The sequence below is a fragment of the Nocardia vermiculata NBRC 100427 genome (assembly GCF_001613265.1).
Taxonomy (GTDB): Bacteria; Actinomycetota; Actinomycetes; order Mycobacteriales; family Mycobacteriaceae; genus Nocardia; species Nocardia vermiculata.
The window spans coordinates 1-53,988 of the sequence record NZ_BDCA01000041.1; the positions used below are offsets into that span (position 1 = coordinate 1).

At 67.7% G+C, this 53,988-nt stretch carries 47 protein-coding genes and 1 pseudogene; 24 read left to right on the forward strand and 24 right to left on the reverse strand.

Going from position 1 to position 53,988, the window contains the following annotated elements; genetic code table 11:
• Nucleotides 1-712, reverse strand: a pseudogene (locus NV2_RS28165) (hypothetical protein); the annotation flags it as partial.
• Nucleotides 709-1,197, reverse strand: a complete 489-nt coding sequence (dut, locus tag NV2_RS28170) for a dUTP diphosphatase (RefSeq protein WP_174550643.1) — start codon at nt 1,195-1,197, stop codon at nt 709-711. The pseudogene NV2_RS28165 and the gene dut, both read right to left, overlap by 4 nt.
• Nucleotides 1,198-1,415: 218 nt before the next feature.
• On the opposite strand from dut, the gene NV2_RS28175 reads away from it, so the two are divergent.
• The gene (locus NV2_RS28175; RefSeq protein ID WP_067881235.1) at nt 1,416-1,859 is read left to right on the forward strand and encodes a DUF3093 domain-containing protein; all 444 of its coding nucleotides are present in this window, start codon (nt 1,416-1,418) and stop codon (nt 1,857-1,859) included.
• A gap of 46 nt (nt 1,860-1,905) precedes the next feature.
• On the opposite strand, the gene NV2_RS28180 is transcribed toward NV2_RS28175, so the two are convergent.
• A complete protein-coding gene (locus NV2_RS28180) occupies nt 1,906-2,208 on the reverse strand; it encodes a DUF4193 domain-containing protein (protein ID WP_067881130.1) in 303 nt (100 codons plus the stop codon).
• 519 nt (nt 2,209-2,727) lie between these two features.
• Here NV2_RS28180 and cei point away from each other — a divergent pair.
• Nucleotides 2,728-3,408, forward strand: a complete 681-nt coding sequence (cei, locus tag NV2_RS28185; protein ID WP_157103131.1) for an envelope integrity protein Cei — start codon at nt 2,728-2,730, stop codon at nt 3,406-3,408.
• A 1-nt stretch (nt 3,409) separates the two neighbouring features.
• Here the strand turns inward: cei and NV2_RS28190 are convergent, their stop codons facing one another.
• Entirely contained in the window at nt 3,410-4,309 is a 900-nt protein-coding gene (locus NV2_RS28190; protein WP_245662813.1) for an inositol monophosphatase family protein, read from the reverse strand.
• 126 nt (nt 4,310-4,435) lie between these two features.
• On the opposite strand from NV2_RS28190, the gene ppgK reads away from it, so the two are divergent.
• The 4 genes from ppgK to NV2_RS28210 all read left to right on the forward strand — a co-directional run bounded on the left by ppgK (nt 4,436) and on the right by NV2_RS28210 (nt 9,520).
• Nucleotides 4,436-5,194: a polyphosphate--glucose phosphotransferase gene (gene ppgK / locus NV2_RS28195; protein WP_067881135.1), complete on the forward strand. Its 759-nt coding sequence runs from the start codon at nt 4,436-4,438 to the stop codon at nt 5,192-5,194.
• A gap of 152 nt (nt 5,195-5,346) precedes the next feature.
• Nucleotides 5,347-6,717 (forward strand): RNA polymerase sigma factor, encoded by a 1,371-nt coding sequence (locus NV2_RS28200; RefSeq protein ID WP_067881137.1) that lies wholly within the window; start codon nt 5,347-5,349, stop codon nt 6,715-6,717.
• A 102-nt stretch (nt 6,718-6,819) separates the two neighbouring features.
• The gene (locus tag NV2_RS28205; protein WP_067881140.1) at nt 6,820-8,409 is read left to right on the forward strand and encodes a Na+/H+ antiporter; all 1,590 of its coding nucleotides are present in this window, start codon (nt 6,820-6,822) and stop codon (nt 8,407-8,409) included.
• Nucleotides 8,410-8,662: 253 nt separating this feature from the next.
• Nucleotides 8,663-9,520, forward strand: a complete 858-nt coding sequence (locus tag NV2_RS28210) for an MHYT domain-containing protein (protein ID WP_084475633.1) — start codon at nt 8,663-8,665, stop codon at nt 9,518-9,520.
• A 26-nt stretch (nt 9,521-9,546) separates the two neighbouring features.
• Here NV2_RS28210 and NV2_RS28215 read toward each other — a convergent pair whose 3' ends face one another.
• The 3 genes from NV2_RS28215 to NV2_RS28225 are packed head-to-tail and all read right to left on the reverse strand — an operon-like array spanning nt 9,547 to nt 11,599.
• Nucleotides 9,547-10,722, reverse strand: a complete 1,176-nt coding sequence (locus tag NV2_RS28215) for a cation:proton antiporter (RefSeq protein ID WP_067881143.1) — start codon at nt 10,720-10,722, stop codon at nt 9,547-9,549.
• Nucleotides 10,723-10,726: 4 nt separating this feature from the next.
• On the reverse strand, nt 10,727-11,209 hold the full coding sequence (locus NV2_RS28220; RefSeq protein ID WP_067881145.1) for a cation:proton antiporter regulatory subunit: 483 nt from the start codon (nt 11,207-11,209) through the stop codon (nt 10,727-10,729).
• 15 nt (nt 11,210-11,224) lie between these two features.
• Complete coding sequence (locus tag NV2_RS28225; protein WP_067881148.1) at nt 11,225-11,599, reverse strand: DUF952 domain-containing protein; 375 nt, start codon at nt 11,597-11,599, stop codon at nt 11,225-11,227.
• 398 nt (nt 11,600-11,997) lie between these two features.
• On the opposite strand from NV2_RS28225, the gene NV2_RS32505 reads away from it, so the two are divergent.
• Complete coding sequence (locus NV2_RS32505) at nt 11,998-12,192, forward strand: DUF7455 domain-containing protein (RefSeq protein WP_030517230.1); 195 nt, start codon at nt 11,998-12,000, stop codon at nt 12,190-12,192.
• 88 nt (nt 12,193-12,280) lie between these two features.
• Here NV2_RS32505 and NV2_RS28230 read toward each other — a convergent pair whose 3' ends face one another.
• Nucleotides 12,281-13,033 carry a TetR/AcrR family transcriptional regulator gene (locus tag NV2_RS28230; RefSeq protein WP_067881241.1) on the reverse strand — a complete coding sequence of 251 codons (753 nt, stop codon included), beginning with the start codon at nt 13,031-13,033 and terminating at the stop codon, nt 12,281-12,283.
• Nucleotides 13,034-13,099: 66 nt separating this feature from the next.
• Here NV2_RS28230 and NV2_RS28235 point away from each other — a divergent pair, with 66 nt between their 5' ends.
• Nucleotides 13,100-14,986 carry a DEAD/DEAH box helicase gene (locus NV2_RS28235; protein ID WP_373863618.1) on the forward strand — a complete coding sequence of 629 codons (1,887 nt, stop codon included), beginning with the start codon at nt 13,100-13,102 and terminating at the stop codon, nt 14,984-14,986.
• A gap of 1 nt (nt 14,987) precedes the next feature.
• A complete protein-coding gene (locus NV2_RS28240) occupies nt 14,988-15,542 on the forward strand; it encodes a hypothetical protein (protein ID WP_067881150.1) in 555 nt (184 codons plus the stop codon).
• Nucleotide 15,543: 1 nt separating this feature from the next.
• Here the strand turns inward: NV2_RS28240 and NV2_RS28245 are convergent, their stop codons facing one another.
• A complete protein-coding gene (locus NV2_RS28245) occupies nt 15,544-16,284 on the reverse strand; it encodes an SDR family NAD(P)-dependent oxidoreductase (RefSeq protein WP_067881247.1) in 741 nt (246 codons plus the stop codon).
• Nucleotides 16,285-16,386: 102 nt separating this feature from the next.
• Here NV2_RS28245 and NV2_RS28250 point away from each other — a divergent pair, with 102 nt between their 5' ends.
• Nucleotides 16,387-16,983 (forward strand): TetR/AcrR family transcriptional regulator, encoded by a 597-nt coding sequence (locus NV2_RS28250; RefSeq protein ID WP_067881153.1) that lies wholly within the window; start codon nt 16,387-16,389, stop codon nt 16,981-16,983.
• A gap of 14 nt (nt 16,984-16,997) precedes the next feature.
• Here the strand turns inward: NV2_RS28250 and NV2_RS28255 are convergent, their stop codons facing one another.
• A complete protein-coding gene (locus NV2_RS28255; protein WP_245662814.1) occupies nt 16,998-18,713 on the reverse strand; it encodes a DEAD/DEAH box helicase in 1,716 nt (571 codons plus the stop codon).
• A 183-nt stretch (nt 18,714-18,896) separates the two neighbouring features.
• Here NV2_RS28255 and NV2_RS28260 point away from each other — a divergent pair, with 183 nt between their 5' ends.
• Entirely contained in the window at nt 18,897-20,045 is a 1,149-nt protein-coding gene (locus tag NV2_RS28260) for a YihY/virulence factor BrkB family protein (protein WP_084475637.1), read from the forward strand.
• 29 nt (nt 20,046-20,074) lie between these two features.
• On the opposite strand, the gene NV2_RS28265 is transcribed toward NV2_RS28260, so the two are convergent.
• Complete coding sequence (locus NV2_RS28265; RefSeq protein ID WP_067881156.1) at nt 20,075-20,308, reverse strand: DUF3039 domain-containing protein; 234 nt, start codon at nt 20,306-20,308, stop codon at nt 20,075-20,077.
• A 308-nt stretch (nt 20,309-20,616) separates the two neighbouring features.
• Between NV2_RS28265 and NV2_RS28270 the strand changes: the two genes are divergently transcribed.
• The 3 genes from NV2_RS28270 to NV2_RS28280 all read left to right on the forward strand — a co-directional run bounded on the left by NV2_RS28270 (nt 20,617) and on the right by NV2_RS28280 (nt 23,660).
• Nucleotides 20,617-20,967 carry a DUF3099 domain-containing protein gene (locus NV2_RS28270; RefSeq protein WP_084475639.1) on the forward strand — a complete coding sequence of 117 codons (351 nt, stop codon included), beginning with the start codon at nt 20,617-20,619 and terminating at the stop codon, nt 20,965-20,967.
• 53 nt (nt 20,968-21,020) lie between these two features.
• Entirely contained in the window at nt 21,021-22,568 is a 1,548-nt protein-coding gene (locus NV2_RS28275) for a DUF7782 domain-containing protein (protein ID WP_067881162.1), read from the forward strand.
• A gap of 123 nt (nt 22,569-22,691) precedes the next feature.
• Nucleotides 22,692-23,660 (forward strand): sigma-70 family RNA polymerase sigma factor, encoded by a 969-nt coding sequence (locus NV2_RS28280; protein WP_067881165.1) that lies wholly within the window; start codon nt 22,692-22,694, stop codon nt 23,658-23,660.
• Nucleotides 23,661-23,798: 138 nt separating this feature from the next.
• On the opposite strand, the gene ppc is transcribed toward NV2_RS28280, so the two are convergent.
• From ppc to NV2_RS28295, 3 genes are read right to left on the reverse strand one after another with little or no spacing between them, the layout of a single operon-like run.
• The gene (gene ppc, locus NV2_RS28285) at nt 23,799-26,585 is read right to left on the reverse strand and encodes a phosphoenolpyruvate carboxylase (RefSeq protein ID WP_067881168.1); all 2,787 of its coding nucleotides are present in this window, start codon (nt 26,583-26,585) and stop codon (nt 23,799-23,801) included.
• A 30-nt stretch (nt 26,586-26,615) separates the two neighbouring features.
• Nucleotides 26,616-29,312 (reverse strand): bifunctional acetate--CoA ligase family protein/GNAT family N-acetyltransferase, encoded by a 2,697-nt coding sequence (locus NV2_RS28290; protein ID WP_067881171.1) that lies wholly within the window; start codon nt 29,310-29,312, stop codon nt 26,616-26,618.
• Entirely contained in the window at nt 29,305-30,537 is a 1,233-nt protein-coding gene (locus NV2_RS28295) for an acetoin utilization protein AcuC (RefSeq protein ID WP_067881174.1), read from the reverse strand. Before NV2_RS28295 ends, NV2_RS28290 begins: the two co-directional genes overlap by 8 nt.
• A gap of 264 nt (nt 30,538-30,801) precedes the next feature.
• Between NV2_RS28295 and NV2_RS28300 the strand changes: the two genes are divergently transcribed.
• Together NV2_RS28300 and galE are read left to right on the forward strand one after the other, a co-directional pair.
• Entirely contained in the window at nt 30,802-31,488 is a 687-nt protein-coding gene (locus tag NV2_RS28300; protein WP_067881177.1) for an iron-dependent transcriptional repressor DtxR, read from the forward strand.
• 3 nt (nt 31,489-31,491) lie between these two features.
• Nucleotides 31,492-32,472, forward strand: a complete 981-nt coding sequence (gene galE, locus NV2_RS28305) for a UDP-glucose 4-epimerase GalE (protein ID WP_067881180.1) — start codon at nt 31,492-31,494, stop codon at nt 32,470-32,472.
• 23 nt (nt 32,473-32,495) lie between these two features.
• Here galE and NV2_RS28310 read toward each other — a convergent pair whose 3' ends face one another.
• The gene (locus NV2_RS28310) at nt 32,496-33,713 is read right to left on the reverse strand and encodes a DUF4192 domain-containing protein (protein ID WP_168436175.1); all 1,218 of its coding nucleotides are present in this window, start codon (nt 33,711-33,713) and stop codon (nt 32,496-32,498) included.
• A gap of 653 nt (nt 33,714-34,366) precedes the next feature.
• Nucleotides 34,367-35,080 carry a DUF5642 family protein gene (locus NV2_RS28320; protein WP_157103132.1) on the reverse strand — a complete coding sequence of 238 codons (714 nt, stop codon included), beginning with the start codon at nt 35,078-35,080 and terminating at the stop codon, nt 34,367-34,369.
• A gap of 324 nt (nt 35,081-35,404) precedes the next feature.
• Here NV2_RS28320 and NV2_RS28325 point away from each other — a divergent pair, with 324 nt between their 5' ends.
• The 4 genes from NV2_RS28325 to speD all read left to right on the forward strand — a co-directional run bounded on the left by NV2_RS28325 (nt 35,405) and on the right by speD (nt 41,449).
• Nucleotides 35,405-36,355: a PAC2 family protein gene (locus NV2_RS28325; RefSeq protein ID WP_067881200.1), complete on the forward strand. Its 951-nt coding sequence runs from the start codon at nt 35,405-35,407 to the stop codon at nt 36,353-36,355.
• A gap of 97 nt (nt 36,356-36,452) precedes the next feature.
• Nucleotides 36,453-38,960 carry a DEAD/DEAH box helicase gene (locus NV2_RS28330; protein ID WP_067881203.1) on the forward strand — a complete coding sequence of 836 codons (2,508 nt, stop codon included), beginning with the start codon at nt 36,453-36,455 and terminating at the stop codon, nt 38,958-38,960.
• A 183-nt stretch (nt 38,961-39,143) separates the two neighbouring features.
• On the forward strand, nt 39,144-40,223 hold the full coding sequence (locus NV2_RS28335; RefSeq protein WP_245662815.1) for a type III PLP-dependent enzyme: 1,080 nt from the start codon (nt 39,144-39,146) through the stop codon (nt 40,221-40,223).
• A gap of 8 nt (nt 40,224-40,231) precedes the next feature.
• Entirely contained in the window at nt 40,232-41,449 is a 1,218-nt protein-coding gene (gene speD, locus NV2_RS28340; RefSeq protein WP_067881205.1) for an adenosylmethionine decarboxylase, read from the forward strand.
• A 156-nt stretch (nt 41,450-41,605) separates the two neighbouring features.
• On the opposite strand, the gene NV2_RS28345 is transcribed toward speD, so the two are convergent.
• From NV2_RS28345 to NV2_RS28355, 3 genes are all read right to left on the reverse strand, one after another.
• Nucleotides 41,606-42,058 (reverse strand): gamma-glutamylcyclotransferase family protein, encoded by a 453-nt coding sequence (locus tag NV2_RS28345; protein WP_067881207.1) that lies wholly within the window; start codon nt 42,056-42,058, stop codon nt 41,606-41,608.
• Between the two features lie 222 nt (nt 42,059-42,280).
• The gene (locus NV2_RS28350; protein WP_067881210.1) at nt 42,281-43,090 is read right to left on the reverse strand and encodes an MBL fold metallo-hydrolase; all 810 of its coding nucleotides are present in this window, start codon (nt 43,088-43,090) and stop codon (nt 42,281-42,283) included.
• Between the two features lie 60 nt (nt 43,091-43,150).
• Nucleotides 43,151-44,059 carry a hydrogen peroxide-inducible genes activator gene (locus tag NV2_RS28355; RefSeq protein ID WP_067881213.1) on the reverse strand — a complete coding sequence of 303 codons (909 nt, stop codon included), beginning with the start codon at nt 44,057-44,059 and terminating at the stop codon, nt 43,151-43,153.
• Nucleotides 44,060-44,194: 135 nt separating this feature from the next.
• Between NV2_RS28355 and NV2_RS28360 the strand changes: the two genes are divergently transcribed.
• The 3 genes from NV2_RS28360 (at nt 44,195) to NV2_RS28370 (ending at nt 46,196) form a co-directional block, all read left to right on the forward strand.
• Entirely contained in the window at nt 44,195-44,782 is a 588-nt protein-coding gene (locus tag NV2_RS28360; protein WP_067881264.1) for a peroxiredoxin, read from the forward strand.
• Nucleotides 44,783-44,805: 23 nt separating this feature from the next.
• The gene (ahpD, locus tag NV2_RS28365; protein WP_067881216.1) at nt 44,806-45,345 is read left to right on the forward strand and encodes an alkylhydroperoxidase, AhpD family; all 540 of its coding nucleotides are present in this window, start codon (nt 44,806-44,808) and stop codon (nt 45,343-45,345) included.
• Between the two features lie 155 nt (nt 45,346-45,500).
• Nucleotides 45,501-46,196, forward strand: coding sequence for a PhzF family phenazine biosynthesis protein (locus tag NV2_RS28370; RefSeq protein WP_067881219.1), 696 nt, complete (start codon nt 45,501-45,503; stop codon nt 46,194-46,196).
• A 33-nt stretch (nt 46,197-46,229) separates the two neighbouring features.
• Here NV2_RS28370 and NV2_RS28375 read toward each other — a convergent pair whose 3' ends face one another.
• Both NV2_RS28375 and NV2_RS28380 read right to left on the reverse strand, forming a co-directional pair.
• Nucleotides 46,230-46,880, reverse strand: a complete 651-nt coding sequence (locus tag NV2_RS28375; RefSeq protein ID WP_067881222.1) for a DUF5134 domain-containing protein — start codon at nt 46,878-46,880, stop codon at nt 46,230-46,232.
• 13 nt (nt 46,881-46,893) lie between these two features.
• Nucleotides 46,894-47,526 carry a Pr6Pr family membrane protein gene (locus NV2_RS28380; protein ID WP_067881225.1) on the reverse strand — a complete coding sequence of 211 codons (633 nt, stop codon included), beginning with the start codon at nt 47,524-47,526 and terminating at the stop codon, nt 46,894-46,896.
• 93 nt (nt 47,527-47,619) lie between these two features.
• Here NV2_RS28380 and hrpA point away from each other — a divergent pair, with 93 nt between their 5' ends.
• A complete protein-coding gene (gene hrpA, locus NV2_RS28385) occupies nt 47,620-51,768 on the forward strand; it encodes an ATP-dependent RNA helicase HrpA (protein ID WP_067881227.1) in 4,149 nt (1,382 codons plus the stop codon).
• 19 nt (nt 51,769-51,787) lie between these two features.
• On the opposite strand, the gene nrdR is transcribed toward hrpA, so the two are convergent.
• The 3 genes from nrdR to NV2_RS31825 all read right to left on the reverse strand — a co-directional run.
• Nucleotides 51,788-52,264, reverse strand: a complete 477-nt coding sequence (gene nrdR / locus NV2_RS28390; RefSeq protein WP_067881230.1) for a transcriptional regulator NrdR — start codon at nt 52,262-52,264, stop codon at nt 51,788-51,790.
• A 122-nt stretch (nt 52,265-52,386) separates the two neighbouring features.
• The gene (locus tag NV2_RS28395) at nt 52,387-53,643 is read right to left on the reverse strand and encodes a hypothetical protein (RefSeq protein ID WP_245662816.1); all 1,257 of its coding nucleotides are present in this window, start codon (nt 53,641-53,643) and stop codon (nt 52,387-52,389) included.
• A 65-nt stretch (nt 53,644-53,708) separates the two neighbouring features.
• Nucleotides 53,709-53,988 (reverse strand): LysM peptidoglycan-binding domain-containing protein (locus NV2_RS31825; protein ID WP_169811556.1); only part of this gene is annotated, 280 nt, incomplete at its 5' end.

Here is a 53,988-nt window from a genome sequence, read left to right on the forward strand (position 1 = left end):
CACCCGTTCCAGGGCCGTCCGGGCCGGGCGGAGGCATGCGCCGCACCGCGCCGGCACCGGGACCGTCCGGGCCGGGGGCAGGCATGGGTCTACGGGGCACAGCCCCGGTGCCGCCCGGCGGTGGACCGGCGGGCATGCGCGGCACGGCCCCGGTCCCCGCTGGGCCGGGCACCCGCGGGGCAGCTCCGGGGGCACCGGGGCCCTGTGGCGGCCTGGGGCCCGGAACTCGTCGGATCGGTCCGGTGTCGACGCCGTCGCGCGGCACGGGAGCCGGACGCGGGCCGGACGGGGCACTGCGCGGTGGGCCGGCCGGCACCTCACCACGCGGCGGGCCCGGGTGCGCAGGAAGGCGCGCATAGGTTCCGGTATCGGGATGTTGTCCGGGTGGCGGCCCGGGCTGCCGGGGGTGGCCGGCAGGCGGGTAGCCGGGGGCGCTGCGCTCGGGGCGGGCCTCGTTCACCGCGAGATCCGGTTCCGCGCGACCATGGCGTCCGGTCCGTGCTTCCGGCGGTGCGGGCGGCTCGGAGTACTCGGGGACGGGCTCGTCGAAGGCGGCGAAGGTGCCGGTGTTGTGGGCGGGCATCGGGTGCGATCCGGTCTGGGCGTAGCCGCCCTGCGCGTAATACGACCGATCACTCGCGTACTCGGTGCCCGCTTCGTAGCCGGCACCGTCGTCCTCGGCGCGGTGCTCTCCGCCCTCGAACATGTTCATGCCTCCCCTCCGGCCTCGCCGGCCTCCCGGGTCAGGCTCCGATGGCCGCCGCTGGACCCGTGTCCCCCCGCACCCCGCGAGGTCTCGTCGAGCGTGTCGACCTCCACGAAATCCGCGAGTTCGATCCGCTGCACCACCAGTTGCGCGATCCGATCACCACGGCGCAACTGAATCGGGGTGCGCGGATCGTGGTTGATCAGGCAGACCTTGATCTCGCCTCGGTATCCGGCATCGATGGTGCCGGGCGTGTTGACGATCGACAGACCTGTCTTGGCGGCCAGACCGGAGCGCGGATGGATGAGGCCGACGGTCCCGATCGGAAGGGCGACGGCGATTCCCGTGCCGACGAGTACCCGCTCGCCCGGCTCCAGGATGACGTCTTCGGTGGTGCACAAATCCACACCGGCGTCACCCGGATGCGCCCGCGTGGGCACCGGGACGCCGGGATCTAGCCGCAGCAGAGGTATGGGTGCAATTCCGGTCACGTCCAGCGAGCCTACGCGTCTGTGCGCCGGTGCCGGAGCGCGACGCGGCGCGTGCGGGGTGACGTGCTCGTGACACCGGCATACCCGCTCCCGCCGACAGCCGATATGTCTGCCTGACCTAGCATGATGTGGTGTCCGACCAGTCCCCTGCCGCACCCGAGAACGAGGCCGCCGCGTCCGCGCGCGCAGAGACCGCCGCAGCGGTCTACTCCGAGCGACTGTGGGTGCCGCTGTGGTGGTGGCCGGTGGCATTGGCGATCACCGGGCTGCTGGCGGCCGAGATCCATATGGGTGCGCCGGGAATTCGGGCCTGGCTGCCCTACGTCCTGCTGTTCCCGGTGCCGGTCTGGGTCCTGCTGTGGGTCAGCCGCCATCGCGTGGAAGTAGCGCGCGATGGTGACGGTGTTCTCGAATTACGCGCGGACCGTGCCCACCTACCGGTAACGTATGTATCCCGGGCGGCAGCCGTTCCGGGCAGCGCGAAGAGCGCGGCCCTGGGTCGCCAGCTCGACCCCGCCGCATTCGTCCAGCATCGTCCGTGGATCGGGCCCATGATCGTGCTCGTCCTCGACGATCCCGATGATCCCGCTCCGTACTGGCTGGTCAGCACACGCAAACCTGAGCAGGTACTGGCCGCGCTCGGCGTGCCGAGCGCGGGCTGACAAAACCTGCTGGTCCCTGCCTAACTCAGGCTGCGCAATGCCTAACTCAGGCTGCGCAATCCATGCAGATCGGTTGTCCGCCGGCTTCGCTGGCGAGTCTGCTGCGGTGATGAACCAGGAAGCAGCTCGAACAGGTGAACTCGTCGGCCTGCTTCGGGATCACCCGAACCGAGAGCACCTCCTCGGACAGGTCCGCGCCGGGAAGCTCGAACGACTCCGCGGTATCGGATTCGTCGATATCCACGACGGCGGACGCGGCCTCGTTGCGGCGGGCCTTCAACTCCTCGAGCGAGTCCTCCGAAACCTCGTCGGATTCACTGCGCCTCGGTGCGTCATAGTCGGTTGCCATGTCGTCTTCCCCTCGTCCTTACTCCGTATATCCCGGACCGGTCCACCGACGTCGATCCCTGGAGGAATCGGCCCGGCGAATACCGCCCCGCCGTGGTGCACGTCACGTGTACACCGCTCACCGCCCGGACGGATCGGTCTGATCCGCACCCGGATCGCGCTCGGTCAACGCAGAGCATGCCCTGGTTGTTCCCGAAATCGCCGACCTGATTCACATCATCCGATTCGAGTCGGGCCGCCAGACAATAGCGGACACCGGGGCAAAAGTCGCAATCAAAACCCGAACGAGGCAAATCCGCCGGGTAATCGTCACTGGCGAGCCGGTTGGTGAAGCGGAACGCCATCGTCCCGTATTCCCGCGTTCCCCCGGCTGTGACACGAACGAAATCCGACACCGCCGGCGGATCGTGACAATTCCGTTACCTTTCCCGTACTTTTCCTCGAACCGGCGCTGTCGATCTCTCGGCGCGCGGACCTGGCGCATGCACGCACCGGGCCGGTGAACTCGTAAGGTGTGCGTGTGGTTTCACTGATCACCGAAGGTCGCACGGTCGACAAACAGGGCCGCCCGTTCCTACGGCGCCGCTACCAGCCATGGGTCGCGCTCATCGCGATCCTCGCCCTCATCTGCGCAATCGTGTGGATCAAGGCGCTGACCACAGCGGACGCCGACCATACGGCCATGGCCTGCAACGCGCCCACTCCCGCCGCCGGTCCGAATGCCGTCGCGCCGGCCGCGCTGGGACAGGTGGTGTCGCCGGCGCGGCTGCACGACGTGGAACCCGCCCCGCTGGCTCGGGCCCGGGTCCGGGTGCTCAACGCGTCCGGGCAGCGCGGTCTGGCCCAGCACATCGCCTCGAAACTGGGGGATTACGGCTTCGCGAGCCCACCGGCACCGGTTTTCGCCAACGACGCGGTCTATGTCAACGGCGATCTCGAGTGCACCGGACAGATTCGGTACGGCGTGCAGGGGCGCCCGGCCGCCGCAGCCGTGCAGCTGGTGGCGCCGTGCGCCGAGCTGATCGAGGACGAGCGCACCGACGACACCGTCGACCTCGCACTGGGGTCGCTGTTCGGCAACGACCTGCAACCGGGCACCGACGCCGAAGAGGTACTGCGCGCGTTGAAGAACCCGGCGCCGGGCAGCAATCCCGACGTCGACTCGGCACTACTGGAGGCAGCGCGCACCGCCCGCTGCTGAGCTACTCGGGGATCGGCACCGCGATGCCGAGCTCGTCGAACAGCCCGGCGAGTTCGGCGGCGATGCCGGGTGCGGCCGCCACGGTGAGCTCTCCCCCGGCACCGGTCGAATCCACTCCGGGCAACCGCAGCACCGCTCCGGCCTCGGCCGCGACCAGGGCGCCCGCTGCCCAGTCCCACGGGTTCAGCCCGTGTTCGTAGTGGGCGTCGACGCGACCGGCGGCGACCATGCACAGGTCCAGCGCCGCCGAACCGATACGCCGGATATCGCGCACCCGGGGAAGCAGCCGCGCCACGAGCTCCCCTTGTCGCTCACGACGCGACGCGCTGTAGCCGAAGCCCGTCGCCACCAGCGCCAGCCGGGCGGCGTCGAGTTCGTTGCACCGTAGTTCGACCGGCTCGCTGCCCGATTCGACACGGGTGGCGCCCGCGCCCAGTCCGGCGCTGTAGGTCACCGATGCCGCCACATCGACCACGGCGCCCGCGAGTGAGCGGCCGCCGCGCACCGCGGCCACCGACACCGAGTAGGCCGGGATGCCGTAGACGAAGTTCACTGTCCCGTCGATCGGATCGACCACCCAGACGATCTCGCCGGCCGAGCCGGTGCTCCCGCCGCCCTCCTCGCCGAGGATGCCGTCGCCCGGCCTCGTCTCGGCAAGCAGTGCGCGGATCAGCTGCTCGGTCTCGGTATCGACGACGGTCACGGGATCGGTCGGCGTGGATTTCGTGCGGACCGATCCGCCTTCGGCCTGCCCGGGGCCGAAAACCTCGGGGCGTCGCGCGCGTACGTGCGCTGCCGCGGTTTCGGCCACATATACTGCGACGCGGCGTAATTCGGCGACTTCGGCGGGATCGGGAACCGTTCGGCCCACGATTTCGGCGGATGAATTCGTCTCGGTCACGGTTCCATCCGACCACAGATTCGCCCGAACTCGCATCCGTCGGCCAGCGCGGCGGGTGCGTTTCGCGGTGTAACCTGCCGCAGACACCGCCACCGGCCCAGACCACAGGGAACAAGGGAGTTCACGATGTCCGCTCGCGGGCAAGCATTCGGAATCGATATCGGCGGGAGTGGAGTCAAGGGGGCGCTGGTCGATCTTGCCACCGGCGACCTCGTCCACGAGCGGATCAAGAAGGCCACCCCGCACCCCGCCACTCCGAGTGCCGTCGCCGAAACAGTTGCCGAACTCGTCGCCGAGTCGGCATGGGACGGCCCGGTCGGGCTCACGCTGCCGAGCGTGGTGGTGAACGGCGTCGCACGCACCGCCGCCAATATCGACCCGAGCTGGATCGACAACGACGCCCGGCAGCTGTTCTCGCAGGCGCTCGGCGGACGCGAGGTGGTAGTCCTCAACGATGCCGACGCCGCCGGACTCGCCGAGGACCGCTACGGCGCGGCGCGCGACACCGAGGGCCTGGTGATACTGCTGACCTTCGGCACCGGTATCGGTTCGGCGCTGCTGCACCGCGGCGAGCTGGTTCCCAACAGCGAACTGGGTCATATCGAAGTGCACGGAAAGGAGGCCGAGCACCGGGCCGCGTCGTCGGTGAAGGAACGCAAGGGCTGGTCCTACCGAAAGTGGTCGAGCCAGGTGTCGAAAGTGCTGATCACCTTGGAGAACCTGTTCCAGCCGGCCGTCTTCGTCGTCGGCGGCGGGATCAGCCGGGATGCCGATCATTGGATACCGTTGTTGGCCAATCGGACTCCGGTGGTGGCCGCCCATCTGAGGAACACGGCGGGCATCGTCGGCGCCGCGATGGCAGTCGATAGCGGGATCGCACCGTGAGCACTCGGCGTCGATAGTTACAATGGAACGTGACCGGCGGTGAGCCGGAAAACGACCCCGGCCCAAGACGCCGGGTTTAACCCCGACAGAACCGCTCCGCCGGATGATTACTCTGGCGTGACGCCGCACGAGACCGTCACGAAAGGGCGTACGTGGTAGCCACGAATACCCGACAGACCGCCGAATCGGCCGACGCTGCCGACTCCGCAGAAAGCACCGCAGCGCGGCCGGTCCGCAAGGCTGCCGCCAAAAAAGCCCCGGCCAAGAAAGCCGCTGCGAAAAAGGCGCCTGCCAAGAAGGCCGGTGCCAAGGCTGCGAAGAAAACCACCGCCAAGAAGGGCGCCAAGAAAGCGACCTCGGGCCAGTCCGACGAACATCTCGACGACGATTCGGTCGAGATGGACGACCTCGGAGATCTGGAGGTCTCCGAGGACGATCTGAGCGAGGACGGCGAGGAGCTGGTCGAGGAGTCCACCGACGAGGAGGAATCCGAAGCCGAGGCCGACGAGCCGTCCGAGAAGGACAAGGCCTCCGGCGACTTCGTCTGGGACGAAGAGGAGTCCGAGGCGCTGCGCCAGGCTCGTAAGGACGCCGAGCTCACCGCATCCGCCGACTCGGTGCGCGCCTACCTCAAGCAGATCGGCAAGGTCGCGCTGCTCAACGCGGAGGAGGAGGTCGAACTCGCCAAGCGGATCGAGGCCGGTCTCTACGCCACCGACAAGCTGCGCGAGTTCGCCGACAAGGGTGAGAAACTGCCCGTGGCCACCCGTCGTGATCTGCAATGGATCATGCGGGACGGTAATCGGGCGAAGAACCACCTGCTCGAGGCCAACCTGCGTCTGGTCGTCTCGCTGGCCAAGCGCTACACCGGCCGCGGGATGGCGTTCCTGGATCTGATCCAGGAGGGCAACCTGGGTCTGATCCGCGCGGTGGAGAAGTTCGACTACACCAAGGGCTACAAGTTCTCCACGTACGCTACCTGGTGGATCCGTCAGGCGATCACCCGCGCGATGGCCGACCAGGCTCGCACCATCCGTATTCCGGTGCACATGGTCGAGGTCATCAACAAGCTGGGCCGTATCCAGCGCGAGCTGCTGCAGGACCTGGGCCGCGAGCCCACGCCCGAGGAACTCGCCAAGGAAATGGATATCACCCCGGAGAAGGTCCTCGAGATCCAGCAGTACGCTCGCGAGCCCATCTCGCTGGATCAGACGATCGGTGACGAGGGCGATTCGCAGCTCGGCGATTTCATCGAGGATTCCGAGGCGGTCGTCGCGGTCGACGCGGTGAGCTTCACGCTGTTGCAGGATCAGCTGCAGTCGGTGCTGGAGACGCTGTCCGAGCGCGAGGCGGGTGTGGTCCGGCTGCGCTTCGGTCTCACCGACGGTCAGCCTCGCACGCTCGACGAGATCGGCCAGGTGTACGGGGTCACCCGTGAACGCATCCGCCAGATCGAGTCGAAGACCATGAGCAAGCTGCGTCATCCCAGCCGCTCCCAGGTCCTGCGCGACTACCTGGACTAGCGACAACACGCTCCGAAAAGCGATGCCGCCGAGGTACCCACCTCGGCGGCATCGCCGGTTTGTGCACGCCACCGACCACACCGCCCCATAGGGTGGACAGTCGTGGATCAGTTGGTGTTGGTGTTCGTGCTGGGCTTCGCGACCATCGTGGCGCAGCCGCTGGCGAGGCGGATCGGGCTGCCGGCGGCAGTACTGATGACGATCTTCGGACTGATCATGGCGGTACTGCCGTTCGTGCCGAATATCGCGCTGCCACCGGAGCTGATCCTGCCGATGGTGCTCCCCCCACTGCTGTACGCCTCGGCGCGACGCACGTCGTGGCAGCAGTTCGCCTCGGATTCGTCGGCGATCCTGTTGCGGGCGGTCGGACTGGTGGTCGCCACGGCCGCGGCGGTCGCGGCGATCTTCCACCTGTGGTACCCGGCGTTACCGCTGGGAGCCGCGTTCGCCCTCGGCGCGGTGGTGGCGCCGCCCGATCCGGTGGCTGTGGGTGCCATGGCCGACCGGCTGGGCCTACCGCGCCGATTGGTGTCGGTCCTCGAGGGTGAGGGCCTGTTCAACGACGTCACCGCCGTCGTGCTCTACGACGTCGCGGTGGAGGCGGTGGTGACCGGACAGTTCTCCACGCTCGGCACCCTGGTGGATTTCGTGGTGTCGGCGGTGGTGGCAGTAGCGGTCGGGCTGGCCCTGGGCTGGGCGGGCAGCGCCATGATGCGCAGGCTGACCGAAGCACCGTGGCAGGTGGCGCTGGGACTGCTGCTGCCGTTCGCCGCCTACGGCATCGCCGAGGCCGCACACGGTTCCGCGGTACTCGCGGTCCTGGTGTGTGCGCTGTATCTGACCGATGCCGCCACCGATTTCAGCAATGCGGGCTATCGGCTGGTGAGTGATTCGTTCTGGGATGTGATCGAGCTGCTGGTGACCGGGTTCGCTTTCGGGCTGGTCGGACTCGAGCTGAGCACCGTGCTCGCCACCACCGGACCGAACTGGACCAAATTGCTGGGTGTGGCTGCGGCCGTGGTCGGTGTCGTGGTCGGACTGCGGCTGCTGTGGCTGATGGTGGCCACCGGCGTGTTCCGCAAGTGGTGGCACCGAAAACGGGTGGACGAGCCGTATACCTACAACGAGGCGGTGGTCACCTGGTGGGCCGGTATGCGCGGCGTGGTGACCGTGGCGCTCGCGCTGGCGCTACCGCTGACCACCGAAGCGGGCGAGGACTTCCCGGGCCGGACCGAGGTGCTGTTCGTTGCCTTCGTGGTCGTGCTGTTCACCCTGCTGCTGCAGGGGCCGACGCTACCGCTGGTGGCACGCTGGACCGGTGTGCGTGCCGACACCGAGGTCGAGCGGATGCTGGAGAAGCGGCTGTGGACGCGGATCCTGCGCGCGGAGGTGGAGCGCCTGGAGGACATCGCCGACAACGAGGATCTGCCCGACGAGGTTTATCAGCGATTGCGCGACACCGTCGAGCGCCGGCTGTCCCGTGCCGATCCGGAGGCCGCCGAATCCGGCGACAACGCCAAGTCCGTCGAGCATGCGATGCGTATGACCGGGCAGCTGCGGCGAATCAGTAACGAGGTACTCGAGGCCGGACGCAGTGAGGCGATGACTGCGCGGCGGGAATCCGATATGCCACCGGATCTGGTGGACCGGGTGATGCGACGGCTCGATCTGCGTCCGCCACCGTTGTTGTAGGCGCCGGTCTCCGGCATCTGCCCGTCAACTCCCCTTGAACCGTCCCGGGACATCGGTGCGATGCCGTGGGCACCCGCGCTCAGCTGCGCGCACCGTGCCACGGCCTGTTCCGGTGAATCCGGTGAATCCCAGCTAACGCCAGCAATTTTCCCTGGAATCCTTGCGGGAAAATTTCTACCTGCTACTGTCCCGCTACTGTGTGGGCGTTCGAGCGCTCGAGGAACACAGTGGCAACTAGTGGGTGGAGTGTGCTTTGCTCGAGATCGACCAGTTCAGCTACGGGTGGCTGACGCCAGTGCTCGCCTACCTGATGTCGGTCATCGGGTCGCTGCTCGCCTTGCGCTGCATGGTGCGATCGCGGGCGAATCACGACCACCGCGGCTGGTTGTTCACCGCGGCCGTGGCCCTGGGCGGCACCGGCGTGTGGGTCATGCATTTCATTGCCATGCTGGGCTTTTCCGTACCGGGCGGAACCATTCGCTACGACGTTCCGGTCACACTGCTCAGCGCGGCGATCGCCATCGCGGTGGTGTGGCTCGGCCTGTCGCTGGCGGTCCGCCGGCCCGGCGAGGTCTCGGCACTGCTCACCGGCGGCACGGTGACCGGGCTGGGTGTGGCCGCCATGCACTACGCCGGAATGTGGGCGATGAAAACCGATTTCACGATGAGCTACAACCCGTGGATGGTGCTGCTGTCGATCGTGATCGCGGTGGTCGCCGCGACCGCGGCACTGTGGTTCGCACTGAACGTGCGGGGTGTGCCCGCGGCGATCGGCTCGGCGGCGATCATGGGCGTCGCGGTCAGCGGGATGCACTACACCGGAATGTTCGGTATGCGGGCGCATCTCGCCGGACATATGCACGCACCGTCCGGCGCACATGCCACCCAATTGCTCACCCCGCTGATCGTCGGGGTGAGCATGGTGACCCTGGTGCTGTTCGTCCAGGTCGTCATCACCGAGATCAGCGAACCGGATCTGTCGCGACTGCGCGGCCAGCAGGCCAGCCGGTACTGGCCGAGCCAGGCAGACGCCGAGACCGAGCAACCGGCCCGTGCCCGGCGCGGGCGCACCCCCGTCGCCGATCCGAACATTCGACGGCGCACCCGCTGATCTCCCGACGGCGCCGCGGGCCCGGCTCAGCTCGCCGGGCTGAACCGGCGCTGCGCGGACCGCACGACCGGCTCGACCACGCGCGCCGCGACCGGTCCGATGATCGCCATCAGCAGAACGTACGCCGAGGCGAGCGCGGCGAGCTTGCCTTCGACGGCCCCCATCGAGACCGCAAGTCCCGCAATGACGATCGAGAACTCACCGCGGGCCACCAGCGCGGCGCCGGTCCTGGCCCGGCCCAGCCGGCCGATCCCCTGCCGCTTGGCCGCATACCATCCGGTGCCGATCTTGGTCAGTGTCGTCACGACCGCCAGCAGGATCGCCCAGCCGAGCACCGCGGGGATGGCCTGCGGGTCGGTGTTGAGACCGAATGCGACGAAGAAGATCGCGGCGAACAGGTCCCGGAGTGGTTCCAGCAGTTTGGTCGCACTTTGCGCGGTCGACCCGGAGATGGCGATGCCGAGCAGGAAGGCGCCTACGGCCGCAGACACGTTCAGCGCGGAGGCGATTCCCGCGACCAGCAGCGCCGCGCCCAGCAACTGGAGCAGGAAGACCTCGCGGTCTTTACTGTCCACGATCGCGGAGACGTAGCGACCGTATCGCAGGGCGATCACCAGAACCACCGTGATCACCAGCATGGCGATCGCCAGCGAACGCAGGCCCGCAAACCAGCCGACGCCCGCGAGAAGTGTGGTCAGAATGGGCAGGTAGACCGCCATCGCCAGATCCTCGAACACCAGGATCGAGAGGATGACGGGGGTTTCCCGGTTACCGAGGCGGCCCAGGTCGTTGAGCACCTTCGCCGCGATGCCGGACGACGAGATGTAGGTGACGCCGCCCAGGGTGATGGCACCGGTGAGGCCCCATCCCAGGAACAACGCGACGAGTACACCGGGGGTCGCGTTGAGCACGATGTCGAGCAGGCCGGCGAGCCAGCCTTTTCGCATTCCGGACATCAGTTCGGGTGCCGTGTACTCCAGGCCCAGCAGCAACAGCAGGAGTACGACGCCGATCTCGCCCGCGAGATGCCCGAATTCGGATGCCGCTTTGACGTTGACGATGCCTCCGTCGCCGAAGGCCACACCCCCCAGCAGGTACAGCGGAATCGGTGACATTCCGAAACGCCCTGCAACGCGCCCCAGGACTCCTAGGGCGAACAGGACCGCTCCGAGCTCGAAAAGGGCTACTGCGGTCGACTCCACCGGCTCACCCGGCAGTCAGAATCTCGAGGGCCTGATCCAGGCCCTGCGGAGTTCCGACCACAACAAGCAAATCTCCCGCGACGAGGAGGAAGTCCGGACCGGGTGAGGAAACGATCTGACCGGCGCGCATCACCGCGACGATCGATGTCTTGGTGCGGGTGCGCATACGGGTCTCCCCCAGCGGACGACCCGAATATGGCGAGTCGTCACCGATCGGGAGCTGGCGGGTGGTGATCCCGGGCAGATCGCGGTGATCTTCACGTAGCTTCTCGACCAGCTGTGGCGCGCCGAGTAGATTCGCCAGCACCGAGGCCTCGTCGACGGTCAGTGGGATCTGTGCGACACAGTCGTCCGGGTCGTCGCGCTTGGACACGATGACGTCGATTCCCCCGTCGCGGTGGCTGACGACTCCGATCCGGCGTCCGGACCGAGCCTCGAAATCCTTGCGCACGCCGATTCCAGGCAACTGTGTAACGTCGATGTTCACGAAATCCAGCCTAGATCAAGCACTTCTCGACGCCGGCCACTGATCCGGATCAGCGGTGAGCGCCGGAAATGTCCCCTTCTCATCACAAGGATAGTAACTGGTGCGGGTTACCGCCGTCACAGGCAGGGGTCCGTAGAGATGGGGGAATCGCATCGACCCCGGGTCGCCGGGGACGCCCGGCTCCCAGCGCAGCGGCGCATTCAACCGGGACGGATCGAGCCACAACAGCACCAGATCGTCGTGGCCGGCGAACAGCCGGTTCGCCGGCAGATGCACCTGGTGCGGCGCGGACAGATGGATGAACCCCGCACTGTCCAACGAGGGCGCCACACGTTCGCCGGCCGCCTGCGCCTGTTCCCACTCCGAATGGGTGCACAGGTGAACCAGCATGGGGCCGTTGGGGTTTTCGGCAATCACGCCAGCACCCTACCCAGCGTTGCACGCACCCTGCCGAATGGAACGAAATACCGCCGAGCAACGGTTGATTGTCGGACTGCACGGGTAATCTGCTTGTAGACAACTGGATAGGCCTGTTACCGAGATGTTCGACCACAGGTGGTGAACCGCGATTCCCAACCCTGGCCATGATGTTCGCCGACAGCGAAAGTCCTGGTCATGTTAGGGAAAACACAATGGAACATCCTCGGGAACAAAGCCCCCGTCCCGAACGTCTGACAGAGTAGTCATCAGCCACTGCTGGGAAGTAGCGGCAGCGAGCCCGCGGAAGGGACCGCGGGCCCCACACCAGGCGAACGGCTTTCTGCGCCGGGAGCCAGGACGGAGGAGTCATGCCAGGAACACTGACAAGCACCCCACTGACCGCGGTCGATCGTTGCGACCGTTGCGGGGCGGCAGCGCGCGTACGCGCGACACTTCCCGCCGGTGGCGAGTTGCTCTTCTGCCAGCATCACGCAAACGAGCACATGGAGCGCCTGCGCGAGCTCGAGGCAGTCATCGATACGGAGTCCGCACCGGCGCTGTAAACGGCTCCTCACGTCCCCTGTCAGCCAACGGGCGGCCTTCCGGCCGCCCGTTTTCGTATCCGTAACCGTCCCCGCCGGGGCCGTCGGTTCAGCCTTCCCACGAGCCCACCAGGCCCTGCACCAGGCGGGCGAGGCCGTACTCGAAGGCGCCACCGGGGTCACCCGGCGCCTGATATTGCTCCCCCACCACGGTGCCGACCCGTTCGGCCAGCGGGAAATGCTGCCCCGCCATCGCCTCGGTCAGCAGCGGACCGTTCACCGCCCACCACTGCGCGTCACTGATCTCGGTCGCGCTGCGCCGAGCCGCCACGGCAGTGCGCGCATTCCCGGTGGCGAAATCCGACAGCACGGCGATGGTGCGGTCCATGTCGAGATCCGATATCCCGGCCCCCTCCAGGGCAGCGAGCTGGCGTTCGTAGCGGCGTAGCCGGCCGGGCCCCAGGTCGAGCCGCCAGGGAGGCACTTCCAGCAACCACGGGTGCGCGAGCAGCTCCGTGCGCACATTTCGTGCGATCGCGGCGAGACGGCCGGCAAGTGCGCCTACGGGGGCGATCGGAGCATCCTCGTCGGCCACCCAGTCGACCATCGCCATCAGCAGCGCCTGTTTGTCCGGGACGTAGGTGTAGAGACTCATCGGCCGCAGTCCCAGCGCCGTGGCGACCGAGCGGATCGACACGGCCGCGTAGCCGTCCCGATCGGCGATGCGCACCGCGGTCCGGATCACCTCGTCGACTTCGACGGTCTGCTTCGGTCCGCGCACCACCGGCCGAGCGGGCAACTCCTTGCGCCAGAGCAGCGCAATAACCTTACCGGCCTGGTCACCGGCCGTTTTCTGATCCACGAACCCTCCTCGGAATTTCCGTTGGCCGTCCATGGTTACAATACTCCGTACAGCATACGTAGATAAGTGAGGGTCGCTCTGCACACACATGCCACCTATCTCGCCGACCGACACGCCTTCGCACTGTGGACCTGGTCGGGTCACACCACCGGTCCGGCGCCACACGGACAACACGAACGGATTCGGCTCGCGGTGCCCGATACCGCGGGCACGGCGATCGAGATACGCGAGGTCGAATGCGCCGTCGTGGACGCCGACTGGTTCCGCGACAACGACGGGGGCGACGATGCGGGAGGTCAGGACGACGGGCACGCCGGTGGTCACCGGCGAGCCGAACAGCAGCGCGGCAGCGTCGCGAATGCCGACCGCGGCGCGCCACGGATGGGCGCCTCGGTCACTGCCTGGAGGAATGTCGCGCGCGGAGCTGATGCCGGCGACCTGCTTCCCGTCGCGGCGCACGCGACCCCGAACGCCGCCGGCACCGCGATCGTGTCGGCCGAGCGGGCGGTCCGGGCCTTCCGTGACACCGAGGACGTCACCGCCGCACTGCGCGGCACCCTGCGGGCCTCGCTGCGGCCCTACCAGGCTCGCGGCATCGCCTGGCTGCACCGAACCACCAGCGAGTACGGCGGCGCCGTACTGGCCGACGAGATGGGGCTCGGCAAGACCGTACAGGCCATCGGATTCCTGATCGGCCGCGCGACGGACGGGCCACAACTGGTTGTCTGCCCGACCTCGCTCGTCGGGAACTGGGTGCACGAGATCGAACGGTTCGCGCCGGAGCTGCGGCCACTGCCCTGGCGCGGCACTCCCCTGGGCGACCTCGGTCCCGGCACGATCGTCGTCACCGGGTATCCGACGCTGCGCGGTCACAGCGATGTAGTCGCCGAGTCCGAATGGGCCACCGCTGTTTTCGACGAGGCTCAAGTCCTGAAGAATCCGCGCACCCAGGTGTCGAAGGCCGCTCGGGCCGTCACCGCGCCGGCTCGCGTCGCACTGACCGGCACGCCGGTGGAGAACAACCTCGACGAGCTCTGGGCCCTGCTCAACCTGGTGACACCCACCGCATTCACGCACAAGGCTCGATTCCGGCGGCGTTTCGTACGCCCCATCGAGGAGGGTTCGCAGGCGGCGGTGCAACGACTGCACGATGCGATCGAACCGATCGTGCTCGGCCGCCGGAAACTGCAGGTCGCAGCGAACCTGCCGCCGAAAATCCACACCGATCTGGTGTGCGATCTCACCGGTGAACAGCAGCGGCTCTACGACGAGGTGCTCGACCGCGCCGAAGCCGACGGTTTCGGCGCCGGCGCCGAGCGCAACGCCCGGGTACTGGCAGCACTCACCGCACTCAAACAGGTGTGCAATCACCCCGGGCTGGTCAGCGGCGATCTTGCAGAGCTCATCGGACGCAGCGGAAAGTTCGACGTATGTTCCGACATTCTCGCCGCCAACCTCGAACTGGGGTACCCCACACTGGTTTTCACGCAGTACCGGCGTACCGGTGAACTACTGGCCCGGCACTGCGCGGAGAATTTCGGAGTGCGCGCACCGATATTCCACGGCGGTCTGTCGCATGCCGAGCGGGGCGAGATCGTCACCGACTTCCAATCCGCACAGGGCCCACCGATCCTGATCCTGAGCCTGCGCGCGGCAGGTACCGGGCTCACTCTCACCCGCGCGGCCGACGTCGTGCATTACGACCGCTGGTGGAATCCGGCGGTGGAGGCGCAGGCCTCCGATCGCGCGCACCGGATCGGCCAGACTCGTCCCGTCACCGTCACAACCCTCACCAGCGCTACGACGGTCGAGGAACACATTGCCGGAATGCACGACCGCAAGTCCGCGCTGGCCGGCCTGGGAACCGGAGCCGGCCGCTCGGCCGTGGCCCGGCTGGCCCGGCTCGACGACGACGATCTCTTGGCCGTCCTGCGCCGGAAGCGAGGTAACTGATATGCCGGACAACGAATTCGGTTACACGCCGTGGGGGATGGGATGGGTGCGACTGGCGGAGCCGACCACCATATCGCGGCCGGAACCGCTGCTCCCCCGGGCGCGTAGCATCGCCCGCCACGGTGGCGTGCAGCTCGAGATCGAAGGGACCTCGGTCTGTGCCCGAATCCACCGGGGCGGTCGGGCCTCGGTCACCCATCTGGAATTCCAGGCGCTGCCGGCGGCGCAGGTCACCGCCATTGCCCAACACATTCCGCCAGGGTCCGTGGAGCTCGCCGATGCGACTCATACCGCGCTGTCGGCGGCCGGCCTCCTTCCGACTCCGCGACTGGCCGATTCGGACTGTTCGTGCCCGGCACGCACGGCGCGCTGCGTGCACCTGCTGGCAACCTGCTACGCCCTGGCCCGGAAGGTGGACGAGAATCCCTGGCTGAGTCTGGACCTCCAGGGCTACCGGTCCGGCGGGCAGGCGAGCACCGGCCACGACGTGTCACCTGCCCGCTGGACACCGATCGGCGCGCTCGATCCCGCCGCCTATTTCACGCCCACGAGCTGATTCAGGCGTTGGTCCCTCCGTCCACCGTGAGCGTCGTTCCGGTCACGCGGGCGCCGGCCGGGCCCGCCAAGTAGGCGACCGCCGCGGCGACGTCGGCTGCCACGCCGAAGCCGCCCAGGGCCGATGCCTGCGTCTGGCGGCCGGCGTGCGCACCGGAAGCCGGATTCATCTCGGTATCGGTGGAACCGGGCTGGACCAGGTTGACGGTGACCCCGCGCGGACCCAATTCACGCGCCAGCGCGCGGGTGAATCCGTTGAGGGCGGACTTGCTGAGGTTGTACAGCGTGAGGCCGTCGAACAGGGCGCGCTCGGACAGATTCGAACCGATGTTGACGATGCGGCCACCGCGATCCATGTACTCGAGGGCCGTCTGTGCCGCCACGAACGCGGCGCGCGCGTGGATGTGCAGGGCCTCGTCGATCTCCTCGACCGAGAACTCCGCGAAGGGCTTGGCCGGGAAGATGCCCGCGTTGTTGACCAGGATGTCGACCCCGCCGAGTTCTTCCGCGGTGCGCCGGACGGCGGCGGCGACCTGTCCGGCATCGGCGCTGTCGGCACCGATGGCGACAGCGCGCCGTCCGGTGCCACGAATGTCGGCGGCGACCGATTCCGCCGCCTGGGCCCCCGCGCGATAGGTGATCGCGATATCGGATCCCGCCGCGGCCAGCCGCCGCGCGATCGCGGCACCGATGCCACGGCTGCCACCGGTCACCAGCGCCACCGTGCCAGTCGACTCGCTCATCTGCTCTCCCATTTCTGTGTCGTTCAGTACAGAAATACTCAAGCAGTCGAACAGCCGACCGTCAAGAGATATATTTAGTGATCGACACAGAAAGAGGTTCCGATGGCCGAACGCGGACGTCCCCGGTCGTTCGATCGCGATACCGCACTGCTGCACGCGATGCGGGTGTTCTGGGAGCACGGATACGAGGGCGCCGCGATGAACGATCTGACCACCGCTATGGGGATCAACTCACCCAGCCTGTATGCCGCCTTCGGTTCCAAGGAGCAGTTGTTCCGCGACGCGGTGGAGCTCTACGGCCGCACCGAGGGCTCCTACACCCCCCGTGCGCTCCGCTGCGCGCCGACCGCTCGGGCGGCAGTCGAGGCGATGCTGCGCGACAACGCGGCCGCCTACTGCGATCCGGCAACTCCACGCGGCTGCCTGGTGGTGGTGGCGGGCAACATCTCGGGGCCACGCCACGCAGCGGTCCGTGATTTCCTGGCCGACCGTCGCCGCGAGACCATCTCGGCGGTGCGCGAACGGCTACAACAGGGTGTGCGCGACGGCGACCTCGACCACGATGTGGACACCGCCGAACTCGCCGACTTCTACACCGCTGTGCTGTTCGGCCTGTCCGTCCAGGCCGGTGACGGCGCTACCACGCAACAGCTCCGCCATTCGATCGACCGAGCGCTGCTGGCATGGCCGCAGCGGTGAGGCACCGTGCCTCGTCACATCCGGCGCAGCGCCGAAATACGTTGTGAGAGCTGATCGGCCGTGGCGAGGGCGGTGGGCGGACCTCCGCATTCGCGACGTAGCTCGCCGTGGATCACCCCGTGTGGTTTACCGGTGCGATGATGGTGCATGGCGACCAGTGAGTTCAGTTCGCGCCGGAGTTCACCCAGCCGGTCCGCAGTGGCGACACGTTCCGCAGCGGCGGCCACGGCAGGACCGGCCGGTGCCTCGGCGACCACTGCGGAACTGCGCTCCTGCACCTGGCGGGTCTGGCGGTCGCGCAGCAGGGCACGCATCTGATCCGCATCGAGCAGCCCGGGAATTCCCAGATAGTCGGCTTCTTCGTCGCTGCCGGCGAAGGTGGCGGTACCGAAGGAATCGCCGTCGTAGATCACCTGATCCAGTTCGGCATCGGCGGCCAGGGCGACGAAGGCACGTTCCTCCTCGCCCGGCTCGTCGGCCTGCTTGTTCGCCTCGATCAGCAGTTCGTCGTCGAGACCGTTCTTCTCACGATGCGGCTTACCGATGACGTGGTCGCGCTGCACCTCGAGCTGGGCGGCCAGGTCCAGCAACACCGGCACCGAGGGCAGGAAGACACTCGCGGTCTCACCGGCACGGCGGGCACGGACGAACCGGCCGATCGCCTGCGCGAAGTACAGCGGAGTGGAGGCGCTGGTCGCGTAGACACCCACAGCGAGCCGCGGAACGTCGACGCCTTCGGACACCATACGCACCGCAACCATCCACGGCTCGGTGTTGTTGCTGAATTCGCCGATACGCTGAGACGAACTCGGGTCGTCGGACAGCACCACCGCGGGCTTACTGCCCGAAATGTGCTCGAGCAGTTCCGCGTAGTCACGCGCCTTCTCCTGATCGGTCGCGATGACCAGACCGCCGGCATCGGGCATGCCGGTGGCACGCAACTGACGCAGCCGGGTATCCGCGGCGGAGAGCACCTTCGACATCCAGTCGCCTGCCGGGTCCAGAGCGGTGCGCCAGGCGCGGGCGGTCTGCTCCAGGCTCAACGGCTCCCCCAGCCGAGCCGTGTACTCCTCACCGGCGCTGTCACGCCACTGCGCTTCGCCGGAGTAGGCGAGGAACACCACGGGCCGCACGACGCCGTCGGCGAGAGCTTCGGAATAGCCGTAGGTGTAGTCGGCACTGGACCGGGGGAACCCGGATTCGTCGGGTTCGTAGTTGACGAACGGAATCTGAGAATCGTCACTGCGGAAGGGAGTACCGGTGAGTGCCAGGCGCCGGGTCGCATCGCCGAATGCTTCGGCGGTCGCCTCACCCCAGCTCTTGGCGTCACCGGCATGGTGGATCTCGTCGAGGATCACCAGGGTGCGCCGATTCTCGGTGCGCACCCGATGCTTGAACGGATGCGAGGCCACCTGCGCATAGGTGACCACCACGCCATGGAAGTCACCGGAGGTACCACCGGTGCTGTTGGAGAAATTCGAGTCCAGCGCAATACCCACCCTGGCTGCCGCGGACGACCACTGATGCTTGAGATGCTCGGTCGGCGCGACCACCGTGATCTGATCGACGGTGCGGTCGGTGAGCAACTCGGTGGCCAGCCGCAGAGCGAAGGTGGTCTTACCTGCGCCGGGCGTCGCCACCGCGAGGAAATCGCGTGGTTTCGTCGTCAGATACCTGGTGAGTGCCCTGCGCTGCCATGCTCGTAACGAACCGCCACCACCAGAAGTCACTCGACAGAGCGTAGCGACCGGCACCGACACCTAGCCAATTCGACACCGCCCGATCTCGTTCCGATCCGCCTCGGATCGCGGTTCACCTCGGTGATCACGACGCACCTGTGCGAGAGAACACGTGCGACACGGTTGGGGCCCGTTGCTGCCATCCCGGCGCCGGTGGGCAATGCTGTAGTGACCATGTGTTCCGACCGGCAGGCTTCGAACCCCGGCGCGGGTACGCCGTCGCGGCACCCGCGCCGCCGGATCGCGCAGATACTGCGGCGCCTGTGGCAGCTGATCTCGCGGGTCGCGGTGAAGTGCTGGGACGACTCGATCTTCGCGCAGTCCGCTGCTGCGGCGTTCTGGCAGACCCTGTCGCTGGCGCCCCTGCTGCTCGGGCTGCTCGGCAGTATCGGCTATGTCGGCGGACTGTTCGGTCCCGACACCGTGCACATCGTGGAGAGCAAGATCATCAGCTTCAGCCGCAACGTGTTCAGCGGCAACGTGGTCGACGAGATGATCGCCCCGACGGTGCGTGATGTGCTGCAGCGCGGACGCGGCGCGGTGGTCTCGGTAGGTTTCGTGCTGTCGCTGTGGGCCGGCTCGTCCGCGATGGCGACATTCGTGGATTCCATCGTCGCCGCGCACGGCCAGTCCGAGGCACGCCACCCTATCTGGCAGCGCATCTTCGCCCTCGGCTTGTATGTGCTGTTCCTGGTAGCCGCGGTGTTCGTGCTGCCCCTGGTGGCGCTGGGCCCGGTACTGATCGGGCGCGCACTGCCGGAAAGCTGGCGCGAACCGGGCCTGCACCTGCTGGACAACTTCTACTACCCCGGGGTCGGCCTGCTCTTGGTGGTGGGATTGACCACGCTGTACAAGCTGGCTTTGCACCGGTCGCTGCCGTGGCATCGGCTCTTCGGTGGCGCCCTGATCGCGATGGTCTTCTTCATGACCGCGAGCGAGATCCTGCGCCGTTACCTGACCTGGACCGCACGCGCCGGAATCAGCTACAGCGCCCTGGCGACCCCGATCGCATTTCTGCTGTTCACGTTCTTCCTGGCCTTCGCGGTGATCCTGGGCGCGGAATTCAACGCCACCGTGCAGGAATTCTGGCCTGCCCGCGCAACCCGGTTCGAACAGCTCAAACGGTGGTGGGAACGTCGCCGGCACGCCCGCGCCCACGAACGCTCCACCGAGACGAGCGCGCGACACGATTCGTCTTCCGACGGCCCGCAGCAGCAGGCCCCGGCATCACAGACCCCCGACACTCCTGCACAGGCCCCCGACACGCCTGCACAGCACGGACAGGGTCGCTCCGGCGGCGGATCGCTGCGGATCATCTCCTGACGTCCGGCACCGGGTGACTCCGTGCGAGGTCAGTCCTTCTTCATCTTCTCGTAGACGCGCTTGCACTCCGGGCAGACCGGCGAGCCGGGCTTGGCCGAGCGGGTGACCGGGAAGACCTCGCCGCACAGTGCCACGACATGGGTGCCCATCACGGCGCTCTCGGCGATCTTGTTCTTCTTCACGTAATGGAAGTACTTCGGTGTATCGCTGTCGGTCGACTCGTCGGTGGTCGTATCCGGGCGGATCAAGGTGTCGGTGCTCACCCCATCGATTCTGCCATCGTCGCGCCGTGGAGGTCCGCGGGTGTCGCGAAGCTCATTGGCGTTTCTCGCGAACGGAGTTCACCGACCCCGCGTCGACCCCGCGGCAGGACGGGGCAGGCGCGTGTGCATTCGATCATGCGGAGTGGAAGACTCGACGTATGCAGCGCGACCGTGACTCCTCCGATTCACCGTCCGAGTCCCGCACAGCGGGTCCCGGCCGTCCGGATTCGGAACGCGGTAGTGCCCCGGAAGGCGGCGCAACGCCCACCGGCGCAGCTTTCGAGCAGCGGCCGGCGGGATCGATGCCCATGCCCGAACGGGATCGGACGGGCTATTTTCCCGGTGAAGAGAAGCGTCCGGTGCTGATCACCGAAGCGGCGCCGTCACTGGAACAGCAACATCGCGCGCGCGTGAAGCGCTACGCGATCCTGATGGGATTCCGTATCCCGTGTCTGGTGCTGGCCGCGGTGGCCTACGGGTTGTGGGCCAATCCACTCATCTCACTCGCGATCATCGGTGTCTCGATTCCGTTGCCGTGGATCGCGGTCCTGGTCGCCAACGATCGCCCGCCCCGCCGCAAGGACGAGCCCAGTCGCTGGGACGGCCGCCGCGCGGCGAAGGCGCTGGAATCGGGACACCACCGGTCGATCGACGGCTGAGCCCCGGCCTACCCACCGGTCTCGTCGCGCGCACGCAGTGGCAGAGTTCTGCTGTGCCTGCCGACCGGACGACTTCCTCCCTGCTCACAGCTCTCGCACCCGCGCTGCGCACCGCGCTGACCCGGGTCCGCTACGACGCCGACACCGTGCTGGATGTCCTCGGCGCCGACGCGCACGCCGCGCTGGGCCGTTCGGAGCCGGTTCCGGCCCGCCGTGCCGCCCGCGACGCCGGTGAACTGGGCATCCTGGTGCGACTGCTGCTGCTCGACGATGCGCTGCCGGAGCGCGAGGTGGCCGCGGCACTGGCACCGGTGGACATCGACCAGGCGGTTGCTGCCGGCCTGCTCGAGCGCGACGGTGATCGAATCCGGGCCGCATTGGATCTGCGCCCGCTGGATCTCGGCTCGGGTACCCGCTGGGTGCTGTCGGACCTGGACGATTCGATGCGGCGACGCACGCTGAGTGCCGATCACGTCCTGGGTGTCGGGCAGGCGTCCCTGTCACTGCTGCGCGCCACCCCTACCGACCCGGTCGGATCGGTGCTGGATATGGGTACCGGATGCGGTGTGCAGGCCGTGCACGCCGCCGGATATGCGCGCACGGTGACCGGTACCGATGTCAGCCGGCGCGCGCTGTGGCTGGCCGAGGCCACCGCCGCACTCAACGAACTGGATATCGAGCTCGTGGAGGGTTCCTGGTTCGAACCGGTGGCCGGGCGGCGTTTCGACCGGGTCGTGGCCAACCCGCCGTTCGTCGTGGGGCCGGCACGCGTCGAGCACACTTATCGAGATTCCGGACTGGCGCTCGACGGCGCCAGCGAGCTGGTCGTCTCCCGGGCACCCGGTGTGCTCGCCCCGGGCGGGACCGCCGCGATGCTGGCGTCCTGGGTCCATCTCGGCGACGAGGACTGGCGTGCGCGGGTCTCGCGGTGGCTGCCCGATCACGGTGTCGACGCCTGGATCGTGCAACGCGATGTCGCCGACCCCGCGCTGTATGTCGGCACCTGGCTACGCGACGCCGGTCTGGACCCGCGCGACGGCGCGGCGCAGCAGCGTGCCGAACAGTGGCTCGCCGCCTTGGACTCCGCGGGCGTGGAGGGAATCGGATTCGGATTCGTCTATCTGCGCGCGATCGACGGCGCCACCGAACTACTCGCCGAAGATCTGACCCACGGTTTCGACGATCCACTGGGCTCGGAGGTGCCGGCCTACTTCCGCCGTTCGGCATGGTTGCGCTCGATGGCCACCGACACCGATATCGCCTGGCGTGCACGCTTCACCGTCGATCCGGCCACCGCCCTGGAACGGATATCACTGCCGGGTACCGAGGGCTGGCGCGAACAAGTGCTGCGGCTGCACCGCGGCAACGGCCCGCGGTGGCAGCACGAGGTCGACGACACCCTCGTCTCGTTGCTCGCGGGAATGCAACCCGACGGCCTGCCGTTGGAAGAGCTGGTCGAACTGTTAGCCATCGGCCACACCGGCACCCCCGCCACCCCGGAATTCCGGGCCGAGGTGCTGTCGGCGATCACCGGACTGGTGCGCCACGGCTTGATTACGCCGGACGCACCCACCGTCGTGCCCAGCGGGTTCCCTTCTTAGGAACTTCTCAGATGCTGGTTGGGGAACCTGCAGCTCAGCACGGTTTATCGGTGCGGAGTCGGGGAACTTTCCCATTGTCGGGTCCGTTGATCGGAGTGAGACACCACCGACAGGAGGCAAGTCATGACAAGCCCCGCCACCACTCGAGTGCGCGCCATCGATTCCGACCTCGACGCCCAGAGCCCCGCCGCCGACCTGGTACGTGTGTACCTGAACGGGATCGGCAAAACCGCGTTGCTCACGGCCGCCGACGAGGTCGAGTTGGCCAAGCGCATCGAGGCGGGCCTTTACGCCCAGAACCTGTTGGAGACGGGTAAGCGCCTTTCGGCGGCTCGCAAGCGTGACCTGGCCTTCCTGGTCCGCGACGGCCAAGCCGCCCGCCAGCATCTGCTCGAAGCCAACCTGCGTCTGGTCGTCTCGCTGGCCAAGCGCTACACCGGCCGCGGGATGCCGCTGCTGGATCTGATCCAGGAGGGCAACCTGGGTCTGATCCGTGCGATGGAGAAGTTCGACTACGCCAAGGGCTTCAAGTTCTCCACCTACGCCACCTGGTGGATCCGCCAGGCGATCACTCGCGGTATGGCCGATCAGAGCCGCACCATCCGGCTCCCCGTGCATCTGGTCGAACAGGTCAACAAGCTGGCCCGGATCAAGCGCGAACTGCACCAGCAGCTGGGCCGCGAGGCCAGCGACGACGAACTGGCGGCCGAATCGGGCATCCCGGTGGAGAAGATCGCCGATCTGCTCGACCACAGCCGCGACCCGGTAAGCCTGGATATGCCCGTCGGTAACGACGAGGAAGCCCCGCTGGGTGATTTCATCGAGGATTCCGAGGCCACTTCCGCCGAGAGCGCCGTCATCGCCGGGCTCATGCACCGCGACGTGCGCATCGTGCTGGCCACTCTCGACGAGCGCGAGCAGCAGGTCATCCGCCTGCGCTTCGGCCTCGACGACGGGCAGCCCCGCACCCTCGACCAGATCGGGAAACTGTTCGGTCTGTCCCGCGAACGGGTACGCCAGATCGAACGCGAAGTCATGGCCAAGCTGCGCAAGGGTGAGCGGGCCGACCGCCTGCGTTCCTACGCCAGCTAGGTCACACAGACGCTGGGCCGACCGGAATCCGGCCCAGCTCCCTCACGGTGACCGGTTTCCGGTCACCTTCGCAACGCCGGCCGACGCCGGTACGTCCCTCCCTCCAGGGCGTACCCGTCGGCCGGCGTGCGTCGGGTCTCACCCGGAATTGCGCAATGCGGTGGCGAGGCCGTTCATGGTGAGCAGGATCCCGCGTTCCACCAGTTCCGAATCGTCGCCCGCTCGTCGCCTGCGCAACAGTTGCACCTGCATCTGGTTGAGCGGTTCCAGATACGGGAAGCGGTTGCGGATGGATTCGGCCAGCGCCGGATTGTCGGCGAGCAACCGGTCGCTCCCGGTGATCGCCGCATGCACCTCGAGGGTGCGATCGAACTCCGCGCGGATCATGCCGAAAATGGTCGTGCGCACGGACTCGTCCTCGACCAGTTCCGCATAGCCGGCGGCGATCTCCATATCCGCCTTCGCCATCACCTGCGCCAGATTCGACATCACGGTCCGGAAGAACGGCCAGCGCCGATACAGCTCGCGCAGCGTGTCCCAGCGCGCCGGATCCGTTCCCGCCCATTCCTGGACGGCGCTGCCGGTGCCGTACCAGCCCGGAAGCATGACACGTGACTGACTCCACGACATCACCCACGGGATCGCTCGCAGGTCCGATACCGAGGTCGTCTGCTTCCGCGAGGCCGGCCGACTGCCCAGATTCAGGTCGGCGACCTCCGCGATGGGTGTGGAGGCACGGAAGTAGTCGACGAATCCCGGGGTTTCGTGCACCAACCGCGCGTACGCCCGCTGTGCTGCCTCCGACAGCTCCTCGAACACCTCGTAGGCGGCCTCGGCGTCCGAACCCAGACCCTCGACGTCCAGCAGTGACGACTCCAGCGTGCCCGCCACCAAGGACTCCAGATTGCGGTGCGCGGAACCGGATTCGGCATACTTCGTGGAGATCACCTCGCCCTGCTCGGTCAGGCGCAGTGCACCACGGACCGCACCGGCCGGCTGGGCCAGGATCGCGTCGTAGCTGCGTCCACCGCCGCGTCCCACCGTGCCACCGCGTCCGTGGAACAGTCGCAGCCGGATACCCGTGTGCCGGGCGGTCTCGACCAGGTCCAGTTCCGCGCGATACAACGCCCAATTCGCCGCCAGATAGCCGCCGTCCTTGTTCGAATCCGAATAGCCGAGCATCACCTCCTGCGCCATCGAGCGGGCCGCAACCAGCCGCTGGTAGACCGGAACTTCCAGTGCCGCAGCGAGAGTGGCCGCCCCGCCGCGCAGATCGTCGATCGTTTCGAACAGCGGCACCACTCCGACCGGGCACCGGGGCTCGGTGTTCGCGTCACCCGGCTCGAGAATTCCCACCTCCTTCAGCAGCAGTGCCGCCTCGAGCATGTCGCTGACCGAGGTACACATGCTGATGATGTAGTTCGGTACGGTCCCGGGACCGAACGTGTCCAGCGCTGTCCGCGCGGCGCGCAGCACCCCCAGCTCCTTCGCCGCGAGCTCGCTCAGTCGGGCGTTCGGGCCGCAGAGCGGGCGCCGGGTGCTCAGCTCGCGCGCGAGCAACTCGACTCGGTCCGCCTCGGGCAGGGTCGAGTAGTCCGGGTGCACACCCGCCCACGCGAGCAACTCGGCCACCACCTCCTCGTGCACCTCCGAGTTCTGCCGCATGTCGAGCCCCTGCAGATGGAAACCGAAAGTCTCCACGGCACCACGCAATGCTGCCAGGCGATCATCGGCGAGCAGGCCGTCGCCGGAGTTGCGCAGCGAGGTGTCGACCGTGTTCAGGTCGTCGAGCAACTCCACCGCCCCGGCATAGGCAGCGGCATCACGGACCCGTGCCCCGGGAAGTTCCGCAACCGCCGCCGTATCGGCGGCCGGACCGATCGCGGCGCGCGCAGTTGCGGCCAACCGCAGCCGGATCCCGCGCAGCGCACGCCGATACGGTTCGTCGGAACGCTGGGCGGACTCGTCCCCCGCGGCGTCGGCCAGGCGCGCGAGTTCCGGAGTGATCTCGACCAGCCGGGCAGACTGCGACAACGACTTCTCCAGGGCGACAAGCTCGTTCAGGTAGTGCCCGAATATCACCTCGGCGGCGCGCCGAGTGGCGCGTTCGACCACATCCGCGGTGACATTCGGATTTCCGTCGCGGTCGCCGCCGATCCACGACCCCGGACGCAGGATCGGGCGGGCGAGCAGATCGTGACCGGGCCACCGAGCCCGCAACGCGGAGCGCACCTCGGCGTTGATCCGTGGGATGACCTCGAGCAGGGTCAGGTCGTAGTAGCGCAACCCGACCTCGATCTCGTCGGAGATCCGCAACCGGGCCAGCCTGATCAACGCGGTGCGCCACAGCGTGAGAATCTGGCGGCGGATATCGCGATCGATCTCCGCGCCTTCGGCTTCCTCGGCACCATAACGAGCTCGGCGACGCATCAATTCGGTAATGCGAGCCTGAACGTCGAAGACGGTACGGCGCCGGGTTTCGGTGGGATGCGCGGTGATCACCGGCGACACCAGTGCATCGCCGAGCACTCGCGCCGCGGTCGCACCGTCGATCCGTGCGGCGTCGAAGGCTGCGTAGGTCGCGGCCAGGCTCGATTCCTGCGGTGGTTCGCCCGCAGCCACGTGCACTGCACGCCGGCGGTCGCGTTGCAGATCCTCGGCGAGGTTGGCCAGCAACAGGAAGTGGCTGAACGCCCGGATCAGTGGAATCGCCGATCTCGGATCGGCGTCGCGCAGCATCTCCGCGACAGCGCTGCGTTCGACCTCCGAACGCCGCACCCGGAACGCCTCGACCCGAACCCGTTCGATGAGGTCGAACAGCTCGGGTCCTTCGTGGTCGCGGATGGTTTCGCCCAGGATCGCGCCGAGAAACCGGATATCGTCCCGCAGGGGCGCCGTAGCGCTCTCGATCTGATCTTCGCGCATACGGCCAGTATCGCAGCCGAGGCGCCTCCCTCAGCCCAGCCGCCGCGGCCCGATGTCGTATCGGCTCGGCTCCGGCCCGATACGGACCCGCGCGTACAGGATCGCTGCGCTACCGGCAGAGGCCAGGACCGGCTCCACGGCCAGTTCACGTACCTCGGGCAGGTCGTCGCACAGCGCGGAAATCCGCTGCGCCAGCGCGGCCAACGCGGGTTTGTCCGCCGGTTCGCCGATGGTGCGTCCGGATCCGTCACGACCGTCGAGCAGCGGGGCGGCGCGCGGAGCCTCGATCAGCTCGACAGCTTCGGTCTCCGACAACGGCAGTGCCCGGTAGGCGCGATCGCCGAGCAGATCCAGGATGGTGCCCGACAATCCGAAGCCGATCACCGAGCCGAACGACGGATCGTCCTGCACCCGCAGGACGCACCCCACCCCCTTGGTCGCCATCTGCTGAATGTGCACGACATCGTTGCCGCTGAGTTCCGCCAGTTCGGTATAGGCACGCCGGACCGCCGTATCGCGCCACAGATCGAGCCGGACGCCACTGAAATCGGGGCGGCTGCGCCACATCTCACCGGTCGCCTTGGCCGCGACGGGATAGCCGAGCTCCGCCGCCGCGGCGGCGGCCGACTCCGCGTCGCGTGCCTCCCGGAACTCCACCACCCGGATCCCGTAGCAGGCCAGCAGTTCCACCGCCTCGAGATCGCCCAGCCACTGCCCTCCGGGACGACGTGCGGTCCACCGCTCCACCAGCTCCCGGGCCCGTCCGACGTCGAGGTCCGCCGGCCGCACCACCTTCGAAGCCGGTCGCGTGCGCCACGCCGCGTAGCGACGGACCCGGGCCAGCGCTCGCGCGGCCCGTTCCGGATCGGGATACGACGGAATCGATCCGCGCTCGACCACCCCGCCCGCACCGCGCACGGCCAGCAGATTCGGCATGCCGTGGTCGGCGACGAAGGTGGTGAGCACGGGTTTGCGCGCATCCTGGACGCCGGCTCGAATCGCCTCGGCGAAGGCCACCACCCCGGTCGGCACCGGCGGTGCGAATATGACGATCACGGCATCGACCTCGTCGGATTCCATCGCGGCCGCCACGGCGTCGCAGTAGTCGCCGGGTTCGGCCTGTGGGCCCAGGTCGGTCGGCGCACCGACCTCGAGGCCCTCACCGCGGGCCGCGTCCACCGCCAGCCACTCGAGCGCGGCACTGTTTCCGATCACCGCGAGCCGCGGGCCCTCGGGCAGCGGCTGGTAGGCGAGCAGCATCGCACAGTCGAACAGTTCGGCGATCGTATCGACCTGCACGATTCCGGCCTGTGCGAACAGGTCCCGCTCCAATGAGCGTTCCAGGCCCGTGGCCGGGGTGTTGGCAGCGTTGCGGCCACTACTGACCGCCACCACGGGTTTGGTGCGGGCGACCCGCCGGGCGATCCGGGAGAACTTACGCGGGTTACCGAAGGTCTCCAGATACAACAGGACCACATCGGTATCGGGATCGGTATCCCAGTACTGCAGCAGATCATTGCCCGAGACGTCGGCGCGGTTACCCGCCGAAACAAACGTCGACAACCCCAGTTTCCGCGCCGCGGCCTCACCGAGGATGGCCGCGCCGAGTGGACCGGACTGGCAGAAGAAGCCGATCCGACCACGCCCGGGCAGCACCGGCGCCAAGGTCGCATTCAGCGAGATCGCGGGATCGGAATTGGCGATACCGAGCGCGCTGGGGCCGACCACCCGCATGCCGTGCCGGCGTGCGGCGTCGACCAGATCACGTTCGGCCCGGAACCCGGCAGGCCCGGTTTCGGAGAAGCCGGCCGTGAGCACCACCAGCCCCTTGACGCCCTTGGCCATACAGTCGTCGAGGACGGATTTGATCTCCTCCGCGGGCACCGCGAGCACCGCCAGATCGAGCTCGCCGGGAATGTCGTGCACCGTCGGATAGGCGTGTACCCCGCGCACCGAGGACCGGTTCGGGTTCACCGGATACACCGGGCCCTGAAACACCCCGGACAGCAGATTGGCCAGCACCGCACCGCCGACCCGTCCGGCGGCCGGGGTAGCGCCGATGACGGCAATCGAGCGCGGCGCCAGCAGATTGCCGACGCTGCGCGCCTCCGAGGCCCGCTCCCGCGAATCACGCACCGACAGCAGCGCCTCGGTCGGGTCGATGGCGAACTCCAGATGCAGTACCGATCCGTCCCGGCTGCGCTGCACCTGATAGCCGGCCTCACGAAATACCGTCACCATGGTGTAGTTCTCGGCCAGGACCTCCGCGGCGAAGGTCTCGATATCGTGCTCCGCGGCGGCACCTGCCAGATGCTCCAGCAGAATCGACCCGAGCCCGCGGCCCTGATGTTCGTCGGCGACCACGAAGGCCACCTCCGCCGTACGCGGTCCCTCCCGGTCCGGGAGCAGCTCGTAGCGGCCGACCGCGATGATCACCGCCCCCAGCTCGACCACCAGACCCACCCGATTGTGGTAGTCGACGTGCGTGGTGCGGTACAGATCCTTCGGCGTCATCCGCGGGTAGGGGCCGAAATATCGCAGGTAGCGGGTCCGATCCGAGAGCGCGGCATGAAATTGCTGCAACGGTTCCGCGTCGTCCGGGGTGATCGGCCGGAGCCGGACCACGCCGCCGTCGGCCGCGAGCACATCGGCGAACCAGTGTTGCGGCGGTGGCGGCGGCTGCGCCGGTGTGCTGTCGTCCGGCGCGGGCACGGATGATTCAGTCACGAGGGTCCTCCGGGTCCAGACCCAGCAACCCGAACGTCGCACGCCGGGTTGCGAGCACCGCGGTGTCGATCGCGCGCTGAGCGCGGTCGGTATGGGCGTCTCCGGTGTCGAGGACGCCTCCCGGGCCGTCCCACGGGACGAAATCGGTATCGCCACCGTCTCCCATGGTGGCCGGCACCGGGACCGTCGGTGCGTAGGCGCCCACCAGGTCGCGCCATTCGGCGGAGGTCGACGTCGCGGGAGCGATCTCGCGGTCCAATGCGATCGCCAGCAGATGGGTCCACGCCCGCGGCACCACCCGGACCAGCCCGTATCCACCGCCACCGACCGCCAGCCAGCGCCCCTCGGCATAACGATCCGCGAGTTCGCGCATGGCCCGGAATGCCGCGCGCTGACCGTCGACGGTGAGTTCCAGGTCGGCGAGTGGGTCCTCCCGATGGCTGTCGACCCCGCATTGGCTGACCACGATCTGCGGCCGAAACGCGGCCAGGGCACCGGGAACGACCGCATGGAACCCACGCAGCCACTGGGCATCCCGGGTGCCTGGCAGGACCGGCAGATTGATGGCGGTCCCCTCGCCGGGCCCGGCGCCGATCTCCTCCGACCAGCCCGTATTGGGCCACAACGTCGCCGGGTGCTGATGCACCGACACCGTGAGCACCCGGGGGTCCCCGTAGAAGGCGCGTTGCACCCCGTCGCCGTGATGCACATCGACATCCACGTAGGCGATGCGATCGAAACCGTTGTCCAGCAGCCATGAAATGGCCACCGCCACATCGTTGTACACACAGAATCCGGAGGCCGCATCCGGCATGGCGTGGTGCATACCGCCGCCGATGCTCACCGCCCTGCGGGTTCGACCGGCCGCGATTTCCGCGGCCGCGGCGAGGGTCCCGCCGACGATCACCGATGCCGCCTCGTGCATATGCGGAAACACCGGGTTGTCCATCGAACCGAGACCGTGCGGTGGCGCGGTGAGCGGCGCCGTCCCCGCGGGGGCGGGTTCGGCGTAGCGGACCGCCTCGATATACGCGGCGGTGTGGATTCGGAGGAGGTCACCGGCGCCGGCCGGTGTCGCCGCCAGGGTTTCGATACCGTCGAGCACCCCGAGACCACGCGCCAGCGCCATCGTGAACCGGAGCCGAGCCGGCTTCATCGGGTGTTCCGGAGTCCAGGTGTAGTCCAGGAACCGGTCGCTCCACACCACAGCGGCGTCGTCTGCCATACCCGTCACGCTAGCCCACGGCCGCCTATCGCCGTGGTGTTGCTCGCACCCGTCCCGGACACGGGAAGCAGAACGCCCGCGGCGTGGTTGACATGCAGTAGAAATGCACCACGACACCGAACGCGCCTGCCGCCGGCGCGCGAACGGTCTTGCGTGCGCGTTCCGCTCGGCTACAGGCGAGCTTCGTCCGCACCGGGCGAAATATGCTGACGCCGAATGTGGAGCCGAGCGTAGGTAGAATTCGTGCCGACGAAGGGGTAACAGGTGAAGGATCTGGTCGACACCACGGAGATGTATCTCCGTACCATCTACGACCTCGAGGAGGAGGGCGTGGTTCCGCTGCGGGCGCGTATCGCCGAACGCCTCGAGCAGAGCGGCCCGACGGTGAGTCAGACGGTCGCGCGGATGGAGCGCGACGGTCTGCTGCTGGTTGCCGGTGACCGGCACCTCGAACTCACCGACAAGGGACGCGCCATGGCCGTGGCCGTGATGCGTAAGCATCGCTTGGCCGAACGGTTGCTGGTCGATGTGATCGGGCTCGACTGGCAGAACGTGCATGCCGAAGCCTGCCGGTGGGAGCATGTGATGAGCGAGGAGGTCGAGCTCCGGTTGCTCGACGTACTCAACAATCCCACCACCTCCCCCTACGGCAACCCGATCCCGGGCTTGGACGAACTCGGCGTCAACTCTTCCCAGGCCGGTGACGAGACGTTGGTCCGGCTCTGTGATCTGCCGATCGGACAGGTGTCCGCCGTGGTGGTCCGCAGGTTGTCCGAGCACATCCAATCCGATCCCGATATCATCGGCCGGCTGCGTGAAGCGGGTGTCGTGCCGGATGCGCGTGTGACGGTGGAGACCAAGCCCGGTGCGGTGATCATTTCGGTACCCGGCCACGAAGGCTACGAACTGTCCGACGAATTGGCCCACGCGGTCCAGGTGAGGTTGGCCTGACAGATGAAACTCCTGGTAACCGGCGGCGCCGGCTATGTCGGCGGCGTATGCGCGCAAGTGCTGATCGACGACGGTCACGAGGTGGTGGTCGTCGACGATCTGTCCACCGGGAACGCCGACGGCGTCCCCGCGGCAGCGACATTCGTCGAAGGCGATATCGCGACCACCGGAGTGAAGCTGATCGAATCCGAATCTTTCGACGGTGTACTGCATTTCGCGGCACAGTCGCTGGTCGGCGAGTCGGTGCAGCAGCCGGAGAAGTACTGGCAGGGCAATGTCGTCAAGACACTGGCACTGCTGGAGGCCATCCGCACCGCCGGCACCTCGCGGCTGGTGTTCTCCTCCACCGCCGCCGTCTACGGTGAGCCCGAGCAGGTCCCGATCCTGGAGACGGCACCGCCCCGGCCCACCAACCCCTACGGCGCATCGAAACTGGCCATCGATCACGCCATCACCTCCTACGCCGTCGCACACGGCCTGGGTGCGACCAGTCTGCGGTACTTCAACGTGGCCGGGGCCTACCGCGGCCTGGGTGAGAACCGGGTCGTGGAAACCCATCTGATCCCCCTGGTCCTGCAAACCGCTCTCGGACATCGGGATTCGATTTCGGTCTTCGGCACCGACTACCCGACCGCCGACGGCACCGCGGTCCGCGACTACATCCACATCCGCGATCTCGCCCGTGCCCATGTCCTGGCTCTGGCCCAGTCGCAGCCCGGGGAGCATCGCATCTTCAACCTGGGCAGCGGAACGGGTTTCTCGGTACGCGAGGTGATCTCGGCGTGTGAGCGGGTTGTCGGCCGGCCGATCCCAGCAGTGGAAGCGCCGCGCCGGGCGGGCGACCCCGCGGTACTGATCGCGTCCAGCGCGAAGGCCGCCGAGATATTGGAATGGCAGCCCGAGCACAACGATCTCGACGAGATCGTCTCCGACGCCTGGAATTTCCTTACTTCGCTCGGCGACCGCGCACACAGCGCGCGCTGAACTCCGCGGCCGGAGCGGCGCCTTCACGGCTGCCGCCCCTCGGCCGGCGGATCGCAGGGCTCGACCTCGGTGCCGAGCTCCACACCGAGCCCCGCCGCGGTATCGCGGCCACTGTATGCCAGCTTGCGTACATCGGTGGGTCGCATACCGGTGCGCAGTGCCGCGTCCAGCAGCTGCGCAATGCGATGCGACGGATCAGCGGCCAATGCGGCATCGAAGGCGATGCCTGCCAGCGGACCGTCACCGCGCGCGTACGCGCTGTAGCCGAACAACGCGGCCAGTTCGGCACGATCGGGGCCGGTCGAGCCGCGGCAGGCCCGGGCCCAGAGTGTCTCCGCGGCGGTGGCCTGCGCACCGAGGACGACCGCGAACAACGCGTCCCGCACCGTGGTGTCGCGCACCGCGACCGCCACATCGGCGAGTTCGCGCGGAGTGGCTTGCGCGCCCGCGGCGGCCGCGCTGATGCGGCGCAGCACCATAGTCAGAGACTCCCGGCTGTAGGACCGGGGATCGTCGGCGAGCAGCGCCCGACGGAACCGGCGCTGGGCAACCTCGGCGGCGGTACCGAGCGTGGCACCGACCGACGCGGTCAACTCGGCATCCGGTGCCACAGCGGCGGTCAGTTCGCTGCGGGAGTTCCGGATGGGCCGGCCGTCGAGGACCTGCGCCACCGCCACCGGCGAGGCCGCCGGATCCGACTGCCTACCGTGGCGATGCGGCGCGGGCACGCTCCACCAGTCCGCTCCACCACCGATCTCGGGCACCGCCCAGACCTCGGTGAGCAGCACGTCGCGAGCGTCCAGCGCATCGGCGAGCACCCGGGCCAGTTCGAGGTGGCGCGCCGCACGCCGCCCCGCCCGATCGGCACGCGGCGCTGTCGCTCGGTCGTCGACGATCAACACCACCACGCCCATCGCATTCTCCTGGCCGCACAGGGCCGCGAGTTGGCTCGCCAGCCGCACCCACACACCGCAGCCGGTCACATCGAGGTCGTGGCGGGCTACGGCACCCAAGTAGACCGCCCCCGGGTACCTGTCCGAACGCAGCAGCAGGCATGCGACCAACGAACGACGCGGCCGAAATCCCAGCAGGGCCGGCACCGCCGCGATGAAATCGTCCGGACCGCTCATGGTCAGCGCCGTCGGCATCCACGGGTTGTCGCCGTCCGGAAACACGCTCCCGTCCCCGCCGCGATCCGCTCCCTTGGCGACCTCGTCTCCGCCGTCCCCCGGTTCCGTCACACCACCCATTCCAGTCACGCCTCCCCTGCTGTCGACCGTTGCTTCCACCGCGCCACCGGACCGCGTACTCCCTGCCCCGATGCCGTGACTGTTCCCGTCCCGAGCAGCCGGCCCGGCGCCGCCGTCCGGACCGGCACCGGAGGCCGAACCGGTAGGGCGCACGCTGCGGCCGGCCGCCGGACCGGTAGCAGCGCAGTCCCGACCCGTAATCGGCACAGCACTACCGGAATCGACTGGTGGTACTGCGGTGCCGGCACCGGACACGGGGTCGAGGTTCTGGGCGGAGCGGTGGCGGCCGGCCTGTTCCGGAATCGACTCCGGCGGTGAGATTCCGGCGCTTCCGCGCAGAGCTGTGCCCCGGGCCGCTCGCACTCCGCAGCGCGCCCGGCACGTGCGTATCGGCATCGGTTTCCGGGTGGTTCCGCTACCGGAGCACGGGGCCGGTTCCGAGGATCGTGGTGTGGGGCGAGGTTCGGTGGGTGAGGTCATGGGCACCAGACTGACGGAAACCGAATCCATCGCACCGCTGCCGACCTGGGCGTCACCTTCGCCTCCGGACGACCGCGCGGGCTGTGGACAGCGGCCGGGACACGCGGTATCGCCGCCTTCGAATGTCGGTGCGGACTGTTACGGTTGCGCCGGGGAGAGCGCGTTCAGCGCCGGTGCACTTCCGCGACGGCCGCGGTGAACACCTGATCGAGCCCGGTGGTATCCGGTTGTGCGGGACCGAAAGTCATGGCCGTTGTCTGGATTCGCACATCACCGATCTGAGCCAGCAGAGTACGGATCGTCGGGTCGGCACCGCTACCGGCCGGACCACCGGTCGCGGTGCGGCCGAAGGCCAACGTGTCGTCGGCGTGCAGTGGTGGTGGCGGGAGCATCCGGGTAGTGATGGTCCGGTCGATCGCGCCGTGTCGCGCATGGACGGTCGCGCACCGTGACACCTGCTCGCGCACCTGCGACAGCGGCTGATCCGAGCGGGTCAGCAGCACGGTGATGGTGGATCTCGTGGTGTTGTCGGTGCCGACCTCTGCCGCCACTTCACCGGGCCCGACCGGCCGCGGGGCGCAGTCGGGCGGATCGACGCTCGCTGCCGGTGGTATCGCGGTGAGATCGGCCGCGGCGGCGGCCGCCTGGTCCCCGGACACAGTGACCACCGAATATCCGGCGGGGAATCGGTCAGGCGCCGGCAGCATCCCCGGAAGGTCCGCATCGACCTGGCGCGCGGCGATCCGGTCATGGATCGCCATGGGGTGTCCGGACACCGTCGAACCGCACGCGGCCAGCGCACAGCTCAACACCGCGTACCCGAGAATGTGGCCGATCCCGCGACGCCTGCGCGAGAGCGGCGGCTCCGGGACGCTCACAGCCCTACTATGACCGATGGCGTGGCGGCCTCACGACCGCCACGCCGTGATCCGGCAGGGAATACGCACCGCACCATCGGGGTTGTTTCCTGACGACAGAGCACGAGCGCGGCCTACCTCCGCCGGGCAGCGCGCTCGACCGCTACTCTGCGGGGGTTATATTCCCCGGTGGACCGGCGGTTTTCGGCGGATGACACCACTCGCACCGACAGGTACGCGCGCGCCCCGCGGGTACTCTGAGAGGTAGCGCGGTGGCGCATCCGAGGCGCCGGGACACCATCGAAACGACCGAGGCGGACAGGGCTTGACCAGGGAGTTTGGCAAATGAGCAGTATGTACGAGCTGGAGTTCCCCGCTCCGCAACTGTCGTCGGCCGACGGCGAGGGCCCGGTGCTGGTGCACGGCCTGGAAGGCTTCACCGACGCGGGCCACGCGGTGCGACTGGCGACCACCCATCTGCGCGAGAGCCTGGAATCCGAGCTGGTCGCTTCCTTCGATGTCGACGAACTGCTCGACTATCGCTCGCGGCGACCGCTGATGACCTTCAAGACCGACCATTTCTCCGATTATGCGGACCCGGAGCTGAACTTGTGGGCGCTGCGCGATACCGACGGCACCCCCTTCCTGCTGCTGTCGGGTATCGAACCCGACCTGCGCTGGGAGAAGTTCGTCACGGCCGTGCGGCTGCTGTCCGAGCAACTCGGAGTGCGCCGCAGCATCGGGCTGAGCGCGATTCCGATGGCGATTCCGCACACCCGCCCGCTGGGCATCACCGCGCACGCCAGCGACAGCGACCTGATCGGCGAGCATCAGCGCTGGCCCGGCGAACTGCAGGTGCCCGGTAGCGCGTCGTCGCTGCTGGAATACCGGATGGCGCAGCACGGTCACGAATCCATCGGATTCTCGGTGCACGTGCCGCACTATCTGGCGCAGACCGCGTATCCGGAAGCCGCCGAGACGCTGCTGGAGAATGTCGCCGAGAACTCCGGCCTCGAACTGCCGCTGGCAGCCCTCGGTGACGCGGCGGCGCGGGTTCGAGAGCAGGTCAACGAGCACATCGCGGGTAACGCCGAGGTCGAGACCGTGGTCCAGGCTCTGGAGCGTCAGTACGACAGTTTCGTCACCGCGCAGGAGCGGCGTTCCAGCCTGCTCGCCGGCGAGGCCGATCTGCCGACCGGCGACGAGCTCGGCGCGGAATTCGAAAGGTTCCTCGCCGAACAGAGCGACGGCGGCCAGAGCGGTTTCGGCGACTTGGGCGACGACCGGCAGGAGTGACAGGTCCGGCCCCGGTGCCGCGCGCATACACACCGGCTGCGCGCGGCGGGCCGGGCGATGCGCCGTAGCGCCGGGGGCGGCGGTAACGTGAGCGCACGTGCAGCTGTCCGAACTGATCCCCGACCGCGCCGTGCCCGATGTGGATGCCGACTGGCTGTATGAGACCTTCGCCGAATGGACCCTCTCCCAGGGGTTGACGTTGTACCCGGCGCAGGAGGAGGCGCTGCTGGAGCTGATGACCGGCGCGAATGTCATCCTGGCCACGCCTACCGGTTCCGGGAAGTCGATGGTGGCCGTCGGCGCACATTTCGCGGCGCTGAATCGCGGCGAACGCACCTACTACACCGCCCCGATCAAGGCCCTCGTCAGCGAGAAGTTCTTCGCGTTGTGCGAGGTCTTCGGTGCCGACAAGGTCGGTATGGTCACCGGTGACGCGGCGGTCAATCCGACCGCACCGATCATCTGCGCGACCGCGGAAATCCTCGCCAATCTGGCGCTGCGTGAGGGCGCCGACGCCGATGTCGGCCAGGTGGTGATGGACGAATTCCATTATTACGCCGACCCGGATCGGGGCTGGGCCTGGCAGGTGCCGCTGCTGGAGTTGCCGAACACCCAGTTCCTGCTGATGTCGGCGACATTGGGCGAGGTCGATCATTTCGCGCAGGACATGCAGCGACGGACCGGGCGCTCGACCGCGATCGTCGCGGGGACCGAACGTCCGGTGCCGCTGCTGTTCTCTTATGCGCGCACCCCTGTCACCGAGACGCTCGAAGAACTGGTGACCACCAGCCAGGCACCGGTCTACGTGGTTCACTTCACGCAAGCGGCCGCACTGGAGCGCGCACAGGCGCTCACCAGCGTCAACTTCTCCTCCAAAGCGGAGAAGGATGCCATCGCCCAAGCGCTGGGCGGGTTCCGATTCGCGACCGGCTTCGGCAAAACACTGTCGCGCCTGATCCGCCACGGCATCGGCGTGCATCACGCCGGGATGCTGCCCAAGTATCGGCGGCTGGTCGAGCGGCTGGCACAGGACGGGCTGCTCAAGGTCGTCTGTGGCACCGATACGCTGGGCGTCGGTATCAACGTTCCCATCCGCACCGTGCTGCTGACCGGGCTGACCAAGTTCGACGGGGTGCGTACGCGCCGGCTGAAGGCGCGCGAATTCCACCAGATCGCCGGGCGCGCCGGACGCGCCGGTTACGACACCGTGGGCACGGTGGTCGTGCAGGCACCCGAGCACGAGGTCGAGAATGCCCGCCTCGTGGCGAAGGCGGGCGACGATCCCAAAAAGCTGCGTAAGATCCAGCGCCGTAAACCGCCGGAAGGCTTCGTGTCCTGGTCCGAGGACACCTTCGACAAACTGGTGAACGCGCAGCCGGAGCCGATGGTGTCGCGGTTCCGGGTCACCAACTCGATGCTGCTCAATGTCATCGCTCGTCCGGGCAACTGTTTCGACGCGATGCGCCATCTGCTCGAGGACAATCACGAACCGCGTCCGGCGCAGCGTAAACACATCCTGAAGGCGATTCGGCTGTATCGCGCACTGCGGGATGCCGGCGTAGTACAACAGCTGGACGAACCGGATACGACCGGCCGGCGCGCTCGCCTCACCATGGATCTGCAACGCGATTTTGCGCTGGATCAGCCGTTGTCCCCGTTCGCACTCGCGGCGCTGGAACTGCTCGACAACTCCACCCCGACCTACACCCTGGATGTGGTGTCGATCATCGAGTCGACGCTGGAGGATCCACGGCAGCTGCTCATGGCTCAGCAGCACCGGGCGCGTGGAGCGGCTATCGCCGAGATGAAGGCCGACGGTATCGATTACGACGAACGCATGGAGCTGATCGAGGACATCACCTGGCCGCGGCCGCTGGCCGAGCTGATCGAACCGGCCTTCGAGACCTACCGTTCCGGGCACCCGTGGGTGTCGGAATTCAGTCCCTCCCCCAAGGCCGTGGTCCGCGAAATGATCGAGCGTTCCCTCACTTTCGCCGAACTCGTCTCGCAGTACGAGTTGGCACGCTCGGAGGGCCTGGTGCTGCGTTATCTGGCCGATGCCTACCGGGCGTTGCGCCGTACGGTGCCCGAATCGGCTCGCACCGAGGAACTCGAGGACATCACCGAGTGGTTGGGTGAACTTGTGCGACAGGTGGATTCGAGCCTGCTCGACGAGTGGGAACAGCTCACCAACCCGGGCGTCGAGGGCGACGACCAACAGCTGGCTTTCGGCGCGGAAACCGTCCGTCCGATCACCGCGAACGAGCGTGCGTTCCGGATCATGGTACGCAACAGCATGTTCCGTCGTGTCGATCTGGCCGCTCGGCAGCGCTGGGACGAACTCGACGAGCTCGACGACGGCCCCGACTGGAGCACGGATCTCGCATCGTATTTCGACGAGTACGAGCTGATCGGCACCGGCCCCGACGCCCGCGGTCCGGCGCTGTTCGGCGTCGAGATCGACAAGGACTTCTGGCGGGTGCGCCAGGTCCTCGACGACCCCGCCGGTGATCACGGCTGGTCGATCGACGCCGTGGTCGACCTGAGTGAATCCGATGCGGCCGGTGAGGTCGTATTCGACGAGATGGTGGTGCGCGCGGGATGACCGCGCGCAGGTCCGGTCGCTGCGGATCGGCCGGGGCGTGATCAAGACGACTATCGTTCCGGCTCGTTTTCCGCGCCTGGGCGCTGATACTGTCGCGCTCGCTGCCCGTACGGGAGGCCGACCAGAAAGAAAGAGAGTTCCATTAGATTGATCGGTACAAACGCGCCCGAGTCACCCTGTCTCGTGATCGATCTCGATCGGGTGCGCGGCAATTTCCACGCGCTCCGTGCGGCGCTGCCCACGGCGCGAATCCGTTTCGCGGTCAAGGCATCTCCGATGCCGGAGATCGTTCGTCTGCTCGATTCGCTGGGTGCCGAATTCGATGTCGCCAGCATCGGTGAGATCGAGATGTGTGTGGCACTGGGGGTTGATCCGGCGGACCTGTGTTACGGCAATCCGATCAAGAAGGCTGCCGATATCGCCGCCGCCCATCGGGCCGGTGTGCGCCGGTTCGCCTTCGATACCGAGGCCGATCTGGAACGTATCGCGCACCTGGCTCCGGGATCGGCAGTGGAATGCCGCTTCCTGGCATCGGCGCCACAGTCCCAGACCCCGTTCGGTACGAAATTCGGCTGCGCCCCGGGCGAGGCGGTTCGGCTGCTGGTGCGGGCCCGGGATCTCGGCCTGGCGGTGACCGGCCCCTACTTCCATGTGGGTTCCCAACAGCTCGACCCGGTCGCCTGGCAGATCGGCATCGAGCAGGCGGGAGCGATCACCGAAGCACTGACAGCCAAGGATATCGCGGTGTCGGCGGTGAACATCGGTGGTGGACTGCCGATTTCCTATGCCGCACCGGCTCCGCAGCTGTCCGAGCTGAGCGGCCTGATCGCCGATTCGGCAGCACGATATCTGCCCGAGCACCCCGATCTCGTGGTGGAGCCCGGTCGTGCCCTCGTGGGCAATTCCGGAGTGATCCACGCCGAGGTCGTGAACGTGCGCAACGCGCCGGACGGACGGCGCTGGGTATACCTCGACATCGGCCGCTACAACGGCATGGCCGAGACCGAGAACGAGTACATCGCCTACCGGATCGAGACCGATCGAGACGGTGACCCTGCCGACGAGGCGGTGATCGCGGGCCCGACCTGCGACGGCGACGATGTGCTGTATCAACGCACGCGAGTCCTGCTGCCGACCACGCTGCGGGCCGGTGATCGAGTCCGGATCCTCGATACCGGCGCTTATACGGCGAGCTATTCGTCGGTGTCCTTCAACGGTTTTCCGCCTTTGACTGTGCATGTCATCGGCGCTGAGCGAGAGTGAGTTTGCCCATGACGGCAGAATTCACCGGCTGGCACGTCCTGGCCGAGTTCGGTGGTGTCGAGATTGCCCTCTGCGACGATCTCGACCGCCTCGAAGCAGCGCTCCGGCAGTCGTTGCTCGCCGCAGGGGTGACGATCTGCGACGTGGTGCGCAAGAAGTTCGATCCCTGTGGTGCGACGGTGCTGGCCCTGCTGGCGGAGTCACACGCCTCCATTCACACCTATCCGGAGTCCGGCGACATCTTCGTCGACGTGTTCACCTGCGGAAGTATCGGCGCCGGCGCCACCAAGGCGGTCGAATTGCTGCAGGAGGCGCTCGCTCCCGAGTCGGTACATCTCGAGGTCGTGCAGCGTGGGCACCAGGCCCGGCGGGTGCACGAGCCGGTCGGTGCGGGCCTCACCCGGGTGTGGGATCTGTCCGAGGTGCTGGTGGATGCACGAACCCCTTTCCAGCACATGGTGATCGCCCGGACCGAACAGGGAATCTCGCTGTTCTCAGACGACGACCGGCAATCCACCGAGTTCTCCCAGCTGACCTACCACGAGGCGATGCTCGTCCCGGCGTACGCGCTCGCGGCCCGGCTCGACAACGTCCTCGTCGTCGGCTCCGGCGAAGGGGTAGCCAGCCGGATGTCGGTGGCGGCGGGCGCGTCGCGGGTCGACCACGTCGACATCGACCGGATGGAAGTCGAGTTGTGCGCACAGCATCTGCCCTACGGGTACTCGCCCGCCGAACTGGATGCCGCGGTGCGGGGGGACGGCCCGATCCGCATGCACTACGCCGACGGCTGGGACTTCCTCGCCGAGGCCGAGGCGGCCGGGGTTCGCTACGACGTGATCGTGATCGATCTGCCCGACGAGCGGGTGGAGGCCGCCCAGCACAATCGCCTGTACGAGGAGGAGTTCCTCGCACGGTGCAAGGCGGTGCTGGCCGCGGGCGGCGTCCTGGCTGCGCAGGCCGGTTGCCCGACGATGTGGCGTAACGAAACCCTCGAGCGCGCCTGGCGGCGTTTCACCGATCTGTTCGCCACCGTGGTCCCCTACGGGAGCGACGAGCACGAGTGGACCTTCCTGTTCGGAGTCGCCGAGCGGATCGACGACCCGGTCGCGGTGATGAACGAGAAGCTGCCGGCATTGCCGTATCGACCGGAAACGCTCGACGAGCGCGCGCTGACGCGGGGGGCGATCGAGCCCTACGCGCTGCGCACGGTCGCCGCACGCGCCTGAGCCGCGGGTCACCCGCGCAGTCCGCCCGTCTCGGTTTCGGGCGCGACCGCCGATCGGGAGCCGCGCACATCGGCGCGGGCAGCACCGTAGGCAACGAAGCGGCCGCCGCGATGATCTCGCAGCGGCCGCTTCTCGCTGTCTACCCGGCAGCTCGACTCAGGCGCGTTCGGCCTGCCACTGGGTCGCACGCTCCACATAGCGTTCGAGGTGGTCGGCGACGAAGCCCTCGGGCAACCACTCGTTCCCCGTGACGGCGGCCGACCAGACGAAGGTCCGCACCGGTTCGGCCCTGCCGATCAACTCGATCGGCCGCAGATCGAATTCGGGATCCTCGAACGCCTCGATGGTCCGCCAGTCGGCCGCGGTGAGCCCGCTCAGCACGACTCCGCCCGCCATCCGGCCGGGCTCGGCGACCAATCCCGGATACAGGCGTTGCGGCAGGGCCGCGACCCGCCAGCCCCGCGCGACGGCGACATCCATCTCGGGGGTGCGCCCGAGCAGTACGTCGAGGACGGGACCGAACTGCAGAGTTCCGTAGGCGAACAGATCCGGGCCCGGATCGTCGGGGCGTGCCCGCCGCTGCGGAGCCGACTTCTTCGCCGCACTCATCGCAAGACCTCCCCGGCCCGCACCTCGGCGGCACCGGTCACCAATTGCCGATCAGTTGCTCGACCGTCCCACCTGCTACTCGCACACCCGTATCGCATCCCTCCACTGTGCCGAATCGATCGCGGGCACACGACACCGGGTAAACGTGTGCTCCGCCACGTGTGCGATACCGGCACCCTCGGGTGCCGCCGATTCGACCAGCCCTCGAGCACTGCAATGCCCTCAGAGGATCTCGCCGTGCCCCGCCGCCCGGACGCTGTTGCCGGTCACTCGGGCGAACAGGCCGGGATCGTGCGAGTTGACGATCGTGATCTCGTTGCCGTGCGCACGATTGAGTTCGACCAGCCGCTGCCGGTTCTCCAGATACACGCCCCGAACCGTCGAGCTCAGTTCGAACAGCCACCAGAAGGGCGGCGTCCTGGGCTTCTCCGGATCGATCTCGTCGGCCACGTGGAATGCGTCGCCGGCGTGCAGCAACCACCCGGCCCCGGTATCCACCGCGACCCCGACGTGGCCGCGGGTGTGCCCGGGCAACGGGACGACCACGATCTCCGGTGGCACCCCCGGCAGATCGCGCACCGTGCGGAAACCGAACCACTCCTCCGAGCCTTCGAGCTCGTTCACCATCCAGCGTGGTCCGTGCGCCCACTGGGGGGCGCGGTAACGCAGGCGCTCGGCGAGGGTCCGGCCGGCCGTCGCGGCGCGGAATTCCGGCCCGTGTACGTGCACGGTCGCGGCCGGGAAGTCGGAAAGCCCCGCCGCGTGATCGAGGTCCAGATGAGTGAGGATGATATGGCGCACATCGGCCGGGTCGTATCCCAGCTCCTGGATCTGGCGGATCGCGGTGTGGTGTTCGGCCGGCCGGATGCCGAGCAGAAACCGGCCGGGGCCCACGACTCGCCCCGGATCGCGTACGCTGTCGAGCCCGAAACCGGTATCCACCAGCACCAACCCGGTCCTGGTCTCGATGAGCAGGCAGTGGTCCACCATGCCCATGGCCATGGTGCCGCAGTTGAGGTGATGAATACGCACTCGCCGAGCGTTCCAGACGCTCACCGGCTGGTCAATCGGGGCGTCGAGCGGCGAAACTTCTTATATCGGACGCTGCTCTCGAATGATTTCCGCCAGTTGCTCGTAGTCCTGGATGCGCGCTGTCGATCCACGGAACACCAGGCCGATGGTCCGGCCGGGCGCGGGCGCCGCGAAGCGAGCGATATCCAGGGTGCCGCGGGAGGTTTCGGCGGCCACGGCCATCTCCGGGATCAGCGTGACTCCGAGTCCGCCGCCGACACACTGGACCACGGTGGTCAGCGAGGCCGCGCGAGTGTCACCGACCGGCCCCGGGCGCACATCCTGGGAGCGGCACAGATCCAGCGTCTGATCGCGCAGGCAGTGCCCCTCGTCCAGGAGCAGCAGCGGCAGCTCGTCGAGCGCCGGTGGGGTGAGGTCGGCGCGCCCCGCCAAGTCGTGGCCGCGTGGGGTCACCAGGACGAACTCCTCGCTGTAGAGCGGAATCTCGATCATCGTGGCGGCATCGGAGGGCAGCGCCAGCATCGCGACATCGAGTACCCCGTCACGCAGACCGTCCAGCAGCCGCGCGGTCTGGTCCTCGATGACGTGCGGCACCAGCGCGGGGAGACGGCGCCGCAACTCGGGCAGCAATGTCGGTAGCACATAGGGGGCGACGGTCGGGATGATCCCCATCCGCAGGATGCCGCCCAGCCCGTCACCGGCCGCGGTGGCGACGAAACGATCCGCGGCCTCGAGCGTGGCCATAGCCTGGGACAGCAGCCTTTTACCCGCGGCCGTGACGAGCACCCGACGCGTGCTGCGCTCGATCAACTGCAACCCGAGCCCGTTTTCCAGTGATGCCAACGCCTGCGATAGTGTGGGTTGACTCACATTCAGATGCGCTGCCGCAGTACCGAAATGGCGATATTCGGCGACTGCCACGAACGCACGCAGCTGTGACAGGGTCGGCTGATAAGTCTGATCAGTCACGCCTATCAGTCTAATGCAACTGATCGCCTTTACCTTTTGCTGGGTTTTCGGCAAGATCGAGTGCGAACACTTCGACCGCCTCGCCCACCCGGCGCGGCGCGTCACCCCATGTCCCAATACGACAAAGGAGACACAATGGCTCTGCTGACCATCGGCGACCAGTTCCCCGCCTACAACCTCACCGCGGTCATCGGCGGCGATCTGTCGAAGGTGAACGCGCAGCAGCCCGACGACTACTTCACCCAGGTCTCGAGCGACGACTACGCCGGCAAGTGGCGCATCGTCTTCTTCTGGCCCAAGGACTTCACCTTCGTGTGCCCGACCGAGATCGCAGCCTTCGGCAAGCTGAACGACGAGTTCGCCGATCGCGACGCCCAGGTGCTGGGCGCCTCGGTCGACAACGAGTTCGTGCACTTCCAGTGGCGCGCGCAGCACGAGGATCTCAAGACCCTCCCCTTCCCGATGCTGAGCGACCTGAAGCGCGAGCTCGTCACCGCTGCCGGCGTGCTCAACGCCGACGGCGTGGCCGACCGCGCGACCTTCATCGTCGACCCGAACAACGAGGTCCAGTTCGTTTCGGTCACCGCCGGTTCGGTCGGCCGCAACGTCGACGAGGTGCTGCGCGTCCTCGACGCGCTGCAGTCCGACGAGCTGTGCGCCTGCAACTGGAAGAAGGGCGACCCGACGCTCGACGCCGGCGAGTTGCTCTCCGCCAGCGTCTGATCACCGGAAAGGATTGTCCCGCCATGTCTGTCGAGAACCTGAAGAATTCGCTTCCCGAGTACGCGAAGGACCTCAAGCTCAATCTGTCGTCCATCGCGCGCTCGACCGTGCTGAACGAACAGCAGCTGTGGGGCACCCTGCTCGCCGCGGCTGCGGCCACGCGATCGGCCACCACGCTGCGTGAGATCGGTGAGGAAGCCGCCGACACGCTGTCCGCAGAGGCGTACAACGCCGCTCTGGGGGCCGCCTCGATCATGGGTATGAACAACGTGTTCTACCGTGGCAGGGCATTCCTCGACGGTCGCTACGACGATCTGCGCGCCGGTCTGCGGATGCAGATCATCGGCAACCCGGGCGTCGACAAGGCCGATTTCGAGCTGTGGTCGTTCGCGGTGTCGTCGATCAACGGTTGCCAGCACTGCCTCGAGGCGCACGAGCACACCCTGCGTGAAGCCGGTGTATCGCGCGAGGTCATCTTCGAGTCGCTGCGCGTGGCCGCGATCGTGGCCGGTGTCGGCCAGGCCGTACAGGCCAGCGAGACCCTGGCAGCTGCGGCGGTCTGACCGGCCGTACAACACTCGGCCGCGAGCACTGCGATACGCGTGCACGCATGCCGAGATCGATTCCGCGATGCCCCGTTCCGTGATCCGGAGCGGGGCATCGTCGTATCCGCCGAAGCTCACCGCGCGATCGATTGCTGCGAGTACGCTGACTCAGCATGAGTGGAGTGGGCGACGACGGCACATCGGTCGAGGTGGTCCGAGTTTTCACCGACGCCGCGGGACGTTTCGGCAACCCGCTGGGTATCGTGCGCGCGGACGAGGTGCACGGCATCGATGCGCAGGCGCTGGCCACCCGGGTCGGCCTCAGCGAGACGGTCGTGGTGCATCACCCGGAGGCTCGGCATGCGCGCATACACATCTACACCCCGGCCCGCGAGCTCGACTTCGCCGGGCATCCGACGGTCGGCACCGCCTGGTGGCTGGCGTCCCAGCGCCATCCGGTGAAGATCCTCGAGGTACCGGCCGGTCCGGTCGAGGTACAGATGATCGACGACGGGCTGGTGTGGATCCGCGCCCGCGCGGAGTGGGCGCCGGAGTTCACCTTCGACCAGTTCTTCGACAGCACACTGCTGCCCACGGTCGATCCCCGGCACTTCACCGAGGGACAGCACTACATTTGGACCTGGACCGACGAGAGCCGGGGGCTGGTGCGCGCGCGAATGTTCGCCCCCGCCCTGGGGATTGCCGAGGACGAGGCCACCGGTGCGGCCGCGATCGCGCTCACGGCACAGTTGCGGCGCAGCCTGATCATCACGCAGGGAGCCGGATCGCAGCTGTACACCGAATGGGACTCCGACGGGTGGGTTCGACTCGGCGGGCATGTGGTTGCCGACCGGCCGATACGCGCCTGAATCAGCCTGATCGCCACGGGATCCGCAGGCTGACTACCCCGCGACGGCGGCGATCAGCATGTAGGCAGTCCCCAGATCCATCACCACGTGCGGAACCGGTCCCAGTGCGTCCGGTGGCCCCGGCGGATGCGACAACCCGTGCCGGAGTATACGTCTCGTGCGCGGGACCACGAGTCCGATCGCATCGAGGACGAACAGCGCCGCCAGGATCGCGACGAGCACCGCAGGCGCGTGCTGCACCGGTTCCGCGCCGTGCCGGTGACCCGACATCACCCACAGCATCGCGCCGGCCGCCACCAGGTGATAGATCAGCGCCGGTGCGCGCACACCGCTCCCCGGCCCGGTGCGAGGTTCTCGCGACGTCGCCAGAACCGGGCGCCAGGCCGGGATTCGCGTCACCAGCAGGCCCGCGTACACCACCACCATCGCGATGAGTACACCACGCAGCGCACCGGGTGCGGCAGCCGTGGGAAATACCAGCATCGCGATCATGACCAGGCACATCATGAGATGTGCGGCATCGCTTTCCCGGTCGGCAGCCGTCGCATCGCATGTTCCGTCATCGCACGTTCCGTCACCGACGGGCGCACGCACGTGCCGCGCCAGGACGATCACCGCAGCCACCCCGAATGCGACGGCCACCGTCCAGCGCAGCACCGGATACTCGGTGATCAACGACCCCACACCGCACCACCCTTCACACTGTCGTCGTGGTCGAGCGCAGCCGCCGGGGCGAACCCACCCAGGCCACCGCAACCGCCATCAACGCGAAGAACACCGCCAGGATCACCACCCCGAGCAGTAGCGACACATAGCCCTGCCCCCTGGGATCGAGGAACGGGTAGGGGTACCAGTCGACGAACGCGCCACGCACCAGGCTGTAGCCGCAGAAGACGACCGGATAGATCAGCCAGCCGCCGATCAGCCGCGCCGAAATCCGCAGCCCGGCCGGTATCAGCACCCAGTCCACGACCAGCACGACGGGCATGACCCGGTGCAACGTGTCGTTCACCCATCTGTCGTCGAGCGACACATCAGCGCCGGCCAGCAACAACGCGTAGACCACTCCGGTGATCAGCAGATACAGCGTCACTGCGCCACGCACGAGCTGCCAGCGCGGTGAGACCGGATCCAGCAGCCCGCCGATCAGCAGCACCACGACACCCAGCAGGTTGGATTCCACGGTGAAGTAGCTGAAGAAGGTCTCCGGCACGAAGGTGCCCGCACTCACGTCGTGGACCGGAACCCACACCAGCGCGACGGCGCCGAACAGGCCGAAGGCGATGCGCGCGATCCTGATCCACATCGGCGTCCCGGCGCGGGCGATCATCTCACGATCGTCGCATATCAGACCCGGCCCGGCGCGGGTTCGACATATCGCACCGCAGCCGCGGCGCGCTGCTTCGCTACCCTGGTCGATGCAATGACCTCGACTGCCGCCACCCGCGAGCTGCGCGCTCGCCTTCCCGAACTGTCCCTGCGCGACGAGCACCGGCTCCGTCGTCGGCTGGACCGGGCACGCGGCGACGAGGAGATAGCGCGGCTGGACCGCGACATCACGGCGGCACGCGCGCGTATGGACGTCCGGCGCGCCGCGGTACCCGAGATTCGCTACCCCGAACAGCTGCCGGTATCGGCCCATCGCGACGATATCGCCGCCGCGATCGCTGCCCATCAGGTCGTGGTGATCGCGGGTGAAACCGGCTCCGGCAAAACCACCCAGATCCCCAAGATCTGTCTGGAACTGGGCCGGGGCCTGCGCGGCACCATCGGCCACACGCAGCCGCGGCGGCTGGCGGCCCGGACCGTCGCCGAACGCATCGCCGCCGAACTCGGCACCGAATTGGGCGACGTGGTCGGCTACACCGTGCGCTTCACCGACCAGGCCTCCGACCGGACCCTGGTCAAATTGATGACCGACGGCATCCTGCTGGCCGAAATCCAGCGGGATCGGCTGCTGCGGCGCTACGACACGATCATCATCGACGAGGCACACGAACGCAGCCTCAACATCGACTTCCTGCTGGGATATCTGCGCTCACTGCTGCCCGAACGCCCGGACCTCAAGGTGATCATCACCTCGGCGACCATCGACCCGGAGCTGTTCGCGCACCATTTCGCCGATCCGGTGTCGGGCGAACCGGCCCCGATCGTCGAGGTGTCGGGCCGTTCGTATCCGGTGGAGATCCGCTACCGTCCGCTCGCACCCGAGTTGCCGGAGACTCCCGACTCGGCCGACTTCTCGGATGCCGCGGCCACCGGAGACGACCTCGACGAACAACGGCCGCCCAAGGGGCGCCGTACCTCCGCGCGCGGCGCGGACACCGAACCCGACCAGACCGATGCCATCGGCGATGCCGTGCGCGAACTGCTCGCCGAGGGCGACGGCGATGTGCTGGTCTTCCTGTCCGGCGAGCGTGAGATCCGCGATACCGCCGATGCACTGCGGGACCTGAAACTGCCACGCACCGAGATCGTTCCGCTCTATGCGCGACTGTCGGCGGCCGAACAGCACAAGGTGTTCCAGCCACACACCGGCCGCCGTGTAGTGCTGTCCACCAACGTCGCCGAGACCTCACTCACGGTTCCCGGCATCCGTTACGTGGTGGATCCGGGAACTGCCCGCATCTCGCGCTACTCGATGCGCACCAAGGTGCAGCGCCTGCCGATCGAGGCGATCTCGCAGGCCTCCGCGCGGCAGCGATCCGGACGCTGCGGCCGCGTCGCCGACGGCATCTGTATCCGTCTGTATTCCGAGCAGGACTTCCAGTCCCGGCCCGCCTTCACCGAACCGGAAATCCTGCGGACGAACCTGGCGGCGGTCATCCTGCAGATGACGGCGCTGGGGCTCGGCGACATCGAGAGCTTTCCGTTCGTGGAGGCTCCCGACCGGCGCGCGATCCGCGACGGTATCGCCCTGCTGCTCGAGTTGGGTGCGCTCGGCCGGCGCGAGGACACCGCTGCCGACACCGCCGACGCCCCCCGCCCGCGCCGCCGCCGTGGTGGGCGGCGCGGTAAGCCGCAGCAGCCGCAGGCTCGGGTTCGTGCCGAGGAGAACGGGGAAGACCTCACGCTGACCCCGGTCGGCCGGCAGATGGCCCAGTTACCGGTGGATCCGCGGATGGCACGCATGCTCGTCGCCGGCGAGGCCAACGGATGTCTGGCCGAAGTCCTGGTCATCGTTGCCGCATTGTCGATCCAGGATGTGCGCGAACGCCCCGCCGAGTTCCAGCAGGCGGCCGACACCGCCCACGCCCGGTTCACCGTCGAGGGCTCGGATTTCCTGGCCTATCTGCGGCTGTGGGACTACCTCCGCGGACAACGCAAGACCTTGTCGTCGAGCCGGTTCCGCCGGATGTGCCGCACCGAATTCCTGCACTACCTGCGCATCCGTGAGTGGCAGGACCTGCAGGGACAACTGCGCACCATCACCCGCGGGCTGGGCTGGACGGCGGCCGAATCGATCGCACCGCAGGCGGATCAGGATTCGTTGCCCTGGGACGGTGACGGCATCCATCGCGCACTGCTGGCCGGAATGTTGTCCCATATCGGACTGCGCGAGGCCGAATCCCGCGAGTTCCTCGGTGCGCGCAACGCGAAATTCATGATCTTCCCGGGGTCCTCGCTCGCCAAGAAACCGCCCCGCTGGGTGATGGCTGCCGAACTGGTAGAAACCTCACGGCTGTGGGGACGGATGGCCGCCCGGATCGAACCGGAATGGGCCGAACGCCTCGCCGGAGATCTGGTGAAGCGCAACTACTCCGAACCGCACTGGTCCTCCCGGCGCGGAGCGGCGATGGCCTACGAGCGGGTGACGTTGTACGGCATCCCGCTGGTCACCCAGCGGCGCGTCGACTTCGGTCGCATCGACGCGTACCTGTCACGCGAACTGTTCATCCGGCACGCACTGGTAGAAGGTGAGTGGCAGACCAAACATCGTTTCTTCCACCGCAACCGGGAACTACTCGACGACGTCGCGGATCTGGAACACCGGGCCCGCCGGCGCGACATCCTGGTCGACGATCAGGTGCTGTTCGATTTCTACGACGAGCGCATCCCCGCCGACGTGGTGTCGGTGCGGCATTTCGACAGCTGGTGGCGCAAGGCCGAGCGCGATCGGCCCGACATGCTGGATTTCTCCACCGCAACCGTGGTCAATGCCCAGGCGGCCCAGCTGGACCCGGCGTCCTATCCGGACAGCTGGCGGCAGGGCGAGCTGAGTTTTCCGCTCACCTATCAGTTCGAGCCGGGTCAGGCCGACGACGGCGTCACCGTGCACATTCCGGTCGCCCAACTCGCCCACGTACGCGCCGTAGGCTTCGATTGGCTGGTCCCCGGAATGCGCGAGGAGCTGGCGGCCGCGCTGATCAAGACCTTGCCGAAACAGCTGCGCCGCAGCGTCGTTCCGGCGCCCGATTTCGCCAGGGCGGCCCTGGCCCGGCTCACACCGCGCGCCGAACCGTTGCGCACCGGCCTGGCCAGAGAGCTCAGCGCCCTGGCCTCGGTATCGATCGCTCCCGCCGACCTGGATCCGGCAGCGCTGTCCGACCATCTGCGGATAACCTTCTCGGTCACCGGTCCCGACGGCGCGGTACTCGGCCGCGGCAAGAGCCTGGCATCGTTGAAGAACGAACTGTCCCAGCAGGTCTCCCATTCGGTGGCGAAGGCAACCGGTGGCGCCGAGCGCGCAGCGGCGACCGTGTGGACCGCGCAGACGCTGGGCACGCTGCCCGACACCATCCGCCGGGAAGTCGGCGGGCAGACGATCACCGGCTATCCGGCACTGGTGCGTGAGGGCGACGGTGTCGCGGTGCGGGTTCTCACCTCGCCCGCGCAACAACGTGCGGCTATGCGTACCGGAACGCGGGCGCTGTTGCTGCGCGAACTGCCGACGTCGCTGCGCACCGTCACCGCGGGCCTGTCCGCCACCGATCGGCTTGCCCTGAGCCAGAATCCGGACGGATCACTGGAAGCACTGGTCGAAGACTGCCGTACCTGTGCTGCCGGCGAACTGATGGCCGCACACGGCGGACCGGTACGCGGCCCGGAAGAATTCGCGGCGTTGCGGGACCGGATCCGGCCCCAGTTCCCGGGGGCAGTCGCTCGCGTGCTGGCACTGGTGGTGCCGATTCTCGCGGCGGCACATCGGGTTCGCGCAGCGCTGGTCGACACCTCCGACCGGGAGATCACCGCGGATGTGCGCGATCAGCTCGACGAACTGGTATTCGCCGGATTCGTCAGCGAATTCGGCAGTGCCAGGCTGCGGGATATTCCCCGCTATCTGGACGGTGCCGAAGTGCGACTGCGCGCATTGCCCTCCTCCACCGACCGGGACCGTCACGGGATGGCCGAACTCGACCGCGTACACGCCGCCTATGCCCGGCTGCTCGAACGGCTTCCCGAAGGCCGCAAGACCGCTCGCGACGTGACCGAGATCTGGTGGATGATCGAGGAGCTGCGAGTCAGCCTTTTCGCTCAGCAGTTGGGCACGCCGTACCCGGTCTCCGCGAAACGCGTCATCAAGGCGATCGGTGCGATCGGCACCGCTCCCCCACGCGCGCGCACGCGCTGACCGGGCAGCAGCCCCCCGATCAGTCCGCGCCCGCGGCGACCGCCCGCTCGGCGCGATGCCGGCGCAGCTCCTCGATCTCACGTTCGAAATCGTCAGCGGAGCTGAAAGACCGATACACCGAGGCGAACCGGAGATAGGCGACCTCGTCCAGATCGCGAAGCGGCCCCAGGATGGCAAGACCGACCTCGTGACTGGGAACTTCCGGTGAACCGGTGGCCCGCACTGCGTCCTCGACCTGCTGGGCCAGCAGGTTCAGCGCATCGTCGTCGACCTCACGGCCTTGACAGGCTCGGCGCACACCGCGAATGACCTTTTCACGGCTGAACGGTTCGGTGACACCACTGCGTTTGACCACGGACAAGATCGCGGTCTCGACCGTCGTGAAACGGCGCCCGCACTGCGGGCACGCGCGACGGCGCCTGATCGCGCTACCTTCCTCGGCCTCACGCGAGTCGACCACCCGCGAATCCGGGTGCCGACAGTACGGGCAATGCATCCGGGATCCCTTTGTCGATGCCTGCGTCGGTCCGCAACCAACGGCCGGCCCGACCGGTTCTGCCGGCGGAGCCGCTCGTCACGTATGTCCTGAGCGTCTTTCAGGATACCCGGAACGCGATCTCATACCGTCAGCTGCCACTGACTCGTGAGGTCCGCCAGCAGATCGGGCAGTCGGGTCAGCAACCGCCCGGCGGCCAACTGGTCGGTGAAGGGCACCGACAACACCTGCTGCGCGAAGGAGGGATCGGCCCGCATCCGCTCGTAGCACGGCACCAGGTCGCCGGTGATGTAGTTCCAGCGCGGACCCCGATCGGCCCAGTTGAAGTCGGGTAGCGGGACGCGCAGCGACACCGTGCGGCCGTCCACGACCGCGGAGACTGTTGTCGGTGCGAACACTCCTGGTGCCCGCACACCCGGCACGGCCGGCTTGGCGGCCAGGGTGCTGGTATAGGTGAGGACTCGGCCCATCACGCCGCGCCCCTGTGCGGTCGCATCCCATTGATCGGCGATGATCTGATTCTGTTCGCGGTCGGTCATCCGCAGTAATGCATCGTTGTATCCGGGCACCGTCCCCGTCGCCAGCGACCGCCAGGCCTGTACGGCGTTATCGTCGAGGACACCCGCGGCGTACATCTCCTCGATCGCGGGCAGGCCCTCGGCGGCATACGCCTCGTGCATGGGCACCTGGTCGAGGAAAATATGCTTCTGCATGATCATCAGCCGCGTCTGGTACCAGGCCAGGTCGGCAGCGGTCAGCTGTGGACCCGCCATGGCCAGCACACGGATATCCGACGGCAGCGCCGCGACCAAGGGCGCGGGTGTCACGCGCAGTAGATCCGCGACCGCGCGGCCGAGCTCGTGGATGCCGGGCACACTCAGGATTCCCGCGACATCGCTCATATCGAAGAAGCCGGACGCGAACGAGCCTCCGGCCAGACCCGCGAGCCCGGTCCAGTAGTACTCCGGATGAGTGTTCGCCAAGCGCAGGTAATTGACGTACACCTGAGTGAAGGTCCGGGAGTTGGCGGCAACGCCACGGCTCGGATCCCAGCCGAGCAGATCGATATCGGCATTCTGCGCCCCCACCACCAGCCAGTACTGATGAAGTAGGGCTGCATATCTCTTCGGCGCGACACCGTCTGCCCGAGCACCGTCGAGGGCGGCGCGCAATGCCGGGATATCCAGTGGCAGTTGCGGGTCGAGACCACCTGCACGCTCCCCCGCACCGTTCGTCACCGGAAGATCGAGGTAGGAGTAATAGCTCGGCTCGGCGCGAACCGCAGGGGCCGAGACGAATGCGAGCATGAAACACGTGAGCAGTCCCACCGTTCCGGCGAGCAGCCTCGACGGCATGGAACACAGGGCGGGCACCACCATGGGCTGATCCTCGACATTCGTTGTCGGTGAATGTATTCCCGATCACATCCCGAGCACAGTAGCAATTACTGTGCGGCCGGCACCAGCACAATGCGCCCGGCGGCCACTCGGTCTCCATGCAGGCCGTTCAATTCCATGATCCGAGCAACGGTGTCGCGCACCGGATCTCCGGGCGCCACCCGCTGGGCGAGTTCGGGCAGCGATTCACCCGGTGCGACCTGCACCGTTCGAGTAGAGGGCGCAGCAGCGGCATCGCGCAGCTGCGCGACCCCGAGCAGCCCGGTCACCGCCGCGGCGGTGAGCAGAGCCGTCGTCGCGAGCGTCGCCAATCCGATCCGCGCCCGC

What these genes read in the sequence shown, in the direction of transcription:
- NV2_RS28180 (WP_067881130.1), bottom strand. Translation starts at nt 2,208, where the DNA reads ATGGCAACCGACTATGACGCACCGAGGCGCAGTGAATCCGACGAGGTT.
- ppgK (WP_067881135.1), top strand. Translation starts at nt 4,436, where the DNA reads ATGTCCGCTCGCGGGCAAGCATTCGGAATCGATATCGGCGGGAGTGGA.
- NV2_RS28225 (WP_067881148.1), bottom strand. Translation starts at nt 11,599, where the DNA reads ATGCTGGTTCACCTGTGCACCCATTCGGAGTGGGAACAGGCGCAGGCG.
- NV2_RS32505 (WP_030517230.1), top strand. Translation starts at nt 11,998, where the DNA reads ATGCCAGGAACACTGACAAGCACCCCACTGACCGCGGTCGATCGTTGC.
- NV2_RS28240 (WP_067881150.1), top strand. Translation starts at nt 14,988, where the DNA reads ATGCCGGACAACGAATTCGGTTACACGCCGTGGGGGATGGGATGGGTG.
- NV2_RS28245 (WP_067881247.1), bottom strand. Translation starts at nt 16,284, where the DNA reads ATGAGCGAGTCGACTGGCACGGTGGCGCTGGTGACCGGTGGCAGCCGT.
- NV2_RS28250 (WP_067881153.1), top strand. Translation starts at nt 16,387, where the DNA reads ATGGCCGAACGCGGACGTCCCCGGTCGTTCGATCGCGATACCGCACTG.
- NV2_RS28260 (WP_084475637.1), top strand. Translation starts at nt 18,897, where the DNA reads ATGTGTTCCGACCGGCAGGCTTCGAACCCCGGCGCGGGTACGCCGTCG.
- NV2_RS28270 (WP_084475639.1), top strand. Translation starts at nt 20,617, where the DNA reads ATGCCCGAACGGGATCGGACGGGCTATTTTCCCGGTGAAGAGAAGCGT.
- NV2_RS28280 (WP_067881165.1), top strand. Translation starts at nt 22,692, where the DNA reads ATGACAAGCCCCGCCACCACTCGAGTGCGCGCCATCGATTCCGACCTC.
- ppc (WP_067881168.1), bottom strand. Translation starts at nt 26,585, where the DNA reads ATGCGCGAAGATCAGATCGAGAGCGCTACGGCGCCCCTGCGGGACGAT.
- NV2_RS28295 (WP_067881174.1), bottom strand. Translation starts at nt 30,537, where the DNA reads ATGGCAGACGACGCCGCTGTGGTGTGGAGCGACCGGTTCCTGGACTAC.
- galE (WP_067881180.1), top strand. Translation starts at nt 31,492, where the DNA reads ATGAAACTCCTGGTAACCGGCGGCGCCGGCTATGTCGGCGGCGTATGC.
- NV2_RS28325 (WP_067881200.1), top strand. Translation starts at nt 35,405, where the DNA reads ATGAGCAGTATGTACGAGCTGGAGTTCCCCGCTCCGCAACTGTCGTCG.
- speD (WP_067881205.1), top strand. Translation starts at nt 40,232, where the DNA reads ATGACGGCAGAATTCACCGGCTGGCACGTCCTGGCCGAGTTCGGTGGT.
- NV2_RS28345 (WP_067881207.1), bottom strand. Translation starts at nt 42,058, where the DNA reads ATGAGTGCGGCGAAGAAGTCGGCTCCGCAGCGGCGGGCACGCCCCGAC.
- NV2_RS28360 (WP_067881264.1), top strand. Translation starts at nt 44,195, where the DNA reads ATGGCTCTGCTGACCATCGGCGACCAGTTCCCCGCCTACAACCTCACC.
- ahpD (WP_067881216.1), top strand. Translation starts at nt 44,806, where the DNA reads ATGTCTGTCGAGAACCTGAAGAATTCGCTTCCCGAGTACGCGAAGGAC.
- NV2_RS28370 (WP_067881219.1), top strand. Translation starts at nt 45,501, where the DNA reads ATGAGTGGAGTGGGCGACGACGGCACATCGGTCGAGGTGGTCCGAGTT.
- NV2_RS28380 (WP_067881225.1), bottom strand. Translation starts at nt 47,526, where the DNA reads ATGATCGCCCGCGCCGGGACGCCGATGTGGATCAGGATCGCGCGCATC.
- hrpA (WP_067881227.1), top strand. Translation starts at nt 47,620, where the DNA reads ATGACCTCGACTGCCGCCACCCGCGAGCTGCGCGCTCGCCTTCCCGAA.
- nrdR (WP_067881230.1), bottom strand. Translation starts at nt 52,264, where the DNA reads ATGCATTGCCCGTACTGTCGGCACCCGGATTCGCGGGTGGTCGACTCG.
- NV2_RS28395 (WP_245662816.1), bottom strand. Translation starts at nt 53,643, where the DNA reads ATGGTGGTGCCCGCCCTGTGTTCCATGCCGTCGAGGCTGCTCGCCGGA.